At 71.3% G+C, this 56,002-nt stretch carries 56 protein-coding genes (2 of these 56 only partly in view); 26 read left to right on the top strand and 30 right to left on the bottom strand.

All coding sequences use genetic code 11. From position 1 onward, the window contains the following. The 3 genes in view from AB0C30_RS33075 to AB0C30_RS33065 are tightly spaced (at most 7 nt apart) and all read right to left on the bottom strand, a layout consistent with a single transcriptional unit that may run on beyond the window. On the bottom strand, window positions 1-432 hold the 5' portion of the coding sequence (locus AB0C30_RS33075) for a thiolase family protein (protein WP_357952013.1). Its footprint begins 720 nt before the window's first position; only the first 432 of its 1,152 coding nucleotides appear in the window; its start codon is at window positions 430-432; the stop codon falls past the left edge of the window. After that, window positions 432-1,862: a class I adenylate-forming enzyme family protein gene (locus AB0C30_RS33070; protein WP_357952011.1), complete on the bottom strand. Its 1,431-nt coding sequence runs from the start codon at window positions 1,860-1,862 to the stop codon at window positions 432-434. The genes AB0C30_RS33075 and AB0C30_RS33070 overlap by 1 nt, the downstream gene beginning before the upstream one ends. 7 nt (window positions 1,863-1,869) lie before the next feature. Further along, window positions 1,870-2,502 (bottom strand): biotin transporter BioY, encoded by a 633-nt coding sequence (locus AB0C30_RS33065; protein ID WP_357952009.1) that lies wholly within the window; start codon window positions 2,500-2,502, stop codon window positions 1,870-1,872. A gap of 176 nt (window positions 2,503-2,678) precedes the next feature. Here AB0C30_RS33065 and AB0C30_RS33060 point away from each other — a divergent pair, with 176 nt between their 5' ends. Beyond that, window positions 2,679-3,446, top strand: coding sequence for a pentapeptide repeat-containing protein (locus tag AB0C30_RS33060; protein WP_357952007.1), 768 nt, complete (start codon window positions 2,679-2,681; stop codon window positions 3,444-3,446). On the opposite strand, the gene AB0C30_RS33055 is transcribed toward AB0C30_RS33060, so the two are convergent. Beyond that, complete coding sequence (locus AB0C30_RS33055) at window positions 3,392-4,129, bottom strand: amino acid racemase (protein ID WP_357952005.1); 738 nt, start codon at window positions 4,127-4,129, stop codon at window positions 3,392-3,394. The genes AB0C30_RS33060 and AB0C30_RS33055 overlap by 55 nt on opposite strands. A gap of 190 nt (window positions 4,130-4,319) precedes the next feature. Here AB0C30_RS33055 and AB0C30_RS33050 point away from each other — a divergent pair, with 190 nt between their 5' ends. After that, entirely contained in the window at window positions 4,320-5,474 is a 1,155-nt protein-coding gene (locus AB0C30_RS33050; protein ID WP_357952003.1) for an RtcB family protein, read from the top strand. Window positions 5,475-5,496: 22 nt separating this feature from the next. On the opposite strand, the gene AB0C30_RS33045 is transcribed toward AB0C30_RS33050, so the two are convergent. Beyond that, complete coding sequence (locus AB0C30_RS33045; protein ID WP_357952001.1) at window positions 5,497-6,351, bottom strand: helix-turn-helix transcriptional regulator; 855 nt, start codon at window positions 6,349-6,351, stop codon at window positions 5,497-5,499. Between the two features lie 111 nt (window positions 6,352-6,462). On the opposite strand from AB0C30_RS33045, the gene AB0C30_RS33040 reads away from it, so the two are divergent. From AB0C30_RS33040 to AB0C30_RS33020, 5 genes are all read left to right on the top strand, one after another. Further along, window positions 6,463-7,347 (top strand): NmrA/HSCARG family protein, encoded by an 885-nt coding sequence (locus AB0C30_RS33040; protein WP_357951999.1) that lies wholly within the window; start codon window positions 6,463-6,465, stop codon window positions 7,345-7,347. Beyond that, window positions 7,335-7,874 (top strand): cupin domain-containing protein, encoded by a 540-nt coding sequence (locus AB0C30_RS33035; RefSeq protein WP_357951998.1) that lies wholly within the window; start codon window positions 7,335-7,337, stop codon window positions 7,872-7,874. Before AB0C30_RS33040 ends, AB0C30_RS33035 begins: the two co-directional genes overlap by 13 nt. Before the next feature lie 130 nt (window positions 7,875-8,004). Then, on the top strand, window positions 8,005-9,201 hold the full coding sequence (locus AB0C30_RS33030; protein ID WP_357951996.1) for an MFS transporter: 1,197 nt from the start codon (window positions 8,005-8,007) through the stop codon (window positions 9,199-9,201). Between the two features lie 100 nt (window positions 9,202-9,301). Then, window positions 9,302-10,414: a histidine kinase gene (locus tag AB0C30_RS33025; RefSeq protein WP_357951994.1), complete on the top strand. Its 1,113-nt coding sequence runs from the start codon at window positions 9,302-9,304 to the stop codon at window positions 10,412-10,414. Further along, window positions 10,405-11,049: a response regulator transcription factor gene (locus AB0C30_RS33020; protein ID WP_357951992.1), complete on the top strand. Its 645-nt coding sequence runs from the start codon at window positions 10,405-10,407 to the stop codon at window positions 11,047-11,049. The genes AB0C30_RS33025 and AB0C30_RS33020 overlap by 10 nt, the downstream gene beginning before the upstream one ends. 11 nt (window positions 11,050-11,060) lie before the next feature. On the opposite strand, the gene AB0C30_RS33015 is transcribed toward AB0C30_RS33020, so the two are convergent. Then, on the bottom strand, window positions 11,061-12,260 hold the full coding sequence (locus AB0C30_RS33015; RefSeq protein ID WP_357952191.1) for a DUF6596 domain-containing protein: 1,200 nt from the start codon (window positions 12,258-12,260) through the stop codon (window positions 11,061-11,063). Window positions 12,261-12,328: 68 nt separating this feature from the next. Here AB0C30_RS33015 and AB0C30_RS33010 point away from each other — a divergent pair, with 68 nt between their 5' ends. Beyond that, window positions 12,329-12,694, top strand: a complete 366-nt coding sequence (locus AB0C30_RS33010) for a VOC family protein (protein WP_357951991.1) — start codon at window positions 12,329-12,331, stop codon at window positions 12,692-12,694. A 94-nt stretch (window positions 12,695-12,788) separates the two neighbouring features. Here the strand turns inward: AB0C30_RS33010 and AB0C30_RS33005 are convergent, their stop codons facing one another. The 9 genes from AB0C30_RS33005 to AB0C30_RS32965 all read right to left on the bottom strand — a co-directional run bounded on the left by AB0C30_RS33005 (window position 12,789) and on the right by AB0C30_RS32965 (window position 22,788). Beyond that, window positions 12,789-14,411: an ABC transporter ATP-binding protein gene (locus AB0C30_RS33005; RefSeq protein WP_357951989.1), complete on the bottom strand. Its 1,623-nt coding sequence runs from the start codon at window positions 14,409-14,411 to the stop codon at window positions 12,789-12,791. Continuing rightward, window positions 14,408-15,208 (bottom strand): ABC transporter permease, encoded by an 801-nt coding sequence (locus tag AB0C30_RS33000; RefSeq protein ID WP_357951987.1) that lies wholly within the window; start codon window positions 15,206-15,208, stop codon window positions 14,408-14,410. Before AB0C30_RS33000 ends, AB0C30_RS33005 begins: the two co-directional genes overlap by 4 nt. 2 nt (window positions 15,209-15,210) lie before the next feature. Beyond that, entirely contained in the window at window positions 15,211-16,116 is a 906-nt protein-coding gene (locus AB0C30_RS32995; protein ID WP_357951986.1) for an ABC transporter permease, read from the bottom strand. Continuing rightward, window positions 16,113-17,705 carry an ABC transporter substrate-binding protein gene (locus AB0C30_RS32990; RefSeq protein WP_357951984.1) on the bottom strand — a complete coding sequence of 531 codons (1,593 nt, stop codon included), beginning with the start codon at window positions 17,703-17,705 and terminating at the stop codon, window positions 16,113-16,115. Before AB0C30_RS32990 ends, AB0C30_RS32995 begins: the two co-directional genes overlap by 4 nt. Then, window positions 17,702-18,835 (bottom strand): MsnO8 family LLM class oxidoreductase, encoded by a 1,134-nt coding sequence (locus tag AB0C30_RS32985; RefSeq protein WP_357951982.1) that lies wholly within the window; start codon window positions 18,833-18,835, stop codon window positions 17,702-17,704. Before AB0C30_RS32985 ends, AB0C30_RS32990 begins: the two co-directional genes overlap by 4 nt. Further along, window positions 18,832-19,866, bottom strand: a complete 1,035-nt coding sequence (locus tag AB0C30_RS32980) for an LLM class flavin-dependent oxidoreductase (RefSeq protein WP_357951980.1) — start codon at window positions 19,864-19,866, stop codon at window positions 18,832-18,834. The genes AB0C30_RS32985 and AB0C30_RS32980 overlap by 4 nt, the downstream gene beginning before the upstream one ends. Beyond that, complete coding sequence (locus tag AB0C30_RS32975) at window positions 19,863-21,017, bottom strand: LLM class flavin-dependent oxidoreductase (RefSeq protein WP_357951978.1); 1,155 nt, start codon at window positions 21,015-21,017, stop codon at window positions 19,863-19,865. The genes AB0C30_RS32980 and AB0C30_RS32975 overlap by 4 nt, the downstream gene beginning before the upstream one ends. A gap of 58 nt (window positions 21,018-21,075) precedes the next feature. Then, a complete protein-coding gene (locus AB0C30_RS32970; RefSeq protein WP_357951976.1) occupies window positions 21,076-22,395 on the bottom strand; it encodes an NtaA/DmoA family FMN-dependent monooxygenase in 1,320 nt (439 codons plus the stop codon). Between the two features lie 120 nt (window positions 22,396-22,515). Continuing rightward, on the bottom strand, window positions 22,516-22,788 hold the full coding sequence (locus tag AB0C30_RS32965; RefSeq protein ID WP_357952190.1) for a MarR family transcriptional regulator: 273 nt from the start codon (window positions 22,786-22,788) through the stop codon (window positions 22,516-22,518). A 93-nt stretch (window positions 22,789-22,881) separates the two neighbouring features. Here AB0C30_RS32965 and AB0C30_RS32960 point away from each other — a divergent pair, with 93 nt between their 5' ends. The 3 genes from AB0C30_RS32960 to AB0C30_RS32950 all read left to right on the top strand — a co-directional run bounded on the left by AB0C30_RS32960 (window position 22,882) and on the right by AB0C30_RS32950 (window position 24,620). After that, on the top strand, window positions 22,882-23,469 hold the full coding sequence (locus AB0C30_RS32960; RefSeq protein WP_357951974.1) for a helix-turn-helix domain-containing protein: 588 nt from the start codon (window positions 22,882-22,884) through the stop codon (window positions 23,467-23,469). Window positions 23,470-23,505: 36 nt separating this feature from the next. Next, window positions 23,506-23,730, top strand: a complete 225-nt coding sequence (locus AB0C30_RS32955; RefSeq protein ID WP_357951972.1) for a hypothetical protein — start codon at window positions 23,506-23,508, stop codon at window positions 23,728-23,730. A gap of 62 nt (window positions 23,731-23,792) precedes the next feature. After that, window positions 23,793-24,620, top strand: coding sequence for a TetR/AcrR family transcriptional regulator (locus tag AB0C30_RS32950; RefSeq protein ID WP_357951970.1), 828 nt, complete (start codon window positions 23,793-23,795; stop codon window positions 24,618-24,620). Here the strand turns inward: AB0C30_RS32950 and AB0C30_RS32945 are convergent. After that, a complete protein-coding gene (locus AB0C30_RS32945) occupies window positions 24,604-25,356 on the bottom strand; it encodes a PIG-L family deacetylase (RefSeq protein ID WP_357951968.1) in 753 nt (250 codons plus the stop codon). The genes AB0C30_RS32950 and AB0C30_RS32945 overlap by 17 nt on opposite strands. A 369-nt stretch (window positions 25,357-25,725) precedes the next feature. Here AB0C30_RS32945 and AB0C30_RS32940 point away from each other — a divergent pair, with 369 nt between their 5' ends. Further along, window positions 25,726-26,526, top strand: coding sequence for an aminoglycoside phosphotransferase family protein (locus AB0C30_RS32940; protein WP_357951966.1), 801 nt, complete (start codon window positions 25,726-25,728; stop codon window positions 26,524-26,526). Between the two features lie 139 nt (window positions 26,527-26,665). Here AB0C30_RS32940 and AB0C30_RS32935 read toward each other — a convergent pair whose 3' ends face one another. After that, a complete protein-coding gene (locus AB0C30_RS32935) occupies window positions 26,666-27,313 on the bottom strand; it encodes a TetR family transcriptional regulator (protein ID WP_357951964.1) in 648 nt (215 codons plus the stop codon). Window positions 27,314-27,407: 94 nt separating this feature from the next. Here AB0C30_RS32935 and AB0C30_RS32930 point away from each other — a divergent pair, with 94 nt between their 5' ends. Continuing rightward, entirely contained in the window at window positions 27,408-28,895 is a 1,488-nt protein-coding gene (locus AB0C30_RS32930) for an FAD-dependent monooxygenase (protein WP_357951963.1), read from the top strand. Between the two features lie 116 nt (window positions 28,896-29,011). Here the strand turns inward: AB0C30_RS32930 and AB0C30_RS32925 are convergent, their stop codons facing one another. The 3 genes from AB0C30_RS32925 to AB0C30_RS32915 form a co-directional block, all read right to left on the bottom strand. Next, window positions 29,012-29,752, bottom strand: a complete 741-nt coding sequence (locus tag AB0C30_RS32925) for an SRPBCC domain-containing protein (protein WP_357951961.1) — start codon at window positions 29,750-29,752, stop codon at window positions 29,012-29,014. A 1-nt stretch (window position 29,753) separates the two neighbouring features. Beyond that, window positions 29,754-30,338, bottom strand: coding sequence for a helix-turn-helix domain-containing protein (locus tag AB0C30_RS32920; protein WP_357649752.1), 585 nt, complete (start codon window positions 30,336-30,338; stop codon window positions 29,754-29,756). A 144-nt stretch (window positions 30,339-30,482) separates the two neighbouring features. Further along, entirely contained in the window at window positions 30,483-31,967 is a 1,485-nt protein-coding gene (locus tag AB0C30_RS32915) for an FAD-dependent monooxygenase (RefSeq protein ID WP_357951959.1), read from the bottom strand. A gap of 72 nt (window positions 31,968-32,039) precedes the next feature. On the opposite strand from AB0C30_RS32915, the gene AB0C30_RS32910 reads away from it, so the two are divergent. Continuing rightward, the gene (locus AB0C30_RS32910) at window positions 32,040-32,648 is read left to right on the top strand and encodes a TetR/AcrR family transcriptional regulator (protein ID WP_357951958.1); all 609 of its coding nucleotides are present in this window, start codon (window positions 32,040-32,042) and stop codon (window positions 32,646-32,648) included. A 330-nt stretch (window positions 32,649-32,978) separates the two neighbouring features. After that, the gene (locus AB0C30_RS32905) at window positions 32,979-33,734 is read left to right on the top strand and encodes a hypothetical protein (protein WP_357951956.1); all 756 of its coding nucleotides are present in this window, start codon (window positions 32,979-32,981) and stop codon (window positions 33,732-33,734) included. A 52-nt stretch (window positions 33,735-33,786) separates the two neighbouring features. Here AB0C30_RS32905 and AB0C30_RS32900 read toward each other — a convergent pair whose 3' ends face one another. Next, the gene (locus tag AB0C30_RS32900) at window positions 33,787-34,389 is read right to left on the bottom strand and encodes a TetR/AcrR family transcriptional regulator (protein ID WP_357951955.1); all 603 of its coding nucleotides are present in this window, start codon (window positions 34,387-34,389) and stop codon (window positions 33,787-33,789) included. 64 nt (window positions 34,390-34,453) lie between these two features. Between AB0C30_RS32900 and AB0C30_RS32895 the strand changes: the two genes are divergently transcribed. The 5 genes from AB0C30_RS32895 to AB0C30_RS32875 all read left to right on the top strand — a co-directional run bounded on the left by AB0C30_RS32895 (window position 34,454) and on the right by AB0C30_RS32875 (window position 37,957). Continuing rightward, entirely contained in the window at window positions 34,454-35,092 is a 639-nt protein-coding gene (locus tag AB0C30_RS32895; RefSeq protein WP_357951953.1) for an NAD-dependent epimerase/dehydratase family protein, read from the top strand. Next, on the top strand, window positions 35,079-35,564 hold the full coding sequence (locus AB0C30_RS32890; protein ID WP_357951951.1) for a hypothetical protein: 486 nt from the start codon (window positions 35,079-35,081) through the stop codon (window positions 35,562-35,564). The genes AB0C30_RS32895 and AB0C30_RS32890 overlap by 14 nt, the downstream gene beginning before the upstream one ends. Window positions 35,565-35,937: 373 nt before the next feature. Next, entirely contained in the window at window positions 35,938-36,264 is a 327-nt protein-coding gene (locus AB0C30_RS32885; protein ID WP_357951949.1) for a hypothetical protein, read from the top strand. A gap of 20 nt (window positions 36,265-36,284) precedes the next feature. Next, window positions 36,285-37,274, top strand: coding sequence for a D-alanine--D-alanine ligase (locus AB0C30_RS32880; protein ID WP_357951947.1), 990 nt, complete (start codon window positions 36,285-36,287; stop codon window positions 37,272-37,274). Next, window positions 37,271-37,957: a M15 family metallopeptidase gene (locus AB0C30_RS32875; protein WP_357951945.1), complete on the top strand. Its 687-nt coding sequence runs from the start codon at window positions 37,271-37,273 to the stop codon at window positions 37,955-37,957. Before AB0C30_RS32880 ends, AB0C30_RS32875 begins: the two co-directional genes overlap by 4 nt. 263 nt (window positions 37,958-38,220) lie before the next feature. On the opposite strand, the gene AB0C30_RS32870 is transcribed toward AB0C30_RS32875, so the two are convergent. Next, on the bottom strand, window positions 38,221-38,679 hold the full coding sequence (locus AB0C30_RS32870) for a DUF2637 domain-containing protein (RefSeq protein ID WP_357951943.1): 459 nt from the start codon (window positions 38,677-38,679) through the stop codon (window positions 38,221-38,223). Window positions 38,680-38,817: 138 nt separating this feature from the next. On the opposite strand from AB0C30_RS32870, the gene AB0C30_RS32865 reads away from it, so the two are divergent. After that, a complete protein-coding gene (locus AB0C30_RS32865; protein ID WP_357951942.1) occupies window positions 38,818-39,960 on the top strand; it encodes a winged helix DNA-binding domain-containing protein in 1,143 nt (380 codons plus the stop codon). A 107-nt stretch (window positions 39,961-40,067) separates the two neighbouring features. Here AB0C30_RS32865 and AB0C30_RS32860 read toward each other — a convergent pair whose 3' ends face one another. Next, a complete protein-coding gene (locus AB0C30_RS32860; protein WP_357951940.1) occupies window positions 40,068-40,457 on the bottom strand; it encodes a hypothetical protein in 390 nt (129 codons plus the stop codon). A 240-nt stretch (window positions 40,458-40,697) separates the two neighbouring features. Between AB0C30_RS32860 and AB0C30_RS32855 the strand changes: the two genes are divergently transcribed. Then, window positions 40,698-44,594 carry an AAA family ATPase gene (locus AB0C30_RS32855; protein ID WP_357951939.1) on the top strand — a complete coding sequence of 1,299 codons (3,897 nt, stop codon included), beginning with the start codon at window positions 40,698-40,700 and terminating at the stop codon, window positions 44,592-44,594. 43 nt (window positions 44,595-44,637) lie between these two features. On the opposite strand, the gene AB0C30_RS32850 is transcribed toward AB0C30_RS32855, so the two are convergent. The 7 genes from AB0C30_RS32850 to AB0C30_RS32820 all read right to left on the bottom strand — a co-directional run bounded on the left by AB0C30_RS32850 (window position 44,638) and on the right by AB0C30_RS32820 (window position 51,790). Then, window positions 44,638-45,597 carry a LysR family transcriptional regulator substrate-binding protein gene (locus AB0C30_RS32850; protein ID WP_357951938.1) on the bottom strand — a complete coding sequence of 320 codons (960 nt, stop codon included), beginning with the start codon at window positions 45,595-45,597 and terminating at the stop codon, window positions 44,638-44,640. A 44-nt stretch (window positions 45,598-45,641) separates the two neighbouring features. Next, window positions 45,642-46,433 (bottom strand): FadR/GntR family transcriptional regulator, encoded by a 792-nt coding sequence (locus AB0C30_RS32845; protein ID WP_357951936.1) that lies wholly within the window; start codon window positions 46,431-46,433, stop codon window positions 45,642-45,644. Beyond that, entirely contained in the window at window positions 46,430-47,566 is a 1,137-nt protein-coding gene (locus AB0C30_RS32840) for an ABC transporter ATP-binding protein (protein WP_357951935.1), read from the bottom strand. Before AB0C30_RS32840 ends, AB0C30_RS32845 begins: the two co-directional genes overlap by 4 nt. Continuing rightward, a complete protein-coding gene (locus AB0C30_RS32835) occupies window positions 47,563-48,372 on the bottom strand; it encodes a carbohydrate ABC transporter permease (RefSeq protein ID WP_357951933.1) in 810 nt (269 codons plus the stop codon). The genes AB0C30_RS32840 and AB0C30_RS32835 overlap by 4 nt, the downstream gene beginning before the upstream one ends. Before the next feature lie 8 nt (window positions 48,373-48,380). Next, window positions 48,381-49,265 (bottom strand): sugar ABC transporter permease, encoded by an 885-nt coding sequence (locus tag AB0C30_RS32830; RefSeq protein ID WP_357951931.1) that lies wholly within the window; start codon window positions 49,263-49,265, stop codon window positions 48,381-48,383. After that, window positions 49,262-50,566, bottom strand: a complete 1,305-nt coding sequence (locus AB0C30_RS32825; RefSeq protein ID WP_357951930.1) for an extracellular solute-binding protein — start codon at window positions 50,564-50,566, stop codon at window positions 49,262-49,264. The genes AB0C30_RS32830 and AB0C30_RS32825 overlap by 4 nt, the downstream gene beginning before the upstream one ends. A 111-nt stretch (window positions 50,567-50,677) precedes the next feature. Further along, window positions 50,678-51,790, bottom strand: a complete 1,113-nt coding sequence (locus AB0C30_RS32820) for a cellulase-like family protein (RefSeq protein ID WP_357951928.1) — start codon at window positions 51,788-51,790, stop codon at window positions 50,678-50,680. A 134-nt stretch (window positions 51,791-51,924) separates the two neighbouring features. Between AB0C30_RS32820 and AB0C30_RS32815 the strand changes: the two genes are divergently transcribed. From AB0C30_RS32815 to AB0C30_RS32800, 4 genes are all read left to right on the top strand, one after another. After that, the gene (locus AB0C30_RS32815; protein WP_357951927.1) at window positions 51,925-53,133 is read left to right on the top strand and encodes a mandelate racemase/muconate lactonizing enzyme family protein; all 1,209 of its coding nucleotides are present in this window, start codon (window positions 51,925-51,927) and stop codon (window positions 53,131-53,133) included. After that, entirely contained in the window at window positions 53,130-54,206 is a 1,077-nt protein-coding gene (locus tag AB0C30_RS32810; RefSeq protein WP_357951925.1) for an alcohol dehydrogenase catalytic domain-containing protein, read from the top strand. Before AB0C30_RS32815 ends, AB0C30_RS32810 begins: the two co-directional genes overlap by 4 nt. A gap of 36 nt (window positions 54,207-54,242) precedes the next feature. Next, window positions 54,243-54,818, top strand: coding sequence for a TetR/AcrR family transcriptional regulator (locus AB0C30_RS32805; RefSeq protein ID WP_357951923.1), 576 nt, complete (start codon window positions 54,243-54,245; stop codon window positions 54,816-54,818). Between the two features lie 72 nt (window positions 54,819-54,890). Further along, window positions 54,891-56,002: the 5' portion of an alpha/beta fold hydrolase gene (locus tag AB0C30_RS32800; protein WP_357951921.1), read on the top strand. The gene runs 808 nt beyond the window's last position; only the first 1,112 of its 1,920 coding nucleotides appear in the window; it begins with the start codon at window positions 54,891-54,893; the stop codon falls past the right edge of the window.

Here is a 56,002-nt window from a genome sequence, read left to right as displayed (position 1 = left end):
GCCGGCCGGGGTGAAGGGCGCCCGCTCGTACGGCACGGCGGGGCTCCCCCGGTACGCCCGCAGCGGCGCGGTGGAGGCGCTCTCGACCCCACCGGCGATGACCAGCTCCATCTCTTCGCTGGCCACGGCCTGACCCGCCATCAGGATCGCGGCCAGCCCGCTGCCGCACTGCCGATCCACCGTGGCGCCGGGAACGGCCTCGCCCAGCCCCGCGCCCAGCGCCGACACGCGCGCCAGGTTCCCGCCCGGACCCATGCAGTTGCCGAGCACCACGTCCTCGATCGGCACGCCGAGGCCGGCGACGTCACCGGCCAGCGCCTCGATGACGGGCGAGGCCAGCATGTCGGCGGTCACCTCCTTGAAGGCGTGCCCGGTGGTCCCGATCGCCGTACGGCGCGCGGCCACGATGACCGGCGCGATGTCCGATCGCATCAGGTGAGCCGCCACAGGTCAGGGTCGCCGCCGGCCAGGCGGGCGGTGAGGAGGCCGCGGGCCGGCTTGCCCGCCGAGGTGCGGGGCAGGCTGTCCACCGCGTACCAGCGGCGGGGCCGTTGCGCCGCGGCCAGCCCGCCGCGGGCCACGGCCTCGAGCGCGGCCCGGGAGGGCGGGGTTCCGGCGCCCATCTCGACGATCGCCGTGACCACCGCGCCCAGGTCCGGGTGCGGCGAGCCGACCACCACGACGTCGCCCACCCCCCGAACGCTCCTGAGCACCTCTTCGACGTCCTCCGGCACGACCGTGGCGCCGCCGGTCTGGATCGCGCCGTCGCCCCGGCCGCGCAGCCGCAGGACTTCACCCGGCAGGTACGGCTCCGCCACGTCGCCGACGCTCATCCACCCCTCGCCGTCCACCCTCAGCGGGCCCGCCGCGCCGGCCAGATAGCCTTCGGCCAGCCAGGGCGACCGCGCCCACACCTCGCCGAGCGTCTGGCCCGGCAGGGTCCTGACCTGGAGTTCCACACCCGGAAAAGGGCGCAGCCCCGCGCCGTCGGCGTCGGCGGCCACGAAGGACAGCTCGGTCGCGCCGTAGTAGGACACCACCCGTACGCCGACGTCCGCCGCCCGCTCCCGCAGCCCGGCCGGCAGCGCCGCCCCGCCGATCACGACGGTCCGCAGCGGGGCGCCCTCCTCCAATGCGTCCAGTACGGCCGGCAGGCAATGCGGCACCAGGTGGGCCACGGTCGCCCGGCTGAGCTGCTCGCCCAGGGCGCCGGGCGACCAGCGGCCCGGCACCAGGGCCGTGGCGCCGACGGCCAGCGCGTGCACGGCCGCGAAGCCGTACAGGGAGGAGCCCAGGGGTCCGGGCACCAGGACGACATCGCCGGGGCCGATCCCGGCCAGCTCGCTCACCCACGGGAACGACGCGGTCCAGGACGCGCGCGTGCGCACCACGGCCCGGGGACGGCCGGTGCTCCCGGAACTGAAACACGCCCAGGCCCGATCGCCGTCCTCCGGCTGCGGCCACGCCGCCGCATGAGAAACCAGCGTGCCCGTCTCAGCGGATGACCCCGCGCCCGCCTCGGCGGGTGACAGAACGTCGTTCGCCCCAGCGGGCGGGAGGCTGTCGAGGTGGCGGTCCGCGGGGATCGCGGCCCGTACGCGTTCGTCCCAGGCCGGGTCGCACAGCAGTGGCGTACCCCCCGCCAGGTCCGTCGCCAGTGCGGCGATGAGCTGGTCCACCGGGTCGGCCAGACTGATCGCGACCAGCGCCCCGCGAGCCAAGCCCGGCGCGGTCAGGTGCGCCGCGGTGTCGCGGACGCGCCGGGCGAGCTCGGCGTAGCTCAGTTCGCCCGCCGGGCCGCACACCGCGAGACGGTGCGGGTGGTCGGAAGCGTGGCGCAATACCTGTGCGGCGACCGGCATGACCGGTTCAGCCCTCCTTGCTGGCGCGGAGCCGTTCGCGATGCACGGCCGGGACCGCGTCAGGGTATGCCCGTTGAGTACCTTTCGTCACAATCGCCGCCAGCACCGCCTTGATCAGGTCGCCGGGCAGGAACAACGTGGCGCTGAGCAGCGCCGTCCGGCCCAGCGGGACGCCGGTGACAGCCGCCTGCACGGGCAGACCGATCAGGTAGATCACCCCGATGCCGCCGACCACACAGGCCACCACCAGCCGGACGATGCCCGGCCGATGGCCGCCGCGTTCGACGATCCAGCCGGTCACGGCCGCGCCGGGCAGCCAGCCGATCAGGTACCCGGCCGACGGCCCCGCGAACACGCCCAGCCCGCCACGCCCGCCCGCCAGCAACGGCAGGCCGACGGCCACCAGCACGAGCAGTACGGCGACGGCCAGGGCGGCCCGCCACGAGCCCAGGATCGTGCCCGCCAGCATGACGCCGAACGTCTGCAGCGTGATCGGGACCGCGTTGCCGAACAGGTTCAGGGTGCCCGGCAGGCCGAGCGCGGCGATCAGCGCCGCGAAGACGCTGATCCGGGCGATGTCGCCGGTGGGGAAACCCTTTCCCCCGGTGAGCCTCGGCATGTCGCCGCCTCCACTTCTCATAGGTGCTTCTCGTGGGTGCGTGGAACTTCTCGTAGGTGCGGATCTGATCTCACACCACAACGTCCCGGGACACGCATGGAGGGATGCCACAACATTCGCCCGCGAGCGTCGTCACCGCTCAACTTGAGTAGGGGTCTACTCTCGCCAACGGGCGGACCTGAGCGCACGATCCGCTCATGACGTGGTTCCGTTGGCGTCCCGAAGAACGGGCGACCGCTCCATTATCGCGGGCGGAATTCGCCACTCTCCAACCCGTAGAACGCGCTGAGCTGCACCGCGCGGCCCAAGACAGCCGGCGCCAGTTCATCACCACCCTGCTGCAGATCCCGGCGACCATCGCCGTGCTGGGCGGACTGCTGCTGACGGCGCAGGGACTGGCGCAGACCGCGAAATCGGTCGAGGCCTCCCGTGAGGAGTTGCTGATCGCCAGGAAGGGCCTCGAAGTCGCGCAGAAGGGCCAGGTCACCGACCGATTCACCAAGGCCGTCGAACAACTCGGCAGCGCGAGCATGGAGGTGCGGATCGGCGCCGCCTACGCCCTCGAGAACATCGGCAGGGATGTCCCCGACTACCGGCAGACGACCGTTGACGTTCTCGCCAGCTATGTCGTGGGAAACGGCCGCACGTCGACCAAGAAGAACTACGGGCAGGCCAGAGATGTTCGGGCCATGCTCACCGTGCTGGGCCGGGTCCGTCCGGCCCACCCGAAGCAGGAGTGGATCGACCTGTCACACGCCCGGCTCGGCGACGCCGACCTGAGCGACGCCTACCTGCCGCGAGCCAGGATGTACGGCGTGTTCCTCGCCGGAGCCGAGCTTTTCGGAGCAAATCTGTCCGACAGCATCATGCCCTTCTCCGACTTCTCCTCTGCCTACCTGACAAAGACCGGTCAGCTCCGGGGAGTGGCCGAAACCCCGCCACGCCAGGTGGGCAGCGGCCGGTGACCGGCCGCGACCTCGTACGCGGCGACGGCCATGAGGCGGGTGGAGTCGAGGGTCGGCAGCGGCGACGCCTCGGGTGTCACCAGGAGCGGGATCTCGGTGCAGACGAGCGCCACGGCGTCACACCCCCGCTCCGCGAGCCGCGAGATGACACGGACGTACTCCCGCCGCGACTCCTCGGTGAACACCCCGCTCACGAGCTCGGCGAAGATGATCTCGTTGATGATCCGCCGGTCGTCCGGATCCGGCACCTCCGCCGCGATCCCACGCGCGGCGAGCGCCTCCGGATAGAGCCGGCCGTCCATCGTGTACGCCGTACCCAGGACACCGACCTTCGTCCGCCCCTCACGAACGGCCTGGTCGGCGACCACCTCGGCGATGTGCAGGCCGGGCAGGGCGAGGTCCTCGCCGGGCCGTTCGAGCGCCAGGTGGGCGGTGTTGTCCGGGCAGGCGAAGAAGTCGGCCCCGGCGCGGGCGAGGCGCCCGACGCTGACGGCCAGCGTGGCCCTGATCGAGTCGTGGTCGCCCGCGTCCCAGGCGGGCATGCTGTAGCCGAAGGCGATGTAGTCGAGGGTCACGTCGGGATGCTCGTGCCGGCCCACCCGGCGAAACCCCTCCTGGCAGTAGGCCAGGAAGCACAGGGCCGCCCCTTCGGTGCTGTGGGCGAGGATGCCGAGATGCCGCATAGTGATCACTCCTCCGATGGCGGGAACCTTCGCCCACCACCGCCCAAGGTGCCACAGCCGACCGCCCCGAGCGCGGTTGGCGGAGCTCCGTCCTCTCCGTGGTGGCTCGCCGCCCAACAAACCAGTAGCGATCACCGCACTCCCGTCGAATACGCTGCTACGAGATCATCGACCAGAAAGGCAGCCCCTCATGCCGCAGCGGGTAGCACCCGGACTCATCTCATGGGCGAGCGACATCGAGCCGGACGCCATCGAACAAGCCGCCCGCGCCGCCCGCCTGCCCTTCGTCCCCAGCCACGTCGCGCTGATGCCGGACGCCCATGTCGGGATGGGCGCCACCGTCGGCTCCGTCATCCCGACCCAGGGCGCCATCATCCCCTCGGCCGTGGGCGTGGACATCGGCTGCGGCATGGTCGCCACCGAGACCGACCTGACCGCCGCGGACCTGCCCGACACCCTGGCCGCGCTCATGCCGCTCATCGAGCAGCGCATCCCGGCCGGCGTCGGCCAGGGCCATGACGACCCGTCCACCGACGCCTCGCTCAACGCGATCGGCACACCCGGCACCTCACTGACGGGCAAGCAGGAGCACACGGTCATCGCGCAGTTCGGGACGCTCGGCTCCGGCAACCACTTCGTCGAGGTCTGCCTGGACGAGCGCGACCGTGTGTGGACGGTGCTGCACTCCGGCTCGCGCGGCATCGGCAACCAGCTCGCCACCATGCACATCACGCAGGCGAAGAAGCTGATGAAGCAGTGGTTCATCGAGCTGGCCGACCCGGATCTGGCCTACCTCGTGCAGGGCACGCCGCAGTTCACCGCCTACATCGAGGACATGCTGTGGGCCCAGCGCTACGCCATGGCCTCACGCGCCCGCATGGCCGAGGTGCTGGTCGCCTCCCTGTTCCAGGTCGTCGGTCATGGTGCCGCGCTGCGCACGATCAACGCCCATCACAATTTCACCCAGATGGAACGCCACCACGGCCGCGACATGTGGATCACCCGGAAGGGTGCGATCAAGGCGGCCAGCGGAGACGAGGGAATCATCCCCGGCTCCATGGGTACCCGCTCCTACATCGTGACCGGCCTGGGCAGCGCCGCTTCCTACAACTCCTGCTCCCATGGTGCGGGACGGCGCATGTCCCGCACCGAGGCGCGCAAGAAGCTCACCGCCGCTTCGCTCACCGAGGCGATGGGCAGCCGCGTCTGGAACGCCGACCGCGCCGGGGCGCTGGTGGACGAGCACCCGGAAGCGTACAAGTCGATCGATCAGGTCATGGAAGATCAGAAGGACCTGGTCACCGTGCAACACACGCTGCGCCAGATCTTCAACTACAAGGGCTGATCCCTCGCGCCCGCCACGGAGATCATGGGGCTTCGAGCATGGAGGTGATCCGCTGGAGCATCGCGTGACTCGCCGGCACCTGTACGACCATCACCAGGTCGGGGCGCTCGACCAAGCGGACCTGGAACATCTCCAGTTCGATCCGCCCGGCCTCGGGGTGATCGAGTTCGATCGTCGCGGGTCTGAAGGAGCGGATCGGGTATTCGTTCCACCATTCCCGGAACTCCGAACTCGCCGCGGTCAACCCGGCCACGAGGTCGGCGAACCGTGGGTCGTCCGGACGCTGCCCCACCATGGCCCGGAATTGGCTGAGGACGGCCCGCGCCGCCGGCTCCCACCGGGTCATGCGGGCCCGGTTCTCCTCGTCGGTGAACATCATCCACAGCAGGTTTCGCCGATCGGCGGGAAACCTGTCTGGATCGTGGCGGACTAGCGCGTACGCCCGGTTCCACACCAGGTAGTCGAAATGGCCGTCATAAATGGAGGCGATGTTCGGAGCCACGGCGTCGACCAAGCGGCGCAGTCGCGGACGTACGTCATCGGAGGGGGTTTCCCGGTCCGGGGCGGCGAGACCGGCGAGGTACCGAAGGTGCCGGTGGTGGTCCGGGCCGAGCAGGAGCGCGCGGGCCAGCGCGTCGATCACCTGAACCGACGTGGAGATGTTCCGGCCCTGCTCCAGCCAGGTGTACCAGGTGACACCGACGCCGGACAGCTCGGCGACCTCTTCGCGCCGGAGGCCGGCGGTCCGGCGTCGCCCCGGTATGCCGTCTTCCGGCAGCCCCACGTCTCCCGGCCGCAGCCGGGCTCGCCGGGCGCGCAGAAAGGCACCCAGCTCGGCGCGCCGCGCCGCCTGTCCGTTGTCGTGGCCGCTTTCCACACAGCTCCCGTGGACGGTGAACCGACCGGCAGGTTAGCAGTATCTGTACCAGGATCGGCCGCCTCTTCGTCGTTAGCCTGATCATTGTCACTTTCGGGCGAAGGAGGGCATATGGCACAGCAGAAGGGACCGGTGCTGGTGATCGGGGCCACCGGCCAGCAGGGTGGCGCGGCCGCGCGCCAGCTGCTCGATCGTGGCTGGGAGGTGCGCGCCCTGGTGCGGAATCCCGGCTCGCCGGGCGCTGAAACGCTGCAGGCGGCGGGAGCCACCCTCGTCACCGGCGACCTGGACGACGCGGCGTCGCTTCGGGCGGCGATGGACGGCGCGTACGGCGTCTTCCTGGTGCTGACCATGCTCACCGGGCCCAAGGTGACCCCTGAAGGAGTGATCGCCGAGGAACGGCGTGGCAAGGCGGTGGCGGAGATCGCCAAGAAGTCCGGCGTCGGACATCTCGTCTACAGCTCGATCAGCGGCGCCGGCCTGGTGAGCGGCATCCCTTACTACGACAGCAAGGCCCGCATCGAGGAACGCGTCGACTCGCTCGGGCTACCGGCCACCGTGCTGCGGCCTGTCATGTTCATGGAGAACTTCACCTCCCTCACCCGCCCGGTCGTGGACGGCGACGAGCTGGCGGTCAACCTCGCCGTACGGCCGGAGACGCGGGTACGGCTGATCGCGACGCAGGACATCGGGGCTTTCGCCGCGATCGCGTTCGACCAGCCCGACGAGTTCATCGACCGGAAACTCGAGATCGCCGGGGACTGCCTGTCCGCTCAGGCGATCGCCGAGGCCTTCGGCCGGGCCGGCGGCCTGCCCAGCCGCTTCCATCAGGTGCCCATCGAGCAGGTGCGGGCCTTCGACGAGCAGGTGGCCAGGATGTTCGCCTGGCTCGGCGACCGCGACGACGACGAACCCGACTTCCCGGCGCTGCGGGCCGCCCACCCGGGCCTGATGACGCTGGAGAACTGGCTGGAGGAAACCGGATGGAAGCCATGAACGAGCCGAACCTGACCGATGGACTGCTGCTCGGGCCTGGCTCCGGACGCCGGATCCAGACTGCCGGCATGACGGTCAAGTTAGGTGCGGAGCGGTCGAACCGCTGGTCCATGTTCGAGGCGGACATCGCACCGGGATTCGATGTCGGGGCGCATCTGCATCATGCGGCCGAGGAGGTGTTCTACATCCTCGACGGGGAGCTCGACCTGCTCGCCTTCCATCCACGCGAGAAGGCCGACGGCGACTGGCGGACGTGGGAGTCGGACACCGGCACGCCGGTGTTCAGAGGCGGTCCTGGGAGCGTCATGTTCGTACCCGTCGGCTGCCCGCACGCCTTCTTCAACCCCGGCCCCAAGCCTGCGCGAATGCTCTTCCTCGTCTCCCCGTCCGGCCACGAGCACTACCTCCGCGAACTCGCCGATCTGATAGCCGCCACCCAGCCACCCGATCAGGAGGCGATCGCGGCCCTGCGGGCCCGCCACGACATTCACCAGCTGACCTCCCTCATGAACCGCCCCTTGACGTAGCGGTAGACCACGGCCCGGCCAGATGCCACCGGAAGGCCTGTTCCCACCGATAGCGTTTTATCCGACATTTCGCCCTTTCTCGCCTTATGGGGTTGTTGCGATAGGTTGAGGCCGTGACGTACAGGTGGCCGTGGAGAAGGCGCGCGACCGGCTGGAGTGCGTGATCACCTGGCATCGGCGTAATCAGATGGCCCTGCTGCTGGCCCACTCCGTGGGAACGCAGGTGGTGACGTTCGTGCTGCGGCCGACCATGTCGTACGGGGCGATCGAGCTGCACGTCTCTGCGGCGTGGCTAGGCGTGCTGGGCGCCAGCTTCGCCATCGCGCCGCTCCTCCTGGCCATCCCCGCCGGTCAGGCGGCCGACCGGTACGGCGAGCGGCGCATGGCCGTGGCGGGCGCGATCCTGCTCACGACCGCCTGCGCCGCCTTCCTCGCCTTCGGCCACACGATCCCCGGGCTGATCGCCGGCGGCGTCCTGCTCGGCACGGGGCATCTCGGCTGTGTCATCGCCCAGCAGGCGATGGTGGCCAACATGACCGAGCGCGGCCGCCACGACACCGCCTTCGGGCACTACACCTTCGCCGCCTCACTCGGGCAGGCCATGGGCCCGATCCTGATCATCGTGTTCGGCGGCGCCCACGCCATCCCGGACACCGGCCGGATCTACCTGTGGACCTGCGGGCTCGCCGCCGCGCTCGTCGGGCTGTCGGCGCTGCTGACCGGCAGTCCGCGGGCCACCGCGCGGGCTGGCGGCCAAGTCACGGGGGTGCGCTCGCTGCTGCGGCTGCCCGGTCTCGCGCACGCGCTCGTGACCAGCTGCGTGGTGCTGGCCGCGGTCGACATCACGCTCGTCTACCTTCCGGCGCTGGGCGCCGAGCAAGGGCTCGCCTCAGGCGTGGTGGGTGTCCTGCTGGCGATCCGCGGCGTGGCCTCCATGGGGTCGCGCTTCTTCCTCGGCCGCCTCTCGCACGCCTTCGGCAGACGGCGTCTCCTGGTCGCCGGCACCGTCTCGGCGGCCCTGGCCATGGCGCTCACGCCGCTGCCGATGCCGCTGTGGCTGCTGGCCTGCGTGCTGCTCGTCCTGGGGTTCGGGCTCGGGGTGGGACAGCCGATGACCATGTCGTGGCTCGCCGAGTCCGCGCCCCCCGGTCTGCGGGGGCGGGCGATGTCGCTCCGGCTCGCGGGCAACCGTACCGGGCAGATCCTCATCCCGGGCGCGGCCGGGCTGGTGGCGGCGGGTGCGGGGGCCGCGGGAGTGCTCCTGATCACCGCGCTGGGCCTCGGCTGGGCGGGCGTGGCCGCCCGCCGCCTGCCCGTAGACACCTGACCGGCGCAGCACGGACAAGTCAACACCTGACCGGCGCCCCACGCCTGCTCGCCGGGTGTGCCACGCCGCCGGACCGCCGCAGCGCCTAGACTTCGCGTCCGTGGCAGGCATTGTTTTCAGGCAGCTCACCGGAGTGCTGGCCGGGCTGGTCACCGGAGCCGCCGCCCTCGCCCTGTGGACCTTCGCCTGGCCGTACCGGAACAGGTGGGCGCCGGGAATGGTGGCGCTCGAACGGGCCCGGCTGGCCGCCTGGTTCGGGCAGGAGACCGACGGGGCCGCGTCCGGTCACGGCTATCTCGCGCTGCGTGCCCTGGTCGGCGTGCTCGGGGGCTATCTCGCGCTGGCGCTGCTGTTCCTGGCCCTGCTGTTCCTGGGCGGCAGCACGTGGGTGCTGTTCTCCGGCGACTACGCGCCGGTGGCGCTGGACCTGCCGGGCATCAAGCTGTCGATGCACAGCTGGGCGGTCGGCCTGGCCTGCGGGGTGCTGATGCTGGCCCTGGGCGGGTTCTGGTGCCGCCTGCTGGTGGCGACCGAGCGGCGGCTGGCCGTACGCTTCCTCGGTCCCGGGCCGCAGGAGCTGATGCGGCGGCGCATCGCCGAGCTGACCGTCAGCCGGTCCGGCATCGTGCGGGTGGTCGACGACGAGCGGCGCAGGATCGAGCGGGACCTGCACGACGGCGTGCAGCAGCGCGGCGTGGCGCTGGCCATGCTGCTCGGGCGGGCCCGGCACAGCCCCGCCGGGGCGGCCGAGCTGGTGGACCAGGCGTACGCCGAGTCCCGGCAACTGCTCGACGAGCTGCGCAGCGTGGCGTGGCGGATCTACCCGACCGCGCTCGACGAGCTGGGCCTGCGCACGGCGCTGGCCGGTGTCGCCGAACGTTCGTGCGTGCCGGTGACCGTCGACTACGGCCTGGCCGGACGGCCCGTCTCGGAGGTGGAGACCGCCCTGTACTTCGTGGCCAGGGAGGCGATCACCAACGCGGTCAAGCACGCGCGGGCGCGGGACATCCTGGTCGTGCTGAGCGAGGACGAGCGGGCGGTCCGCGTGGTGATCTCCGACGACGGCCGCGGCGGCGCCGACCCGGCGGGCGGCGGACTGTCGGGGCTGGCCAGGCGGGTGATGGCGCTCGACGGCCGGTTCGAGGTCGACAGCCCGCCCGGCGGCGGCACCAGGATCTGCGCGACCCTCCCGAAGGCGGCATCGTGCGGCTGATCCTCGCCGACGACGCTGTACTGCTGCGTGAGGGCCTGATCAGGCTGCTGGAGGAGGCCGGGCACGAGGTCGTGGCCGCGATCGGCGACGCGGAGTCCCTGATCGAGGCGGTGGCCGAGCACCGGCCGGAGGTCGCGGTGGTGGACGTGCGGATGCCGCCCACCCATTCCGACGAGGGCCTGCGCGCGGCGCTGGAGATCCGCGCGCGCTGGCCCTCGGTGGGCGTGCTGGTCCTGTCGCAGTACGTGGAGAAGACGTACGCGGCCAAGCTGCTCGCCGAGGCCACCGAGGGCATGGGCTACCTGCTGAAGGACCGCGTGTCGGAGGTGGCGGACTTCCTGGGTTCCCTGGAGCGGATCCGCGCGGGCGGCACCGTCATCGACCCCGAAGTGGTCAGGCAGCTCCTCGCCCGCACCACCCGCGTGGACCCGCTGCGTACGCTCAGCGAACGCGAGTCGCAGGTGCTGCGGCAGCTCGCCGAGGGCTTCACCAACGCCGCGATCGCCACGAACCTCCACGTCTCCCTGAGCACGGTGGAGAAGCACGTCAACGCCATCTTCGACAAGCTCGACCTGCCGGTGACCCCCGCCTACAGCAGACGGGTGCTGGCCATCCTGCGCCACCTCGACGGCTGAGGCGAGGCCGGTCAGAGCCGGGCGGCGCGTGACTCCAGATAGCGCTGTTCGGGGAGGCTGAGCGTGCGGCGGGCGGCCAGCTCGTACTGGGTGCGCGCCGCCTCCCGGTCGCCCACGAGGTCCAGCAGATGCGCGCGTACGGCCGGCACCCGGTGATGCCCGGCGAGCGCCGGATCGGTCTCCGCCTTCGCCAGCCCCTCCAACCCAGCCTGCGGCCCGTGGACCATGGCGACGGCGACGATCCGGTTGAGCGTGACCATGGGCCCGGGCGCGATGCCGTCGAGCAGGTCGTACAGGGCGAGGATCTGCCGCCAGTCGGTGTCCTCGGCCCGCGGCGCCTCGTCGTGCACGGCCGCGATGGCCGCCTGCACCTGGTAGGGGCCGAGCGGCGCGGCGGCCAGCGTCTTGGTGATCAGCTGGACTCCTTCGGCGATGGCCTCGGCGTCCCATTCGCCGCGGTCCTGTTCGGCCAGCGGCACCAGCCCGCCGTCGGGCCGGGTGCGGGCCGGGCGGCGGGCGTCGGTGAGCAGCATCAGGGCGAGCAGCGCGGCCACCTCGCCGTCGCCGGGCAGGCGGTCGTGGAGCTGCCGGGTCAGGCGGATGGCCTCGCTGGACAGCTCCACGCGGTGCAACGTACCGCCGGAGCTGGCGGTGTAGCCCTCGTTGAAGATCAGGTACAGCACGTGCAGCACCGCGGCCAGCCGCTCGGCCTGCTCGTCCTCCGGGGGCAGCGTGAACTCGGCGCCGCTGCTCTTGATGCGCTGCTTGGCGCGGCTGATGCGCTGCGCCACGGTCGGCTCGGGCACCAGCAGCGCGCGGGCGATCTCGGCGGTGGTCAGCCCGCCGACGGCGCGCAGTGTCAACGCCACCTGGGAGACCGTGGTGAGCGCGGGATGGCAGCAGAGCAGCAGGAGTGTGAGCGTGTCGTCCACGGTGGGCGAGGGGTCCGGCTCCGGCGGTGCCAGGGCGGCGGCGGACTCCTCCCTGCGCCGCCGGGCGGACTCGCTGCGCCACAGCTCGATCCGTCTGCGGGCGGCGACAGTGATCAACCAGCCCTTGGGATTGGCGGGCACACCCTCGTCGGGCCACTGGACGGCGGCCGCGAGCAGAGCCTCCTGCACGGCGTCCTCGCACAGGTCGAAGTCGCCGTAGCGCCGGACGACCGCGCCGAGGACCTGCGGCGCCAGCTCTCGCAGCAGCCCGTCCAAAATTTCCCCCTCGAAACGTGTCGAATTCGGCGGCCCGGGTTCTACGTCTCCTGTGACGGAAGGAAACCATCATGTTCGAGAACACCAGAGCCTTCAGCGGCTTCTCCACCGACGACATCCCGGCCGCCAAGCGGTTCTACGGCGAAACGCTCGGCCTGCGCGTCTCCGAGGACCACGGGATCCTCACACTGCACATCGCGGGCGACCGCGACACGATCGTCTACCCGAAAAAGGATCACACGCCGGCGACGTTCACGATACTCAACTTCCCGGTCAGTGACATCGACAAAGCCGTGGACGAGCTGGTGGCGCGCGGCGTGGTCTTCGAGCGGCTGGAGGGCACCGACGACAAGGGCGTCAACCGGGTGAGCGGCCCGCTGATCGCCTGGTTCAAGGACCCGGCGGGCAACTGGCTGTCGGTGATCCAGCTGGACTGAGCTCACGAACCGTTCGAGTATGCCAGTACGGCCGGCACCCGGCGATGACCACCGTCGGCCTGAGGCAGGCCGAGCCAGCACACTCCACCTTCCACTACCCGAGGCGGGGCACGGCGTCCACCAGGGCGCGGGTGTAGGGGTGCCGGGGCCGCTGGAACACCTGCTCGACCTCGCCCTCCTCCACCACCCGGCCGTCCTTCATGACCAGCACCCGGTCGCTCACGTGGTGGACGACGCCCAGGTCGTGGGAGATGAACAGCAGGGCGGTGCCGTACTCGGCCTGGATCTCGGCGAGCAGGTCGAGCACCTGGGCCTGGATGGAGACGTCGAGCGCCGAGACGGGTTCGTCGCAGACCAGCACGTCGGGGCGGGGGGCGAGGGCCCTGGCGATGGCGACGCGCTGGCGCTGGCCGCCGGACAGCTCTCTGGGGTGGCGGTCGGCGTACGCGGCGGGCAGGCCGACGCGCTCCAGCAGGTCCAGCGCCCGCGCCCGGCGTTCACGGCGGGGCAGGGCGAGCGGCTCGGCGACCAGGCGGCCGACGGTGTGGCGGGGATCGAAGGAGTCGAGCGGGTTCTGGGAGATGAGCTGGACGCGCTGCCGCATCGGGCGCCGCTTGCGTTCCGGCAGCCCGCTCCACTGCCGCTGGTGCAGGCTCACCCGTCCCGTCTCGGGTTCGAGCAGGCCGAGGACGAGCCTGGCGAGCGTGGTCTTGCCGGAGCCGGACTCGCCGACGATGCCGAGCGTCTCGCCTTCGTGCAGGGTGAAGGAGACGTCGTCCACGACCCGGCGCGGTCCGTACGACCTGGTCAGGGCGGTGGCGGCGAGGACCTGGGCGGACGGGTTCGGGGCGCGGCGCGGGAGCGGCGGGCCGCCCGACAGGCGGGTGCCCCTGGAGGCGGCGGAGGGGACGGCGGCGAGCAGCGAGCGGGTGTAGTCGTGCGCGGGCGCCGACAGCACGCTCCGGACGGGCCCCTCCTCGACCACCCGGCCGTCCTTCATGACCAGGATCCGGTCGGCGATCGAGGCGACCACGGCGAGGTCGTGGCTGATCAGCAGCAGCGCCGTCCCGGCGGCCTTGCGCTCGGCGAGCAGCCGCAGGATCTGGGCCTGTACGGTGACGTCGAGCGCGGTGGTGGGCTCGTCCGCGATGATCAGCTTGGGCTCGGCGGCGATGGCCGAGGCGATCAGCACCCGCTGCCGCAGCCCGCCGGACAGCTGGTGCGGGTGCTGGCGGGCGCGGGCGGCCGGGTCGGGGACGCCGACCGCGTCGAGCAGTTCCAGCACCCGTTCCGGGCGCCGGGCGCGGGGAACGACCTCGTGTACGGTCAGCACCTCGCCGATCTCGGCGGCCACGGTACGCAGCGGATCGAGCGACACCAGCGCGTCCTGCAGCACCAGCCCGGCGAACCCGCCGCGCAGCCGCCGCCAGTCGGCCGGGCGGAAGTTCCGGGCGTCTCTGCCGGACAGGTCGAACGTACGGGCCTCGACCCGGGAGCCCGGCCCGGCCAGGCCGAGCAGCGACCGGGCGGTGACGCTCTTGCCGGAGCCGGACTCGCCGACGATCGCCACGCACTCCCCCGCAGCGACCGACAACGAGACGCCGCGCACCACCTCGGTCCCGCCGAAGCTCACCCGCAGATCCGCCACGGACACCAGCGGGATGTCCGAGACGAGCGCGCGGCCGGTCTCCGCGTGCTCTTCCTGGAACGTGGTCATGGCGTCCTTCCCTCGAAGCGGCGCTGCAGCCGTCGGCCCAGCACGGTCAGGCAGACGACGGTCAAGGTGATCGCGACGCCCGGGAACAGCGCCTCCCACCAGGCGACGCGCAGGTAGTTGCGGGCCTCGGCGAGCATGGCGCCCCACTCTGCGGCCGGCGGCTGGGGTCCCATGCCGAGGAAGCTGAGCCCCGACGCGCCGATGACGGCCTGACCGAGCCCGATGGTGGCCAGCACCGGGATCGGGCCCAGTACGTTCGGCAGCACGTGCTGGGCGGTGATGACCGCGCGGGAGCGGCCGAAGGTCACGGCCTGCTCGACGTACCCGGCGTGGCGGACCACGAAGGCCTGGGCCCGGATCACCCGGGCGTAGTTGGGGATCTGCGCGACGGCGATCGCGAAGATCACGCTCCCGGTGCCGGGGCCGGTGATCGCGATGACGAGCAGCGCCAGCAGCAGCTCGGGCAGGGTCGACAGCACGTCGAACGAGCGGGCCAGCGCCTCGTCCAGCCATTTGGGCGACAGCCCGGCGGCCAGGCCGAGCAGGATGCCGGAGGTCACGGCCACGGCGGTGGCCGAGACGCCGATGCTGAGCGAGTGCCGGGCGCCGTACACCACCCTGGACAGCACGTCCCTGCCGAGGTGGTCGCTGCCGAACCAGTGCGCCCCGCCGGGCGGGGTCAGCGCGCGCAGCGGGTCGGCCGACAGCGGGTCCACGCCGGTGAGCAGGCCGGGCACGGCGACGGCCAGCGCCAGCAGGATCAGGAAGACAACGGGTACGAGGATCCTGGCCGGCACGCTCAGCCCCCGATCCTGGGGTCGATGGCGCGGTAGGCCAGGTCGAGCAGCGTGCTGATGGTCACGTACGCGATCGCCGACAGCAGCACCACGGCCATCACGACCGGCATGTCCCGGCCGGTGACCGCTTGCATCGCGACCTGGCCGAGCCCCGGGCGGCCGAACAGCACCTCGGTGATCACCGTCCCGCCGAGCAGCGTGCCGGTGAACCACCCGGCCAGCGTCACGGCCGGGATCAGCGCGTGCCTGAGCGCGTGCCTGGCGACAAGGGCCCGCTCGGTCAGCCCGCGCGCCCTGGCCGTGACCGCGAACGGCTGCTCCAGCGCGCGTTCGAGCCCGCCGCGCAGCACCTGCCCGAGCACGCCGGCGATCGGCAGGCCGAGCGCCAGCGCGGGCAGGACGAGCGCCTGCGGCCCCGAGGCGCCGGAGACCGGGAACCAGCCGAACGTGAACGAGAACACCGACAGCAGCACGATCCCGATGAGGAACGGCGGCACCGAGACCGACACCAGCTCGACGGCCGAGGCCGTACCGCGCGACCAGCGGCCCCGGCCCGCGGTGGCCAGCGCGATGACCCCGGCGAGTGTCACCCCGGTCGCCGCGGCGGCGAGCGTGAGCTGGAGCGTCGGGCCCACCTGGGTGGCGAGGATCTCGCCGACACCGCGCTGGAGCTGGTAGGAGCGGCCGAGGTCGCCGTGCAGCAGCCGCCACAGGTAGGACAGGTATTGGACCACCTCGGGACGGTCGAGCCCCCATTCGGCGACGATCCTGGCCCGGATCTCCGGGGTGTCGGCGCCGTCGCCGATCAGGATGTCGATGGTGTCGCCCGGGGCGAGGAGCAGCGCGACGTAGGAGGAGGTGGCGGCGGCCCAGAGCACGGCCAGCCCGGTGCCCAGACGTTTGATCATGTGCCGACCTGGACGTCGTAGGCGTTGCGCGGCGTCCCCGAGCCCGGGTCGAAGCCGAGACCGCGCACGCTGTTCTGGGCGGCCAGCTGGTCGGCGGGCACGTAGATCGGGAAGGCGACGGCCTTCTCCGTCACCACCGCGCGCTGCACCCGCGTGTAGAGGTCCTTGCGGAGTGCCTGGTCGGCGGTGGTGGACGCCCGGGTCAGCCACTTGTCGACCTGGGGGTCGGAGAAGTGGGTGCGGTTGATGGCCCCCTTGCTCGGCAGGATGAGGTTGAGCGCGGCGCCGACGTCGGAGTCGCCGCGGGAGTTCTCGAAGATCTCGTACTGGTTCTCGTCCACGGCCTTCTGCGCTGTGCCCTGGTCGACGATCTTCACCTGGAAGTCGATGCCCGCGCTCTGCTTGACCTGGGCCTGGATGGCCTGGGCGAGGATGTCACGACGGTCCCTGACGTACGGCGCCGCGGAGACGCTGCGTACGGTGAGCCGCTTGCCGTCCTTGACCCTGAAGCCCTCGCTGTCGCGCTGCCGCCAGCCGGCCTCGTCGAGCAGCGCGTTGGCCTTGGCGGTGTCACCGCCGAAGGTGTGCTCGAGCGACGGGTCGTAGAACGGGCTCGCCTTGCCGACGATGCTCCACGCCCTGGTGGCGGTGCCCTGGTAGACGGAGGCGAGGACGGCGTCGACGTCCACGGCCTCGCGGAAGGCCTGCCGTACGCGCTGGTCGTCGAACGGGGCGTGCGAGACGTTGAAGTAGTAGATGAAGGAGGTGCCCGAGTTGAGCGCGGTCTGGAAGGCGTGCTCCTTCTTGATCAGGTTCACGTCGGTCGCGGGGACGCCCTCGATGACCTGCACCTGGCCGGAGGTGAGCGCGCCGACGCGGACCGCGGCCTCGGGCAGGAAGCGGTAGGTGATCTCGGAGAGGTAGGCGGGCCCCTGGTGCCCGGCGCTCGGCGGCGCCCACTTGTAGGCGGGGTTGCGGTGGTAGTGGAGCTCCTGGCCCTGTACGTACCGGTCGAGGATGAACGGCCCGGTGCCCACCAGGTCGGTGCCGCCGAACTTGAGGTTCTTGGCCGTCTTCAGCGACTTGGGCGAGACCTGCCCGCCGTACGGCGAGGACAGGAAGTCGAGGAACAGCCCGTCGGGCTTCTTGAGCGTGACCTTCACCGTGGTGGGCGAGACCACCTCGGCCTTGTCCAAGGCGGCCAGCTGGATCGCCGCGACCGCCGCGTTGTAGCCCGATACCAGGAACTGCTCCAGGTTGGCCTTGACCGCCGCCGCGTCGAACTTCGTGCCGTCGTGGAAGGTCACGTCGTCGCGCAGCTCGAAGGTGTAGGTCAGCCCGTCGGCCGAGACCTTCCATGACTTCGCCAGCCACGGCTGGAACGAACCGTCGCGACCGCGGGACAGCAGCGCGTCGAACTGGTTGAACACCAGCAGCCTGACCTTGTTCTGCGCCCACTGCTGCGGGTTCAGGGTGATGGGCTGCGTCTCGATCGCCCAGGTCAGGGTGGTGCTCTGGGCCTGCTGGGCGGACGGCTGGGAACCGCAGGCGGCCAGGGCGAGCATGAGGACGACCAGGGTCCGCTTCATGCGCGGCCGTCCCAGGCGTCGGCCAGCAGCTCGTAGGAGCGTACGCGGGCGGCGTGGTCGTGGGTGATGGTCGTGACCAGCAGCTCGTCGGCGCCCGTCACCCGCCGCAGCACGCGCAGCCGCTCGGCGACGGCGTCGGGCGTGCCGACGAACCGCGTGTCGATCCGGTCCTTCACCAGCGCCAGGTCCTCGGCGCTCCAGACGTGCGCGTCGGCTTCCTCCGGTGTCGGGTACGTCCTGGCGCCCGCCCCGGTCCTGATGCTGCGTACCCACAGCCCGTACGGCTTGGCCAGCTCGCGCGCGGTCGCGTCATCGTCGGCCACGACGACGTCGGCCGACACGATCACATACGGCTCGGCCAGGGCCTTCGACGGCTTGAACGCCTTCCGGTAGCCCTCGACGGCTTCGAGCACGCTGGACGGGCTGACGTGGTAGTTGGCCGCGAACGGCAGCCCGCGTTCGCCCGCCACCTGGGCGCTCTGGCCGCCGCTGCTGCCGAGGATCCACAGCTCCACCTCCGCCCCCTCGCCGGGGACGGCGTGCGCTTGGTGGTCGCCGTTCAGGAACGAGATGACGTCGTCGATCTGCTCGGCGAAATCGGGCGTCTGAGCGCCGGGCTGCTGGAGCAGCGAGGCGTGGAAGGCCAGCTGCGGGTGGGCCGCGAGCCTGGACCAGTCGAACGGCGGCGGAATGAGCAGCCCATCGACGACCCGCCCCGCCTCTCCGTGAGGTGGGGGCTTCGCCAGGGTGGCGGGCGCGGGCTTGGCCGGGGCGGCCTCGGCGGCGAGTTCGGCGCGGCGTTGGCCGGAGCGGCCGATGCCGAGGTCGATCCGGCCCGGATACAGCGCGTCGATCAGCCCGAACTGCTCCACCACCGACAGCGGCGTCTGGTGCCCGAGCTGCACGGCTCCCGATCCGACCCTGATCCGCTCGGTGGCCGCCGCCACCAGGCCGATGAGCACGGCCGGGGCCGAGCTGGCCACACCGGGGGCGAAATGGTGCTCGGCCAGCCAGTAGCGACGGTAACCGAACGTCTCGGCCCGCCGGGCCAGGTCGAGGGTGTTGAGCAGCGCGTCACGCGCGGTGCCGCCGGAGGGGATGGGGGCGAGGTCGAGGATGGACAGGGTCACGCGGCACCTCCGGGGAACGGCCTGCTGGGGATCTCCTGGCGCAGTACGGGCGCGATCTCCGCCTGGAACAGCTCCAGCGCGTCCCGGTGCTGCTTGGGCGTGAGCCCGTCGGCGTCGGCGTGCAGGTGCATGACCTCGTGCCCGAACCGCTGGTGATAGCGCAGCACCTTGTCGATGATCTGCTGCGGGCTGCCGACCAGGATCGAGCTGCGTTCGATGGCGTCCTCCAGCGTGGCGAAGACCGGCTCGATCCCGAGCTTGGCGAACAGCGCCAGCCGGGCGTCGAAGATCGGCCGGTAGGTCTCGATCGCCTCCTGCGAGGTGCGGGCCGCGTAGTAGCCCGCCGTCCCCGCCCCGACCAGCGCGTCGGCCGGGTCGTGCCCGTAGCGGACCCACTGCTTGCGGTAGTAGTCGATCAGGTCGGCGTACGGTTCGATGGGGTTGGTGACGTTCGCGGAGAACAGCGGGTCGCCGTAGTAGGCGGCCAGGTCCACCGACTCCTTGCTGGTGGCGCTGCCGTGCCAGACCCTGATCGCCCGCTGGAGCGGCCGGGGCCAGGTCTCGGCCTCGGTCAGCGCGGGACGGAACCGGCCCGCCCAGGTGACCTTGTCCTCCCGCCAGAGGCGGCGGAACAGGTCGTACCCCTCGCGGTTGCGGTCCCACTGGTCCTCGGCGGTGACGTGGAAGAGTTGCGCCTGCGCCGCCCCGTTCCCCTTGCCGATGATCAGCTCCAGCCTGCCGTCGGAGAGGTGGTCAAGCGTGGCGTAGTCCTCGAAGGCTCGTACGGGATCGAGCAGGCTCAGCGTGGTGACCGCGGTGAACAGCCGGATCCTGGACGTCTTGGCCGCGATGTGGCTCAGCACCACCGGCGGCGAGGAGGAGATGAACGGCCGCTCGTGCCGCTCCCCCACCCCGAACCCGTCGAAGCCCAGTTCCTCGGCCAGCACCGCGTTGTCGACGACCTCGCGGAACCGCTCGGTGTGCGACCGCTGGTCGTTATGGACGATTAACGTGATGGCCAGAAATTTCATGACACCTCCGCGTAGCGGCTGGCCGGGCGCGGCAGGCCGAGCAGCCCGCGCAGCGTCGTGGCCTCGTACGAGCGCCTGAACGCCCCGCGCCCGCGCAGCTCCGCCGTCAGCCCCCGGGTGATCGCCTCCAGGTCGTACGGCAGCGCGCCGGGACGCAGCCGGAACCCCTCGATCCCGGCCCGCCGCCACTGGAGCAGCAGCTCCGCCAGCTCCTCCGGGGTGCCGGTGAAGATCGCGGCGTCGGAGCGCAGCTCGGCCCCGTCGAGCCCGTCGAGACGGGCCTTGCGCTCCGCCGCGTCGTCGCCCAGGAACACCACCAGGTCGGCGAAGACCCGCAGCTCCGCCGACAGCTCCCTGACCTCCTCGACGATGGCGCGTGCCTGGTCGGCGGAGTGCGGCGTGACGTACACGACGTCGGCGCCGCCCGCGGCGAACTCATACGGCAGGCGGGCATGGGCGAGCGCCGTGACCACCGGCTGGCCCTGCGGCGGCCGAGGCGTGATCGACGGCCCGCGCACCGAGAAGAACCGCCCGGCGAAGTCGATGTAGTGAAGCTTGTCCCGGTCGATGAAACGGCCGGTCGGCAGGTCGCGGATCTCCGCGTCGTCCTCCCAGCTGTCCCAGAGCCGCCGTACGACCTCGACCGCGTCGGCGGCCTCCTCGAACAGCGCCCGGACGTGCTCGTCATCGATCGAGACGGGCCCGTCCAGCCGGGGGAACGCGCGGCGCCCGAAATGCGCCGCCTCGGTGCTTCTGACCGAGATCTGCGGCCGCCACCCGGCTCGGCCGCCGCTGATGTGGTCGAGCGTGGCGATGCCGATCGCCACGTGGAACGGCTCGGTGTGCGTGGTCGTGGCCGTCGGCACCAGCCCGATCCGGCTGGTGAGCGGCGCCAGCCGGGCGGCCAGCAGTACCGCGTCGAAGCGCCCGCGCACCTGGTCGGCCCGCGCGTCGGGCCCGTCCGGCAGGGTCGACTGGAGGCTGAGCGAGTCCTCGATCGTGACGAAGTCGAGCAGCCCCCGCTCGGCCTCGGCCACGAGCGCCGCCCAGTAGCGGGCCGAGAAGATCGCCTCCGGCTGCGCGGACGCCTCGCGCCAGGCGGCGGGATGCCAGCCGGCGCCGTCCAGCGCGACGGCGAGATGCAGGGTCACTGGGGCACCATCCTTCTGGTGGGCATGGTCACGGTGCTCGCTGTCACGGTGCTCGCTGTCACGGCAGCTCCAGGTGCTCGCGCAGCGTGGTGCCGGTGTAGTCGGTACGGAAGGCGCCGCGTTCCTGCAGCAGCGGCACCACGCGGTCCACGAACTCGTCGAGCCCGCCGGGCGTCAGATGCGGCACCAGGATGAACCCGTCCGCCGCGTCCGCCTGCACATGCTCGTCGATCTGCCGGGCCACGGCCGCCGGAGTCCCGACGAACGTCTGCCGCCCGGTCACCTCGATCACCAGCTCGCGGATCGTCAGCTTCTTCTCCTCGGCCAGCGCCCGCCATTTGGCGGCCACCGCCGCCCGGTCGCCGAACGGCACCCGCCCCTGCGAGACACCCTCCGACAGGTCGGGCTCGACGTCCGGCAGCGGCCCGTCCGGGTCGTAGGCCGACATGTCACGACCCCACACCTGCTCGATGAAGGCGGTCGCGGTCTGCGGGCCGACCTGCTGGCGGCGGATGGCGGCCGCGTTCTCGGCGGCCTCCTCCTCGGTGTCGCCCAGCGCGTACGTGGCCGCGGGCATGATCTTCAGCTGGCCCGGCTCCCGGTGGTAGCGCGCCAGGCGGCCTTTGACGTCGGCGTAGAAGGCCCGGCCGTCCTCCAGCGTGCCGTGGCGGCTGAAGATCACGTCGGCCGTGGCGGCGGCGAACTCCCTGCCCTCGTCGGAGTCCCCCGCCTGGATGATGACGGGATGCCCCTGAGGGCCGCGCGGCAGGGTGAACTGCCCTTCGACGGTGAAGTGCGGGCCCTCGTGGTGGACGGTTCCGATGGCGGCGGGGCGGACGAACCGCGCCTGGCTCTTGTCGGCGAGGTGCGCGCCCGGCTGCCAGGAGTCCCAGAGCTCGCGCGAGAGGCGGACGAACTCGGCGGCGCGGGTGTAGCGGTCGGCGCGGTCGAGGTAGCCGCCGCGCCGGAAGTTCTCGCCGGTGAAGGCGTCCGAGGTGGTCACCACGTTCCAGGCGGCCCGGCCGTCGCTGAGGTGGTCCAGTGTGGACAGGCGCCTGGCCAGTTCGTACGGCTCGTTGAAGGTGGCGTTGACAGTGCCCGCGAGCCCGAGGCGCTCGGTGACGGCGGCGAGCGCGCTCAGCACGGTGAGCGCCTCGGGGCGGCCGACCACGTCGAGGTCGTGGATGCGGCCTTTGAGCTCGCGCAGCCGCAGCCCTTCGGCCAGGAAGAAGAAGTCGAACTTGCCCCGCTCGGCCGTCCTGGCCAGGTGGGCGAACGAGGCGAAGTCGATCTGGCTGCCGGAGCGGGGGTCGGCCCAGACCGTGGTGTTGTTCACGCCGGGGAAGTGGGCCGCGAGATGGATCCGCTTGCGCGTCACTGGTCGCGGAGGTTCGGGTGAGTGGAGTGGGACATCGCGCCTCCCTTGAATGCCTATATAAACAGTAGGAAAAGAGGGTTTTTATGTCAATGGCCGCGAGGGAACTCCAGGCGGGCGGCTCTATCCGGGTGGGGTCAGCAGGCCGCGCAGGATGCGGGTGAGCTCGGTCGCGTCGTCCGGCGGCAGGCCGGCGGCCAGCCGGGCCAGGTTGGCGGCGTGCTCGGTGAGCGCGGCGTCGATGACCCGCCGCCCCTCCTCGGTGAGCGCGATGCGGAAGCTGCGCCGGTCGGCCGGGTCGAGACTCCGCTCGACCAGCCCCGCCGCCTCCAGCCGGTCGAGGCGATTGGTCATGCCGGCCCGCGATAGTCGGCCCCCGAACCCACCACGGTGCAGTGGGGCCCCGAACCACCCACGGCCCTCTGGGCGATGGCTTGGATATGCGCAACTTTATTTGCGCAATTTTTCTTTCGCTTCTACGGTGGAGCCATGGCCAAGCACGAGACCCGCCGCCTCAGCGATCTCGACGATCTCAAGGCGTTCACGCACCCACTGCGGTTGAAGCTCTACCGGGCTCTGATCGTGGCGGACACGGCGACCGCCTCCCAGTTGGCCGACCAGGTCGACGAGGCCGTCTCCCTGGTCAGCTACCACCTGCGCAAACTCGCCGCGCACGGCCTCATCGAAGAGGCCGCGCCGCAGACCGGCGACGGCAGGGAGCGCTGGTGGCAGGTCGCCGCGCAGCACGTCAGCGCCCGGGCCCCGTCCCCGGAGGAGGGCCCGGAGATCGTCGCCGCCCGCACCGCCCTGTCCCGCGTGGCCTCCCGGCTCCAGGACGAGATGTACCAGCGCTACCTCGACGAGCAGCCCGCCTGGCCCGCCGAGTGGCGCGGCGCCGCGTTCGCCAGCGAATACCTGGCCTCGCTCACCGCCGAGGAGCTGCGACTGCTCGGCCAGGAGATGGACGCGGTCGTCGAGAAGTGGTGGGCGCACGGCAAGGCCGCCGAGGCGGCGGGCGACACCGAGGGGCGCGAGCACGTCGCCCTGCAGTTCTTCGGATTCCCGTTCCGGGCCTGAGCGTCATGGCCCCCGAGACTTCCAGGAGGTCGGCACATGCACCCCGACATGCACCTCTACACCGAACGCCACAGAGCCACCGAGTTACGGGCCGAGGCCACCAGGTGGCGCCTGCTCCGAGACTGCCGGCGTGAGCTCCCGCCCAGGTGGGCGGCCGGCGTGACGGCGCTCGGCTGGACCATGGTGTCGGCCGGCCTGCGCCTGATCAGCCTGCCCCGGCAGCCACCGCGCACCGTTCCGCGCTTCGGTGATCACCGCTGATATCCTTATGGCGTAAGGAGATTATGGCGTTAGGGATTATCGCGTCCGCAGGGGGTTGTCAGGTGGTGGTCTTCGCCGGCCAGGGAGACGCGCGCCGCTCAATGGCCCTGCTGTGGCGGGCGACGGGGCCGGAGCCGCGCACCGGTCCCGGCCCCAAGCCGGGGCTGAGCGTGGACATGATCGTGGACGCCGCGATCGCGGTCGCCGACGAGCAGGGCATGGCGGCCCTGTCCATGCGCGCGGTGGGCGAACGCCTCGGCCGTACGGCGATGGCCCTCTACACGTACGTGCCCAGCAAGAGCGAGCTGATCGACCTGATGCACGACCGCGCCCTGGCCGAGCTGCCCACCGGCTACGACCTCGGACCGGGCTGGCGGGCGGCCGTGACGTCGTGGGCCGAGGACGTCCGGGCGTTCTACGTACGTCATCCGTGGGTGCTGCAGGTGTCGCAGGCGCGGCCGGTGCTGGGGCCCAACGAGTTCGTGATGATGGAGACGATGGTGGGCGTCCTGCGCGCGACCGGGCTGCGCGCCGGTCCGCTGCGGGGCGTCGTCTCGCTGCTGACCGACTTCGTCCGGGGCGCGGCCAGGACGGTCGCGGAGTCACGGCAGGCGCCGGCGGCGACCGGGGTGTCCGACGAGGAGTGGTGGTACGCCCGATCGGCCCTGCTCGAAGAGGTCGCCCCCGGTTTCGCCGAACGATTCCCGATGGTCGCCTGGATCGAGACCGACGACCCGCCTCCCCCACCGTCCCGCGAAACCCCGCGCTCTGGGCAGGCCACGACATACCTGGAAGACAAGGCACGACCGGCCTTCGCCGCCGGACTCACCGTGGTCCTCGACGGGATCGAGGCGGCCATCGCTCGCGCGGGCGTCAGACCAGCAGGCTGAGCTTCGGGTCGCCGCCGGTGTACCACTCGGTGGCGAGCAGCCGGTCGCGTGTCGCCTCGGGCAGCGCGGTCAGCAGCCCCATCGAGGCGCCGCGCTCGATCTCCGACTCGTGCGCCCGCACCGCCGCCCACTTGCGCTCCACCCATGGCTGGACGTCCACGGTGGCGGTGATCTCGTCGTCGGGTATCCCGGGAAGCGTCTGGTCGCCGCCGGGCGCGGCTCCGAAGAGGTCCTCCCAGGCGGACCGTACGATCGACCGGGGCAGGGTCACCAGATAGAGCGCACCCGGCCGCCACGCTGGGCCGGCGGTGGGATAGAGCTGGTCGTACCCGGCGGCTTCGACGGCCGCCAGGGTCACCCGGTGCGTGTGGACATGATCCGGATGGCCGTAACCGCCGTACCCGTCATAGGTGATCACCACATCGGGCCGGAAGTCTCGGATGTGCCCGACCAGCCGCCCGACCGCCTCGTCCAGCGGCGCGTCGACGAAGCGGGCGGCGCCCGGCGCCGACAGCCCGGCGTTGCCATCGGCGTACCCGAGCAGCCGCGGCTCGCCCGCGCCGAGGATCTCCAGCGAGCGCGCCAGCTCGGCGACCCGGCGCGTGCCCTCGGTCCACGTGCAGGTGACGACGCCCGTCCTGGCGCCCGCGTCGGCGAACCGGGCAAGCGTTCCACCGGTCCACAACGCCTCGTCGTCAGGATGCGCGTGCACGCACAGCAGGCTCGGCTCGGTCACGGATCCCCCTAGATCATCGGCCCGACGCCTGACGACGATACCGGCCCAAAACCCGATGCCACCCCAAAACCCGATGCCGGTCCAAAACCCGATGCCAGCCGAAAGCGCTAACGGCCCGAAAGCGGTCACGACCCGAAGGGCCCCGCCCGCCGGGCTTCTCCGCACCGGCGGACAAATGCGTTGCTCAGCCTTCCCCGGCTGTGGCAGCGTCGGCCAGGACGGTACCCCGCGATCCGGCAGGAGGTGTGGCACATGGCCACCAAGGTCCTCGGCGAAGTCTCGGCTCACACTCCGACGCGAGAGGTCGCCTGAGGCGTACCGGGCTCCTCGCGTTGGAGTGATCTTCCATCACGATCACGAGGAGCAAGAGTGTCTTCCCAACCATCCTTCGAGCCCCTGCTGGGCGCCGAGGGCAATCCCACGCCGGTGGTCCGGCACGGCGACGTCGTGCTGCGCCCGGCCGGGCCGTGGACGGACAGCGTCCACGCGCTGCTGCTGCACCTGGAGAACGCGGGCTTCAGCGGGAGCCCCCGCCTGATCGGCGACGGTTACGACGAGGAGGGACGAGACGCCGTGACCTACATCGACGGCGACTTCGTCCACCCGCACGCCTGGTCCGACGAGGGCGTGTGGCAGGCGGGCCGCCTGCTGCGCGAGCTCCACGACGCGACGGCCGGGTTCCGGCCGCCGCCGGACGCGGTGTGGCAACGGTGGCCGTTCCACAGCTCCGCGCCCGATGCGATCATCAGCCATCGGAACACGGGACCGTGGCACACGGTGGCCCGCGACGGCCTGCCGGTCGCGTACATCGACTGGACCAGCGCCGGGCCGATCGACCGGCTGGACGACGTGGCGGGTGCCGCGTGGTGGAATGCCCAGTTGCACGACGACGACGTCGCGGAACGGCAGGGCCTGCCCGGCGCGGCGGCGCGCGCGGGCCAGCTGCGCCGCTTCCTCGACGGCTACGGGCTGCCCGCCGCCGAACGCGACGGCTTCGTCACGCGGATGATCGAGTTCGCCATCCGTGACTGCGCGTCCGTGGCGGTCAAGTCGCGGATCACGCCCGAGAGTACGGACCCGGACCCGCTGTGGGCCCTGGCCTGGCAGGCGCGGGCGGCGGCGTGGATGCTGCGCCACCGGCCACTCCTGGAGAACGCCCTCGCGGCGTAACCGAACAACGGTGGCTGCCGTTCACCGAACGGCAGCCACCCATGACCCGGTTCACCCGGTAGGTCGCTCCTCGATTCACCGACCGGCGACCGCTCTCCACGCCGCTCCCCGATTCGCCGAACGGCGGCGCCCAGGGGGCTCAGGCCCGGTCTGGCGCGCCCAGGTGGCCCAGCCCGTTGGCCAGCAGGGCGTATGCCCGCTCGGCGTCGCTCACCGCGCCCGGGTAGCGCTCGTCCGCGCTCTCGCCGCCCGCCAGCCGCATGGCGTTGTCAATCGTCAGCGTCCAGTGGACCGCCTGGATCTGGACGGCCGCCACGCGGGCGCTGAGCTCATCGACGCCCGCCGTCTCCCGCAGCGCATTGGCGAGCGCCTGCTCGGCCGCCGCCTGGAACCGGTGCATCCGGGCCGCCAGCGACGAGGTCTCGAAGACCATCCGGTAGAGCGCCACGATCGCGGGTATGTCGTTGAGCCCGCTGGCCGGATCACGCCTGGCCAGCGCGTCGAGGTAGTGCACCCGCAGCGCCTCCAGCGGTGTGACGTCCGCCGCGCGGGACTCGACCACCCGGGCGCTCTCCGTCTCGTGGTCGGCGAACCGCTGCACCACGAGATCTTCCTTGGCCGGAAAGTAGGCGAACAGCGTGCGCCTGGACACCTCGGCCGCCTCCGCCACCTGGGCCACCGACACCTGGTCGTACCCGTGCCGCAGGAACAGCTCGATCGCCGCCTCGGAGATCGCGGCGTGTGTCCGCTGCTTCTTACGCTCGCGCAGTCCGGGCTCGTTCGTCACGCTCGTCACCTTACCAGAAATCTGCACTTGGACTTTTTCTGCACTGGGTATATATTCGCACTCAGACGATCAAACCACGGGAAGAGGGCGGGTCATGAAGGACTTCGAGGTGGTCATCGCGGGTGCCGGGCCGACCGGCCTGATGCTGGCGTACGAGCTGGCGCTGGCCGGGGTCGACACGCTCGTGCTGGAGAAGCTGCCCCAGCGCATCGAGCAGATGAAGGGCGGCGCCGTCCAGCCCCGCACACTGGAGCTGCTGGAGCTGCGCGGGCTGGTGGAGCCGCTGCTGAGCCGGGCTCTGGTACGCGAACCGATCGGTGGCCATTTCGCGACCCTGCCGGTGCCGCTGGACTGCGAGCCGTGGCGGACCCGGCATCCGTACCCGATCGCGGTTCCTCAGTGGGAGATCGAGGAGGTCCTGGAGGAGGCCGCGACCGCCCGGGGCGCGCGCGTCCTGCGCGACGCGGGGGTCACCGCGGTCGAGCAGGACGGCGACGGGGTGACGGTGAGCACCGGTGAGCGGCGGTTCCGGGCCGACTACCTGGTGGCGTGCGACGGCGGGCGGAGCACCGTACGCAAGCTGTTGGGCCTGCCCTTCCCCGGCCGGGACGGGACGTTCGTGGCGGTGCTGGCCGACGTCCGGCTGTCCGCCACGTCGGCGTCGGTCCCCACGGCGCTGGGCCACATGAGCAGCCTGGTCCGCGAGGGCGGCGGCTACTGGGCGATGCTGGTTCCCATCGGTGGCGAGCGTTACCGGCTGACGTTCGGCAGCGAGGAGCAGGGACACTACGACCGCGACGCGCCGGTCACGGAGGAGGAGGTCGCCACCGCGCTACGGGCCGTCTACGGCGAGGAGACCGTACTGCGCGCGGTGGACAACTCCTCGCGCTTCACCGACGCGACGCGGCAGCTGGCGGACTACCGGGCGGGGCGCGTGCTGTTCGCGGGCGACGCCGCGCACATCCACCCGCCGTTCGGCGGGCAGGGCCTGAACCTCGGCGTGCAGGACGCGATCAACCTCGGCTGGCGGCTGGCCGCGACCCTCCAGGGCCGGGCGCCCGAAGGCCTCCTGGACCGCTACCAGGCCGAACGGCATCCGGTGGCCGCCCAGGTGCTGCACCACACGTCCGCGCAGCGCGTACTGAGCATGCCTCGGCCCAGCGCGGACGTGGCCGCGCTGCGCGAGATCTTCAGCGACCTGCTGCGGCTGCCGGACGCCAACCGCCACATGGCGGGCCTGATGTCCGGCCTGTCGCTGGGCTACGACCTCGGCGGCGAGCATCCGCTGGCCGGGCAGCGGGTGCCGGACGCCGACCTGCTCGTCGGCTCGGCGTCGACCCGGCTGTCCGGGCTGTTCGGCGCCGGGCACGCGGTCCTGCTCGACCTGGCCGGGATCGTCCCCGCCGAGTTCCGGCTGCCCGCGCGGGTCGATCTCGTACGGGCCAAGTGCGCGGACGACCTGGGCGCGGCCGCCCTGCTGCTGCGGCCCGACGGCTACGTGTGCTGGGCCGCCGACGACGCCGCCACCTGCGAGCGGACCCTGGCGGCCGCGCTGGCCGAGCACGTGGCCGCACTGGACTGAGCGTCACGCGACCGCCGTAGGTGGAATGAACTCCGCTCGCCGGGCACCGCCTCCCCCGCCGCGCAGGGCCAGGGCGGCGCCCGACGACAGGTCCTCTACGTGGGCTGTGACCTTGTTCAGGCTTTTCGCTCGGCGAAAAGATGATCGAGCCAGGCGTGCCAGGCCGGTCCTTGGTCGCCGGGGCCGGCGAAAAGGTGGTGCGCGGCGACCATCGAGCCGCCGAACCCCTGCAGGAACCGGTAGAGCGCGTCCGGGGTCCGAACACCGAGCGTCTGGGCGTTGGCGTAGTAGACGACGCCTTCGATCGGGGGGAGCCCGGCGGGCGCGAACCGTACGGTGTCGCCCGGCTTGGCGTGGCCCGGGGTGCCGAGCGCGTCGTACAGGATCTCCCAGGCGCGCGGCCAGTCGGCGACGGGCGGCCCGAACTCGGTGACGGGCGTGGCGGTCCGGCCGCGGAAATGTGTCAGGTAGGCGACCAGGGTGGCGAAGAACATCTCCAGCCCTCTGGACATGGCCTCGAACTCGGCCTCCCAGTCGTCGCCCGGCAGGAAGCCGCTGGTCACCATGCGCAGCGTGGTGCTGCCCTGATCGCGCCCCTCGACGAGGAACTCGTAGGCGACGAACCGGCCGTCCTCCGCCGTCGCGCTGGTGTGCGCGAACCGGGCGGGCGGCTCCTCGGCGGTCACGGTCGATTCGGGGATGTACTGGCCGAAGGCGGTACGCACGACGCCGTCGGCCACCTCGTTGCGGCCCATGAACCACGAGTCGATGCCGGGGCCGGTCGCGATGGCCGCCCACACCTCCTCGGGGGTCGCCCCGACCTCGGCCTCCTGGGGAAGCTCGAAGGAATGTCCCACCTCAGCGCTCCTTCAGCGACGGGTGCACGGCGACGACCAACCGGTGGTCGCGACCGCCCTCGGCCGTCTCGTCGTGGTATTTGCTCACCAACGCGGTCACGGCGTCGGCCAGTTCCTCGGCGAAGGCCGCGCGGTCGGCCGCCGAGGCGAACCGTACCTCGCCGTCGATCGCGAACGTCGCCACCCGCTTGCGGGCCTCGGTGGCGCCGGTGATGAGCGTCCCGACGTCGCGGACCAGCTGAGCGGCTACGGCGAGCAGCCAGCGGGCCGACAGCCGATCGGGCGCCTTCTCGGGATCGGGCTGCACCGCGGCCAGCGCGACCGGGGAGATCACGAAGGAGGCGGCCGTGGCCTGCATCACCCGCTCGGTGACGTTACCCTTCTTGCGCTCCTCCACCAGCTCGACCAGCCCGTGCCGCTCCAGCGTGCGCAGATGGTAGTTGACCTTCTGCCTGGCCAGGCCGACCCTGGCCGCCAGCGACGTGGCCGAGCCGGGCTCGACCAGCTCGGCCAGCAGCTTCGACCGCATCGGGTCGAGCGACGCCTCGGCTGCCGCGGGGTCTTCGATCACCGCCACTTCGTACATGGTGAAACGATGGCACCGAAAAAAGTTGTTGTCAAGAAATTCTGGTTGCTCGGCGATCGGCCATGCCTCGCCGACCGCCGGGCAGAAGGCGTCACGCCATACGGACCACCGACCATGCCCCATAGCGACCCGCCGCTTGAGGCGTCAGGCAGGCGGCAGCCAAGCGTGGAAGGCCGCCATCAGGGTGGTGGTGTCGGCCGGGCCGGGGCCGGACGCCCAGGCGACCGTGCCGTCGGGGCGGACGAAGGCGGCCGACAGGCCGTCACGGTCCTCGACGGTCGCCTCGACGATATCCAGCGCGCCTCGCCAAGCGGCCGCCGCCTGCGCGATCTCGGGCTGCGACGGCGCGTGGACGAGCAGCGGCCGGCCCGACGTGGCGAGCTCGGCGAGGGCCCGCGGGCCGCCGGAAGGCAGCGTGAGCCGCAGGTCGGGGCAGGGGCGGCCGGCCAGGGGATGGGTTGCCGGGTACGGGAGGTCGTAGCGGGTGCCGAGCCCGTTCAGCAGCCGCCCGAAGTAGCGGTTGACCTCCGGCAGGTCGAGCAGGTCCGACACGATGTCGCGCATGGCCGCCGCGTGCGCTCCGGGTCGCAGCAGCGCCGACTGGGCGCGGGTGTTGTGCAGGACGGCGGCGCCTACGGGGTGACGTTCGGCGGTGTAGGTGTCGAGCAGGCCGTCCGGTGCGCGCCCGGTGACCGTGGCGGCCAGCTTCCAGCCCAGGTTGACCGCGTCCATCAGCCCCAGGTTCAGTCCCTGGCCGCCGTTGGGAGAGTGGACGTGGGCGGCGTCGCCCGCGAGCAGGACGCGGCCGAGCCGGTAGGTAGCCGCCTGACGGGCGACGTCGGTGAAGCGCAGGGTGTCGCGGACCGCTGTCACCTCAACCTCCACGCCCGTCACCCTGAGCAGGCTGTCGCGCATCTCCTCCCCGGTCAGCGGCACGTCGCGGTCCTCGGGGAAGCCGTCGTGCTCGACCGTCGCCACCATGCCGGGCGCGCTCATGAACATCCCCGCCGGCTGCCACCCCGGCGCGGGCAGCCGCTCCATGCCCGAGATGTCGCCGATCAGCCGCCGTACGACGCTCGTGGGGGCGGTGCCGGGGAAGTCGAACCCGGTCAGCTTCCGTACGGTCGATCGGCCGCCGTCGCAGCCCGCCACGTACGCCGCGCGGACGCGCCGCTCCCCCTCCGGCGTCCGTACGGTCAAGGTGACGCCGGAGTCGTCCTGGTCCAGGTCCGTCGCCTCGTGTTCGCGCCGGACCGTGACGCCGAGCGAGGCCAGGTGCTCGGTCAGGATCCGTTCCAGGTCCGGCTGCCAGATCAGCGCGCCGATCCGCTCGGGTTCCTCCTGGAGGTCGGGGTCGATCTTGTGGATCTGGGCGAAGTGCCCTTTCTCACTTCCGTGGTCGCGCGCCTTGTCGGCGAGCCCCTGTTCCTGGAACTTCGCCAGGTCGTCCCCCAGCCCGCGGCGGCGCAGCGCCTCCGCGGCCAGCGGCCCGATTCCGCGTGCCTTCGGCTCGCTCGTCGGCCGGGCGAGCCGGTCGAGCACCAGCGGCGTTACCCCGGCCAGCCGTAACTCGGCGGCGAGCAGCAAACCCACAGGTCCGGCTCCGACCACCACAACATCGGCGTCCATGCGCCCTCCAAACTAGACTAGACCGTCTAGTCTCGTAGACTAGTACCTATTCGACGAAAGTGGGGACAAGCCATGGCCGACCACGGCCCGCGACGCTCACCGGCCAAGCGCCGAGCCATCCTCGACGCCGCCATCCAGGTCTTCACCGACCTGGGTTACGCCCGTGCGAGCGTCGACGCGATCGCCGCGGCGGCGGGCGTGGGCAAACAGACCGTCTACGGCCACTTCGGCGACAAGGAACAGCTCTTCCTCGCCACCATCCAGGAGGCAAGGTCAGCGATGGGAGGCACGCCGGGCCAGGCCGTAGCCCTCACCGGCGATCCGGGTGCGGACCTGACCGCGCTCGGGGAGCGGACGCTGGACATCGCTCTGTCGCCGCGAGTGGCGGCGCTGCACCGGCTGACCATCGCGGAGGTGGGTCACCATCCGGAGCTGCAGCGCACCTGGCGGGCGAGTTCCTCGTCGCTGGACAGCGACGTCGGGGACTACCTGCGCGCCTGCGACGGTGACGGCAGGCTGCGGGTGCCGGATCCGGCCAGGGCGGCCCGCCAGTTCCTGCACCTGGTGATCACCGACGCGCGGGTCGAGACGGCGTACGGCATGCTGCCCCTGCCACCCGCACGACGGCACGCCATCGCCGCCGAAGCCGCCGACCTCATCGTCCGCGCCCACCGGCCCTGAGCCCGCTCGTAAAGCGGAACGAAACGGCCCTCGGACACAATTTGGTACATGATCGCCTGAGCTGAGCTCTGGCGATCACTGTTTTCTGGCCTGGGTCGTAGGTCATACGTAGGCCGAGCTGCTCGTACACATCAGCCTTGTCCTGCGGATCGGCGCTGTGGAGCAGTTTTCGAAGGTCGCCGAGCTTCGTGACCATCGCAGCGATCTCCTCCTCGGTGAGTGTGCCTGGCTTCAGTTAAAGATCACCGGCTCTGGCCGCCTGAGGCCCGCCAGAGGCGGTGCGTACACCGGGATGCGAGACCGAAATTCCTCTCGCAGTGGAGCAACCGGATGAGTACCAACCTTCGCGAGACGACCCCCAAGGACCGCTCACCGCTCGATGTTGTCGAGCACGCCTTCCAGCTCGTCACGTGCGCTCCCGACGGCCTGGCACTCGATGGCAGGGCCCTCGGTGACGAGCTGCCCGCGCGCCAGATTCCGCTGACGGAGCTTCGCGACCTCCTGATCTCGCGGACGTTGTGCGACGCCACTTGCGACGTCGTCTGGCGCGAGCTCGTAATCCGGGCCCGAGGAGACGACCGACAGTGGTTGGTGGGAGCGGTCGGGGTGGCAGTGCCTGCTCTGCGCCGTATCGCCGGCTGGCTCCGCCTCTACCTCGGTGCCCAAGATTCCGCTGACATCGACAGCGAGATCCTGACCGCCTTCCTCACAGCGGTCAGAAACATCGACCTCACCCGGCCCGACATCCTGCCCCGCATGTGCGCCGCCGCCAGACAGGCCGGTGAGCGAGCCCGGCAGCGCGCTGATTCCAATAACACCCGGCGCCTCTCAGACCACAGCTCCCAAGAGCCAGTCCTGGTCAATGCCGCTCGCGCTGGAGAAGCCGAGTCGGCTTTGACCGTCAGCCGGGCCGGGCGGCCGGCCTCCTGCAGGATCCGGAAGTCGCGGAGCTGGCCGGGCAGGAAGATGTCGTACCAGCCGCCGATCGAGCTGACCGCCGCGCTGGTCCGGGCGACCCGGCGGGTGTGGTCGATGCCCGCCCAGCGGGATGACCCTGCATCCTCGGTGAGGATGTCCTGGACATAGTCCACGCGCCCGGCGCCTGTACGCCCCCAGAACCGCAACCTCTCGGCGCCCGTCACAGGGGTGGGGCGCGATGGCCGCGGAAGGCCGCCTCTAGGGCGACCCGCCAGTGGTGGTCAGCCTGGGGGCGGGGGCCCAGCCGGCCGAGGCGTTCCAGGCTGGCCAGGCCGTGCACCAGGGCGTTGAGGTGGACGGCGATGTCGTGAGGGTCGCAGGGGGCGAACCGGCCCGCGTCTACGCATCGAGCGACGGCCTGTACCAGCGTGTCGAACGTGCCCTGAATCTGAGCCACGGCTGCCTCGTCCGGCTGGAAGTCGGCGAGGGGCCGGCCGAACATCAGCTCGTACAGGTGCGGGTTGTCCAGGGCTGAGGCACGGTAGGCGTGTCCGAGGGCCATCAGGTCGGCCTCGGGGTCGCCGTCGGTGGGCACCCGGGCGAACTCGTCGGCGAGCCGGGCGAATCCCTCCAGAAACATCGCGCGGAGCAGGCCAGCCTTGTCGCCGAAGAGGTTGTAGACGGCCTTGGTGGAGGTGCCGACCTCATGGGCCAGGCGTCGGGTGCTCAGCGCTTGCGGGCCTTCCTGGGCGAGCAGCCGTCCGGCCGCGTCCAGAAGGTCTCGGCGCAACTCGTCGTAGTCGCGGGTACGTGGGCGGGCCATTTGACAATCATATCGCAACGCTGTTTCATAACGATGTTTCCAATCTTGTTAATGGGAGGCCGCCGTGCCCGCTACATCTGATCTGCATGTCGTCCTCGGCGCCGGAGGGGGCGTCGGCGCGTCCGTGGTCCGCGAGCTCGTCTCCCGGGGGCACCGCGTCCGCGCCGTCAATCGCAGCGGCCGGGCGCCCGCGCTGCCCGGGGTCGAGGCCCATCGGGGCGACATCACCACCGCTGAGGGGGCCAGGGCCGCCTGCGCCGGGGCCGAGGTCGTCTACCACTGCGCCTCACCCGCCTACACCCGATGGGTGCAGGAGTTCCCCCGCATGACCGACGCGGTACGGCAGGGCGCAGCCGCCTCCGGCGCGAAGCTGGTCTTCGCCGACAACCTGTACATGTACGGTCCCGTCGACGGGCCCATGACCGAGGCATTACCCCACGCCGCCCGCAACCCGAAGGGCCGGGTACGCGCCGCGATGGCCGAGGCGCTGCTGGATGCCCACCGCTCAGGCGAACTGCGCATTGCCCTGGGCCGGGCCTCCGACCACTACGGTCCCGGCGGTGTCAACACCGTCGTCGGCACGACGGTGTTCGGGGCGGCGCTCGCCGGGAGGTCCCATCCGCTGGGTCGGGTCGCTCGACCAGCCCCACACGCTCAGCTTCCTGCCCGACATCGCCAGGGGCTTGGTGATGCTCGGCTGTGACGCGCGGGCTGACGGCCATGCCTGGCACTTGCCGGCGGCGCCTGCCGTGACGGGCCGGGAGCTCCTCGACCTGGTGATCGCCGAGCTGGGGCAGCCCGGCAGAACGGCGGCGCTCGGCCGCCCGATGCCACGCCTGATCGGCCTGTTCAACCCGACCGTGCGTGCCTTCGGCGAGACGTGGTACCAGCGCGACCGGCCGTTCGTGAGCGACGCCTCGAAGTTCGTCACCACGTTCGGGCCGTTCACCGCGACCCCGCACGCCGTCGCACGCCGCCGCCACCCTCGACTGGTACCGCGCCTGCCCGGCCTCGTGACCGGTGTCAGCGGCCTCCGGCGACAAGCAAGCGCTACACCTCCTGGAGGCGAGGAGAGCCCCACCGGGAATGGGCGGCGCTCACCCTGCTCGCCGAACACGCGCCCGGCCTCGCCCCCACCCCGGTGCAGGCCGCGCTGGACGCGCACCCGCCCATGATCGTGATGAGCCGGCTGCATCAGATCCCGGCCGCGGTGGTGGAAGCGCTCGAGTCCGCCCCCTGGGGAAGCGCCGCGGCCGTGGACAAGACCCGCGCCTGGGCCGACAAACAGCCCGACCTGGCCTCCGCTACAGCCCTGTGGGCAGGGGGACGGAAACGGCGTTGTACCTCGTGCCGGATGTCGGGGTGGTGGTGATGTCCCACACCCCGGCCTGATGCTAGTCCACCTCTTAGCCGACGCTGCTCCGGTGCGCCCAGGGCGGCGATCACTTCCTTTTCTAGATCATCTTGTTAGAGGTTCCTTAGATGCCCCCAATACCGCTCGTTTTGGTGAGCCATGGATCACCGCCTGAGTGTCATGCGTTCCACATCGTGAAGAGCGTCACGCCCGAGGCGGTGATCCGCTGCGAAGGCCGTCTGGCCACGGCCGCTCATGTCGCCCTCGTCGATCCCCATCCGGTCTTCGGCGAGCAGGCGATCACCGCTGCCCTCTATTTACGCAACGCCGGAATGACGGCGGTGGTCGGCGATCCGGGGCTCGTGCCCGACGATCTCGTCCGGCCGATCCATGCGTACATGGCGAAGGCGCGGGCGGACGCGGTGCCCATTCAGACAGAAGTTCTCATCCTGGAGGACGCCATGCATTTCTACGACGACATTAACGCGACCATACGAGAATTCGAGAGTAGGACGTCCTGATGATTCCGCCCAGGAAACCCATGCGCGTGGCGTTGCTCTTCGGCGGGGTGAGCGCGGAACGAGACGTTTCGGTCGCGAGCGCCGCGCAGGTCATGGCCGCCCTGCGCGAGCTCGGGCATCGCGTGGAGGCTTTCGACATCGCGAAGGGCAGGCTCAGCCCGGCCGACGCCGAACGCGTGATGCGGGCCAAGGTCGCGCCCGCGCCCCCCGATCCGGTCAGGCCACCCACCACGGTGGTCGCACCCAGACTGGTGGAGGAGTTGCTGGGCGTGGACGTCGTCTTCCTCGCGCTGCACGGAGGTGCCGGCGAGGACGGCGTCGTCCAGGCCATCCTCGGCTCGGCCGGCCTGCCCTACACCGGGAGCAGGCACCTCGCGAGTGCCGTCGCGATGGACAAGGACATCGCCAAACGACTGTTGTCCACCTCAGGAATCCCCACGCCGGAATGGGTTCTCCTGCGGCCCAATGACGATCTCGACGACCTTCCCTTTGACAGCCCCGTCATCGTCAAGCCCAACGCCCAGGGCTCCTCGATCGGCCTGACCCTCGTCAAAGACCGGGAGGATCTGAGCGAGGCCGTACGGGCAGCCCGCAGGCGCGACGCGGACGTGCTGATCGAGCGTTTCGTGCCGGGCCGCGAGTTCGTGGTCGGCGTCCTGGACGGCAGGGCGCTGGCCGTCGGCGAGATCAGGATGGAAGGTCAGGAAATCTTCGACTACGAGGCCAAATATCAGGTCGGCGGGGCGCTGGAGATCTTCCCCGCGGACATTCCCGCCGCCCTGGACGACGAGCTGCGGTCGCTGGCCGTCCGCGCCCACGAAAGCCTCAGGCTGGGATCGTACAGCAGGGTAGATTTCCGGGCGGACGACAACGGCGGAATCTGGTGTCTCGAGGCGAACACCCTTCCCGGGATGACCGCCACCAGTCTCTTCCCACAGTCGGCGCAGGCGGCCGGGATCCCCTTCCCGGAACTGTGTGAGCGCATCTGCCTGCTGGCGGCGCGTTCATGACGGCGGTCGAGTTCGAGCACGTCGCCATCCGGGAGAACGGGGATCCGTTGACGGATCTGAGGTCCTACCCGTTCGAGTGCTATCCCTCCTACTTCCACCGCGGCCTGTCGCCGACGAGCGCGATGTTCGTACGACAGGCGGTTGCCGGAATGCTGGTGGACATCCAGCGGACTCTGGCGCCGCTGACCTTCAAGATCTGGGACGGTTACCGCCCCAGGCTCGTGCAGCGAAACATCTTCGAGGACTATCTGGCCACCTTGCGGGCGGACCATCCGGACACGGACGAGGAGGAGTTACGGAAGAGGGCGGAGGTCTTCGTCACCGACCCCGGCAGCTCGCGGCGCATTCCTCCACACGCCACCGGGGGAGCCGTGGATCTGACCCTGGTGGACGCATACGGGCGCGAGCTCGACATGGGCACGCCGTATGACCATTTCGGGCCGGAGTCGGCCGCGCTCTACTTCGAAGACAACGCCTGGAACACGATCGCGCGGAGCAACCGGCGGATTCTCCGGGACGCGATGACGGGCGCCGGCTTCCGGTGCGACGCCGATGAATGGTGGCACTTCGATTTCGGCAACCAGATCTGGGCTGCGCACTTCAGCGCGTCGGTCGCGCGTTACGGCGAGATCGAGCAGCCGAGGCTGGAGCGCGGGGTCTCGGCTGAGCTTTGGGGTGGCTAGGCTGCTGGTCATGTAAGCGGCCATGAATGCACGTTGCGATCCCTCCAGGGTGATGAGTGACCCTAGGGTAAAGTCCCAGGTCAAGGCTCGCACAGCAGGGCATCAATAACGCCATAGCGATGTCCTTTCCGGATGGTAGACCTCCGTCCGGGCGTCGGTTCTCCTGCGCCCACCGCCAGGCAGAACGGTGAAGACCTAGAGCCTCGATATCACTGCGACCCACTCCGCGCACAGGCAGATCACCGATGGCTTCGCCTGCACATTCACGAACAGCTTGATTCTGCGGCCGATAGGTCTTCCACAGCGTCCGCCACGCGCTTCGACGCGGCTGAGAGCCGACGGATCTGAGACATCAAGAGTTTGTAGCTACCGATGAGAGCCGCACTTGGCCATGCAGCGATAATCCGGCCGATCAGGCTGGGCTCCGCGACCGCGACGTTAGCGGCGAGGCTGGCGAGGCTGCCGACCCCGAGCATGATCCACGCCAGCACGCCACCGCACGAACCGTACCGGTTGGCCAAGAGGATGGACATCGAAGCGACAACGATCGTGCCGTCCACCGCGAGCGGGATGAGCACCACCGCCAGGCGATCCTCACCGTGCCGGAGACAGAGCTCATGCATGTGACGGAACGACACGACCGCCGCGATGGCCGCAAGGAAGAGAACTCCCGTGATCGTCGTGCGCCGGATGTGACACACGGCCCGCACATTCGGCTCCATCCCTGCTCAGCCTTCCCGACCCGGGAGAACGAGCGTCGTAGAGGCGCTGAACGGCATGTACGTATCGAGTGTGTCCCCCTGCGACACCGCTCGAAACGCGGAACGAATCTTGCCGCATTACTCCATAGGGTCGGTCTCATGATGAAGATGTCGTGGTCCCAGGTCAGCGCCAGGCGGTTGGAGCGGCACGGCCTGGCCGCCCCCGCGAAGGACGCCACTCCGGCAAACGTGGTCGCCGCCATGTGCGGCGCCCATGCCCAGGTGATGTCGGCGGCCGAGCTGTCGATCGGCCTTCGCCTGGAGGGCGTCACGCGCGCCGGGGTGCGCGAGGCGCTGTGGGGCGAGCGCACTCTGGTCAAGACGCACGGCCCGCGCGGCACCGTACACCTGCTGCCCGCCCGCGACCTGCCGGTGTGGGTGGGAGCCCTGTCGACGCTACCGGTCGCGCACTCGGTGTTCGCCCACGACGTACGCCTGACCTCCGCGCAGACCGACCAGGTCGTGGAGGCGATCCGCGAGGTGCTGATGACCGGAGCGGCCCTGACGATCGACGAGCTGAGCGACGCGGTCGTGGCCACCACGGGACCGTGGGCCGGAGACCTCGTCATGCCGGCCTTCCAGACCATGTGGCCGCGCTGGCGGCAGGCCATGGCGACGGCGGCGCACCGAGGGGCGTTCGTGTTCGGCCCGGCGAGGGGGCGCAAGGTCACCTATATCGCCCCGCCCACGGATTGCCACACAGTCAAGCCGGTCGACGACTGTCTGGTTGAGCTGGTCAACGCCTATCTGAGGGCGTACGGTCCCGCCACGCCCGAGCAGTTCGCCAAGTGGATCGGGGCGCCGGTCAGGTGGGCGGCCGCGGGCTTCGCGGCGGCCGAGCCGGAGCAGGTGCTGTTCGATGGTGTTCCGGCCTGGGTGGCGGCCGGTGACACCGAGGTGCCGGACGAGCCGCCGAGGGGTGTACGGCTGCTGCCGTACTTCGATGCCTATGTCGTGGCCGGGAGGCCGCGCGAGCTGCTGTACCCGGGCCCGGCCGCCGCGCGGGCGCTGAACGGCGGCCAGGCGGGCAACTTCCCGGTGCTGCTCGTGGACGGGCAGGTGGCGGGGGTGTGGCACCAGCGGCGGTCCGGCCGCCGGTTGGCCGTCACGGTGGAGTCGCTGCGCGAGCTCACCCCCGCCCAGCTGCGCGAACTCGACGAGCAGGTGGCGCTCACCGGACAGATCCTGGAGGGCGAACCCCAGCTGACGCTCGGCCCGATCACCGTGGGCGGCCACGCTTGACGTTGACCGATCTCATCGCCGTCGGTGTCACGCTGAGGCCGACAGCCGGCTGCTCGCGTGAGGATCCATCGAAAGGTGGACTGCGAAAAGGCCGGGAAGGGAACGTCCTAGCCGAGGAAGACCACCTGGAAACTGGTGTTCGACAGCGCCGCGAAGCTGCAGGGCTGGGTGCCGAACACGTACTGGCAGGGCCCGGGACCCCAGGAAGTGATGTCTCCGTCGGGGGTCAATCGCACGGTTGATCCGACGGGCACCATGTACTGGCAGTTCGAGACGGAGCAGGTGCCGGTCGGTGATCCGTTGACGCGGATGCTCACAGAGCCGTAGGCGCCGCGCAGTTGCAGGTTCACGGCGACGTCCGCGAAGGCGCGGGCCGCGTCGGCGGGGAGAACGGCCGCGACGATCAGCGCGGATGCGATGAACGATGCCGCTCGCCGCCGTATACGCCGTATTCGCCGCACGTCGAGCCGGCTGTGAGCGGAAGTCGATGCTGTCATTGGCGTGGACCCTCCGTGAATGTTCGACTGACTTGTCCGGGACCAGGAGTGAGGGTGGTCGGCTCCGGATACCGGCCGCCGATATGCCGACCGTGAGGCGTCATGCCCCCGCTCCGCAACGGCCGCCGAATCATCCGTACAAGCCCGTACAGGGCGGCTGTAACCAGTTGTGATCAGTCAGCGACATACAGGGGGCGCCGGCCGATGGCGCGTAGCTCGCACGACTGCAGAGGAGGCCGTGTGTCCGAGTCCGCCAACGCCGATCCGGGCCGTCCTGATCCGGGCAGGATCGCCACCCGCCAGGAGTTCGCGCGCGAGCTCTCGTCGCTGCGCGAGCGGGCTGGTCTGACCGTACGGCAAGTGGCGACCAAGGCCGGCGCGTACGGCGCGCACAGCACCCTCGGCGACTGGTTCGCGGGCCGCGGACTACCGGCCACGTCGTCGCGTGACCTGCTGGTACGGGTGCTGGAAGTGTGCGGGGTGGCCGATCCGGCGGAGTCCGGCGCGTGGCTGGCCGCCTGGCGGCGGGTACGGCGGGCTCCCGGCCGCCGCGTCGCCGGTCCCGAGCCGTATCGGGGGCTGGCCGCCTTCCAGCCGGAGGACGCGGGCTGGTTCTTCGGGCGGCGCGCGCTGACCGGCCAGCTGCTCGAGCAGGTGGCCGAGATGAGGGCGGCGGGCGGAGGCGTGCGGCTGGTAGTGGGGCCCTCCGGGTCGGGCAAGTCCTCCCTGCTGCGGGCCGGCGTGGTCGCGGCCCTCCGCGATGGCGCCCTGCCCGATTCGGCGCAGTGGCCGATGGTCGTGACCGTCCCCGGTGCGCGGCCGGTGGCCGAGTTGGCCGCCCGGCTGGCGGCCCTGGCCGACGTGCCGGCGGGCGAGATCGCCGCGGTCGTCCGCGAGGATCCCGGGGCCGCCGCCCGGTACGCCGGCCGGGCCGGGGCCGGCGACCGGCCGCTGGTGCTGGTGGTGGACCAGTTCGAGGAGGTGTTCACCGAGTGCGGGGACGAGGCGGAGCGGCGCGGTTTCATCGCCGCCGTGCGTGCCGCGGCCGCGCCGCCCGGCGGCGCGCTCGTGCTGCTGGGGCTGCGTGCCGACTTCTACGCGGCGGCGTTGCGGCATCCGGAGTTGGTCGCGCTCGCGCAGGACGGCCAGCTCGCCGTCGGCCCGATGGAGGAGGCCGAACTGCGCGAGGCCATCGTGGAGCCGGCCAGGCGTGCCGGCGTCGAGATCGAGGACGGCCTGGTCGAGCTGCTGCTGCGGCAGGTCGCCCCGTCCGGGGGTGTCGCCGCGGACGGCGGGGCGCACGAGGTCGGCGTGCTCCCGCTGCTGTCGCACGCCCTGTACACCACCTGGCGCCAGGGTCAGGGCCGGAGCCTGACCGTGGCCGCCTACCACGCGGTGGGCGGCATCGAGGGTGCGGTGGCGGCCAGCGCGGACGCCGTCCACGACGGGCTCATCGGCCGCCGCCGCGAACTGGCCCGCCGCCTCTTCCTGCACCTGGTGCATGTCGCGCCCGATGCCGCCGACACCCGGCGCAGGGCCACCGTGGCCGAGCTGCTCGACGGCTGCGACGGCGAGGAGGCGGCCGAGATGGAGGAGGTACTCGACCGGTTCGTCGCGCGGCGGCTCATTACCGCGGGCGAGGACACTGTCGAGATCAGCCATGAGGCCCTGCTGCGCGCCTGGCCGCTGCTGCGGTCCTGGGTGGACGCCGACCGTGCCGGGCTGGTCGTCGCGCGCCGGCTTGCCGCCGACGCCGCGGCCTGGGCACGCCTCCATCGCGACCCCGACGCGCTGTATCGCGGCGGGCGCCTGGTCGCGGCGCAGGAGTGGGCCGCCGGCTATGGCGGGCGGCTCCCGGCGGACGCGCGGGAGTTCCTGGAGGCGGGCGTTCGCCAGTCCCGGCGCCGGACCCGCCGGTTGCACCAGGCCGTCGCCACGCTCGCGGCCCTGCTGGTTCTGGCCCTGGTCGCGTCCGGTGTGGCGGTACGCGCGCAGCGTGCCGCCGCCGACGCGGAGCGCACCGCCACGTACCAGCGCGACCAGGCGCTCTCGCGGAAGACGGCGACGGACACCGGCGCACTGCGCGTCACCGACCCGGGCCTGGCCGCGCAGCTCGCCCTGGCCGCCTACCGGCTGCTCCCCACCGCCGAGGCCAGAGGCGGCCTGCTCAGCGCGGTGGCCGGAATGCCGGCGACCCTGCTGACCGGCCACGAGAACGCCGTCTACGGGGCCGCGTTCCAGCCCGGCGGGCGCCTGCTGGCCACGGCGAGCACCGACCAGACAACGCGCCTGTGGGACGTGCGCCGTCCGCATCGTCCGCGGGCTCTGGCGGTGCTCCGCGGCCACCTCGGGGCGGTGCTGGCGGTGGCGTTCGCCCCCGGCGGCCGCGTCCTGGCCACGGCCGGTGACGATCGCACGGCCCGGCTGTGGGACGTGGCCGACCCGCGCGCGCCGCGCCCGCTGGCCGTGCTGACCGGCCACGCCCAGGGCATCCGGCACGTGTCGTTCAGCCCGAGCGGCCGCACCCTGGCGACGGCGGGCCATGACGGCGTTCCGAGGTTGTGGGATGTGTCCGACCCCTCGCGTCCGCACCTGGCCGCCGAGTTGCCCGTCGAGCCCGGCACGATGACCACGGCGGTCTTCGCCCCCGCCGCGGACGTCCTGGCCACCGCCGGGCCCGGGAACACCGCGCGTCTGTGGGACGTCGCCGACCCGCGCCGTCCCCGGCGCCTGGCCGACCTCGAAGGCCACACCGCCGCGATCCTGGCCGCGCGGTTCAGCCCGGACGGCCGCACGCTCGCCACCGCCGGCTTCGACAACACGGTACGGCTGTGGGACGTCGCCCACCCGCGGGCGCCGAAGCCGATCGGCACCCTCACCGGACACACCAACGGCGTCGCGGCGCTGGCGTTCAGCCCGGACGGCCGGCGCCTCGCCAGCGGCGGCTACGACATGACCGTACGGCTGTGGGACCTCCAGCGGCCCGCGAGCATCCCCCTGACCCTGACCGGGCACGCCGACACGGTCCTCGCCGCAGAATTCCAGCCCTCCGGTGAAACGCTCGCCACCACCTCCAGAGACGGAAGCATCCGGCTGTGGGACCTGCGGGCGCCGCTGATCGGCGGGCAAGACGGCACCGTCTACACGGTCGCCATCAGCCCCGACGGCCGCACCCTGGTCACGGGGGCCGGCCGGACAGCGCGGCTGTGGAGCCTGGCCCCCGGGCGCCCGCCCACGCCACGGGCCGTCCTGGTCGGCCACACCGATGGCATCGTCCGGGCGGTGTGGCGACCGGACGGCAAGGTACTCGCCACCGCCGGCCTCGACTTCACCGTCCGGCTCTGGCAGGTGCGCGACGGCCGGCGCGCCAGCCCACTCTCCACCATCAAGGCCCACACCGACAACGTGTACTCGGCCGCCTTCGATCCGTCCGGGCGGACCCTGGCCACCGTGGGCGCTGACCGCACCCTGCGCACGTGGGACGTCGCCGATCCGCGACACCCGCGGCCGCTGGCGACGGTCACCGGGCACGGCGACACGGTCCTCGCGGTGGCCTTCTCGCCCGACGGCCGCACCCTGGCCACCGGAGGCGCCGACCGCACCGTACGGCTGTGGGACGTCACCGACACCCGCCACCCGGCCGTCACCGCCACTCTGACCGGCCACCGCAACGCCGTCAACGACGTGGCGTTCAGCCCGGACGGCCGCCGGCTGGCCTCGGCGGGCGCCGACGGCGTGGTCCTGCTCCACGACATCGCCGCCCGGCCCGCCCGGCGGCCGCCCGTGCCGTTGATCGGCCACACCAGCGCCGTCGCCGCCGTGACCTTCCACCCGGGGGGCCAACTGCTGGCCTCCGCCGGCTTCGACGGCACCGTGCACCTGTGGGACCTCACGCGTGCCGGCCAGCCGGACGCCACGGTCACGCTGAGCGGCCACACCGACCGGGTGTACACCGCCGCGTTCAGCCCGGACGGCCGCACGCTGGCCACCGGCGGCGTCGACGCGACCGTCCGGCTCTGGGAGACCGACGCCGGCCGCGCCGCCCGGCAGGCATGCGCGCTCGCCTACCCTGTGATCAGCCCGGCGGAATGGGCCCGCCGGATGCCCGGTCTGCCCTACCGTCCCCCCTGCCCGTGACCGGGACGAACGGGGTCATGTCCCGGCAGCTTCCCAGCCCGCCTCAGGGCTCGACGAGACCGACCGTGAACGCGTAGTCGTCGAGGATGAACTGACTGATGCCCGACATGCGCAGGGCCTGCACCCGGACCGTGTAGGTGCCGGGGCCCAGAGAGGGGGAGAAACGCTCGAGGGCATGCGCCTCCTCGGCGCCGTCGGGGCTGTCGAACTTGTAGTCCGTGCCCGCGACCGGCTGCAGCTCGGTGGTCGTCCCGGCGGAGTTGACCACGACGATGCGCGCGGAACACCATGCGCCGGCTGTGCCGACGCAGACGGACTCGGCGGTGAAGCGGGCGTCGACGAACCGCGTCGTCCCCGTGGGCACGGTGATGTTGACGGACGCCGTCGGGATGTTCCCCCAGGCGCCGATGGTCTGGGCGGTCCAGGGGCCGCTCTCGCCGGTGAAATACTGCGCGCTGGTCTGTGTGCCTGTTTGGGAGCTGGCCACGGCCTGGGCCGCCGTGACCGTCAGCGCGAGAACTCCGGACAGCGCCGCCGCGGCGGACGCGACCTTGACGAGTCTGGACAACGGGGTTCCCCTCTCTGCTCGCGCGAAGCCCATGCGCTCCGCGACGGGTGGTTGCCGGAACCACGCTGACGAGAACGCGGTGGCCGGTGAAGCCCTGGCCGAATCATCCGTACAAGCCCGTACAGGCACCGGGGTGTGCTGGGCCGCGCGGCGGCCGGTCTGCCCTACCGATGGCCGGTGACGGGAGGCTTGGGCGGTGACGTGGTCCCGGCGCCAGATCAGCGTCAGAGGGCGGCCCGGGGCGGGGTGGCGCAGGGGGAGCGTGACCAGACGCGGGCCCAGACGCCGGGCGGCCGAGCGCGGCATGACGGCGATGCCGAAGCCGTGCTCGACCAATTCGGCCAGCAGGGCCAGGTCGTCGGTCTCGGCGCGTACGTCGGGGGCCAGGCCCGCTTCGGCGCAGGCATGCTCCAGCGCGGCGCGCAGCCCCGGCACTGGTCTCCTGCATCATCTCCACACGGCGGTGCCATGGTGACGTGTCAGGCGGGTGTGGAGTCCGCCGTCACGTTGTCGTCGGCCAAAAGCTCGGCCGAGGGCGCCGCGAGCTGGTGTTCGATGACCTCGGCCAGGCTCGTGTCCATGTCCGGCCCATAGAGGTCTCCGGCGATGTCGAGGTGCCGTCGCATCGCCTCGCGGGCCCCGTCGGGATCGCGGTCGAGGATGTGTTCCAGGATCACGGTGTGCAGGGGCTCACCGGCGGCGCGTACCTCGCGGTCGCTGAGGCTGCGCAGCATCAGGCCGTAGGTGAGGTCCTGGATCGCGGTGAACATCATGTGGATCACCGGGTTGCCGGAGGCCCGCGCGATGGTCTCGTGGAAGGTGAGGTCGACGCGTGCCCTGGCGTGCACGTTGCCCGGCTGGGCGAACAGCTGGTGGATCCGCAGCAGGTCGGTCCGGTCCTGCTTGGTGGCGTTGGTCGCGGCCAGACCGGCGGCCTCGGTCTCCAGCATGACGCGGGCCCGCATGAGCTGCCGGGCCGTGACGCCCGCCGCGCGGGCCGCGAGGTTCATCGGCCGCATCAGGTTCTCGGCCGTGTACTGGCGGACGAAGCTGCCGCGCTGCGGCGAGACCTCGACCAGCCCGCGCTCCTGCAGGGCCTTCAGCGTCTCCCGGATGACGGGGCGGCTGACGGTGAACTCGGCCGCCAGGTCGCGTTCGGACGGCAGCCGGGCACCGGGTGCCCACTGTCCGGTCAGGATCCGGTTCTCGAGTACGGCGATGAGTGTGCCGAGGTTCGTCGTCGACGGTTTTCTCCCCCGCCCAGCGGTCATGCCGACCACGGTAGCGGCTGGCCGTCGTCGGCGAGTTCGGTGCCGTGCCAGCACGCCCGCCCATCAGGGCCGAAGAGATGAAGATCTGCGAGCGGCACCTGGAAGGTCGCGTGTTCGCCGTCGCGCGGCCCGCTGCGGGGCGGGAGGCGGGCGATGATGGTCCGTCCGGTGCTGTCGCGGAGGTGGAAGATGCTCTCGTTGCCGAGGTTCTCTCGGTACGACACGGTCGCCGCCAGCTCATAGGCTGGAGTACCGGTGTCGACGGGCAGCCGTACCGACTCGGGCCGGAAGCCGATCCGCACCGACTCGGGCAGGTCCGCGGGCAACCCCTCGCGCGGCAGCCGCCAGCTCAGCTCGCCGCTGGTCAGCTCCATGTGCGCGTCGGCCGGGCGTACGGTGGCGTCGAGCAGGTTCATCCGGGGGCTGCCGAGGAACGTGGCGACGAACACGCTGGCCGGCTTCTCGTAGATCTCGGCCGGGGTGCCGATCTGCGCGAACTCGCCCTCGTTGAGCACCGCGACCCGATCTCCCATGGTCATGGCCTCGACCTGGTCGTGCGTCACGTACAGGACGGTGCCCCGGGTGCGGCGGTGAAACTCGATCAGCTCGGCCCGCATCTGCACGCGCAACGCGGCGTCCAGGTTGGACAGCGGCTCGTCCATCAGGTACGCGGCCGGCTCCCTGATCATGGCGCGGCCGAGCGCGACCCGCTGCCGCTGGCCGCCGGAGAGCTGACCGGGCTTCTTCTTGAGCTGGTCGGTGAGCCCGAGGGCCTGGCCGGTGTCGGCCACCCGCTGACGGATGACCTCCTTCGGCACGTGGTGGGCGCGCAGCCCGAACGCCAGGTTGCCCTCGACGCTCAGATGCGGGTACAGGGCGTAGTCCTGGAAGACCATGCCGATCCCGCGGTCGCCGGGGTGAGCGTGGGTGACGTCCCGCCCGCCCACCGTCACCCGGCCGGCGCTGACCGGCTCGATGCCGGCGACGATGCGCATGAGCGTGGACTTCCCGCAGCCGGACGGGCCGACGATCACCAGGAACTCCCCGTCCCGTACGTGCAGGTCGATGTCGGCGAACAGCACCTGGTTGCCGTAGCGCTTGGTGACCCGCTCGACGCGGATGCCGTCGGTCATCGTTTGACCCCTCCGAGGGTGAGACCTGAGACGTAGTAACGCTGCAGGAAGGAGAACAGGACGAGCGGAGGCAGGATCGAGATGAGCGCCGCCGCGGTCTGGAGGTGGTAGACGATCCCGTGTTCCCCCTCGAAGGACGACAGCGCCAGCGGCAGCGTCCACAGGTCCTGCTCACTGGCCGCGATCAAGGGCCAGATCAGGTTGTCCCACTGGGCGAGGAACTGCAGCAGCAGCACGGTGAGCAGCGCCGGCCGCAGCAGCGGTACGGCGATGCGGAGGAAGATGCGCAGCTCACTGGCGCCGTCCACCCGCGCGGCGTGCAGCATCTGCACGGGAATGCCCAGCGCGAACTGCCGCACCAGGAAGACGCCCAGCGCGCTGGCGGCGAACGGCGCGATCAGCCCTTGGTAACTGTTGAGCCAGCCGATCTCGCTGAGCATGACGAACACCGGGATCATGACGATCGCCGGGGTCAGGGACAGCGCGACGACCACCAGGTTGAGCAGGGCGGCCCGGCCGGGGAAGCGCAGCCGGGCCAGCGCGTACCCGGCGGCGGCCGAGATCGCCACGTCGAGCACGGAGACGGCCGACGCGATCAGGACGCTGTTCATCAGGTAGCGCGGGAACCGGCCGTCGGACATGATCTCGCCGATGTTGCCGAACAGCGCGAAACCGGTGAACCGCAACCCGGACAGGTCGGTGTCGTCCGGCGCCGACGCGAGCACGATCATGGAGTAGAGCGGGAGCAGCATCAGCGCCACGAAGCCGATGAGGGCCACGGCGCTGAGCGACCGGCCGATTCTCATTCGTCCGCTCATTCCTCGTCACTCCTGACCAACGTGAACTGGGTGAAGGCGAACACCAGCAGCACGACCAGCAGCACGATCGCGATCGCGGAGGCGTAGCCGAAGCGGGAGAAGGAGAACGCGTTGTTGTAGAGGTACAGGGGCAGCACCTGGGTGGCGTTGACCGGTCCGCCCTTGGTGAGCAGGTAGGCGGGCACGAAGGACTGCATGGCCCCGGTGACCGCCACGACGATCACGAAGGTGAAGGTCCGGCGCAGCAGCGGCACGGTGACCAGGAAGAAGGTACGCAGCGTGCGGGCGCCGTCGATGGCCGCGGCCTCGAAGACGTTGGCGGGCAGGGCCTGCAGCCCGGCGACGAAGATGATCACGTACAGGCCGACGTACTTCCAGATGACCATCACGAGCAGCGCCCAGATGGCGTAGTCGGAGTCGGTGAGCCAGGGACGGGGGCCGACCCCGGCCGCGCCGGCGAGCGCGTCGGCCAGGCCGCCGGTCGAGTAGATCACCTGCCACAGTACGGTGGCGCCGACCAGCGGCATCACCGCGGGAATGAAGACCAGCCCGCGCAGCCAGGCACGGAACCTGCCGGGTTTGGCCAGCGGCACGGCCACGACCAGCGCGATCACGATCGTCGGGCCCACCGCGAAGACCGTGTACAGCAGCGTCACCCACACGCTGCTCCAGAACTCGTCGCTCGTCACCATCTCGCGGTAGTTGTCGAGCCCGACCCACTGCGGGGTGCCGGAGAGGTCGTACGAGGTGAAGCTCAGGTACAGGGCGGCGAGCGCGGGCAACGCCCAGAACAGCACGAAGTACACGATCGCCGGGGCGGCGAGGCCCGCGCCGGCGCGGGCCTCGACCGCGCTCATGGTGCGGGCCTTGCTGCCGATCACTTGAGGATCCGTCCCACCGCGGCGTCGAAGGCGGTCGCGGCCTGCTGGGCGGGCGCCTGCTTGTGGATCACCGATTCGAGCGCGTCGAGCAGCGCCTTGATCGTCTCGGTCCATTGCGGGAGCACCGGGCCGAAGTCGGTGTACGGGATCTGCTGCTCCAGCTGCTGGCTGGCCTTGTCACTCGCGGCGGGCAGCTTCTGCCAGCCTGCCGTCGGCGTGACCAGGCCGGTGGCGGCCAGCTGCTGGTTGACGTTGTCCCCGTTGAGCAGCCAGTTAATGAAATGCCACGCCGTGTACGGATTTTTCGCCTTTTTGGCGACAAACCATCCCCAGGAGTAGCCGGCGGCCACCTTCTCCTTCCCCTCCCAGCTGGGCACGAGGGTGCTGTCGAAGGTCTGGCCGAGCTTGGCGTTGGGGTTGATGGCCGGGATGAGGCTCGAGGTGAACCGGCCGGACATCAGCATGGCCGAGGTGCCCTTGGCGAACAGGCCGAACGCGCCGACCGGGTCGCTCAGCTTCGGGTTGCCGAGGCTGCCGTAGTATTCGAGCGCCTTGATGCCCTCCGGCGTGTTCAGCGTGCCGCGCCGGGAGCTCTCGTCGATGATCTGCCCGCCCAGTCCGCGGATCAGCGGGATGAAGTTCAGCATCGCCCAGATGTTGTCGGCGAGCTGCCACTGGAGCCCGACCTGGGAGGCGTCGGCGTTGGTGAGCTTCTGACTGAACTCGGCGACCTGCTCCCAAGTGGTGGGGGGCTTGTCGGGGTCGAGCCCCGCCTTCTCGAAGCGGTCGCGCCGATACCACAGGTGGACCGAGTTGAAGTCGATCGGCGTGCCGTAGACCTGCTCCTCGTAGGTCAGCGCGGCGAACGCGTTGGCCTCGAACTTCCCCTTGAGCGCGTCGATGGACGCGGCGCCGAACTCCGCCGGCGGCAACGGCGCGAGCTGCTGCTTCGAGGCCCGCTCGGCGAGGGTCCAGGCGCCGACCTTGATCAGGTCGGGCGGCGCGCCCGTGGTGAACGCCGTGGAGAGCTTGGTGTCGAGGTTGGCGATCGGGACGTACAGCGGCTTGATCGACACCTTCGGGAACTGCTTCTGGTACTCGGCGATCTTGGCGTTGAAGTACTTGGTGTTGGCGGGCTCCTCGTGCATCCAGACGACGACCTGGCCCTGTGGCCCGGTCTTGCTGGAGCCGGCCTGCTCCTCGGACGACCCGCACCCGGTCAGGGTGAGCTGGCTCGCCGCGCCACCGAGCGTGAGCAGGGCGGCGCCGCGCAGGAGGTCTCGACGGTGGATGGCACTCATGTGTTCGTTCCTCTCAGGACACGAGCCGTTGTGGGGTGAGACCGCTCAGGGAAGGGGCCGCTCAGGGAAGGGGCCGCTCAGAGAGAGAGGGCCGCTCACGGAGAAGGCCGTTCACGGAACGGCGGTGAATTCGGTTGCCCCCGCGTGTATGGCGTCGGTCATGCCGCGGTGCCAGGCCACGTCACGCCACATTCCGGCGAACTGCGGCCCGCAGAAGTTGCTGGTCGACAGCGCCTCCCAGCGGCCGGTGGCCAGCGCGGCGCGTACCCCGACCTCGCACAGCTCCTTGATCCAGCCCCAGTCCCGGCCCGGCCCGTCCTTGTAGTTGACGATGGCCCAGCACTCGGTCGTCACCAGCGGCTTGCCGGCCGACCGCGACCACTCGGCGACGCGCTGGATGTGGTCGGTGAGGCCGCCGGCCCACCGCCCCGGGTCGGCCCGGTACAGGCGTTCGGCCGGGCCGGACAGCGGCTCGTAGGCGCGCGGGTCGAACTGGGAGTGCTCCAGGTCGTAGCCGATCTCGTCGTAGAAGCCGGTGGCCTGCGGCGTCATCCACACGTGTGGTTCGAGCAGGTCCAGCTCGGTGAGGTCCTCACCGTCGGCGCCGGTGGTCTCGGTGGCGAAGGACAGCGTGTAGCGGTGGCGCGGATGCTTGGCGCGCAGGGTGCCGATCGCCTCGCGCGTCCAGCTTCGTACCCGCTCGTCCGCTCGGGACAGCGCGGCGGCGTCCGCGTCGTTGCCGTACAGGAAGGGCGCCCACATCGCCAGCGGCCACTCGTTCACCAGGTCGACGAAGTAGATCGCGTCGGCCAGACCGGCGTCCTCGATGGCCGTGAGCGTGACGTCCCAGACGGCGGCCAGCTCGGCGGCCGTCCGGATCCGGGACCGGGTGTCGAGCTCGTCCCGGCGGAACCAGGAGGACAGCGCCACCCGCAGACCCCTGCTCGCGCACGCCTGGATGAACTCCAGCAGCTCGGGCAGCACCCGCACGGACACCGGCTCGGTCGCGCCCCACTGCTCGAAGTGCCAGACGGGCAGCAGGCGCCAGGTCCGCCGCGGATCGGCCGCCACCAGGTGGGGGAAGGCGTCGATGCGCACCGCGTCGTAGCCGCGCTCGACGAGCTCGTCCAGCGCGCGGTCCCAGTCCTCGTACCCGCCGCCGTCCCAGCGCCGTTCGAGCCAGGAGAAGTCCCACATGGTGATCGCCAGAGGTCTGCCGGTCAACGTCATAGTTCTCAACATCCGTCCGGACTGTGGTCTTACCAGATTGCTAGAGCTTTGCTGGCAGTAGCGCCACTGTCAAGGGAGTGATTTGTTTCTTGCGGATTACTGGTCTTACCAGATACGGTCCTGGAATCATGAGTACCCGAGCCGTCGTGAGCGGACTGGAGACCATCCGCTGTTCGATTCAGCCCAACGTGCTGCTGGTGCGACTGCACACCGACGACGGGCACGCCGGCCTCGGCGAGTCGTTCTTCGGGGCCGAGGCGGTCGAGGCCTACCTGCACGAGACCGTCGCACCCCTCCTCGTCGGCGCGCCGGTGCCCGGCCCGGAGCGGCTGCGCCGGCTGCTCACCGGCCATGTCGGCTTCCAGGGCAGCGGCGTGGAGACGCGCGGCAACGGCGCGGTCGACCTCGCCGTGTGGGACCTGCTGGGCAAGACCACGGGGCAGCCGGTGTCCGGCCTGCTCGGCGGGCCTTTCCACGACCGCCTCCCCGTCTACAACACCTGCGCCGGCTCCTCTTACATCAAGAACGAGCCGCGCCAGGCCGTGTCCAACTGGGGGCTGGCGGCGGCGTCGGCGTACGACGATCTGCGGGGCTTCCTGGAGCGGCCGGCGGAGCTGGCCAAGTCCCTGTGGGAGGAGGGTTTCCGCGCCATGAAGGTGTGGCCCTTCGACCAGGCGGCCGAGCGTACCGGCGGCATGCGGCTGGACCGGGCGGACCTGCGCGCCGGTCTGCGGGTGCTCGACGAGATCAAGAACGCCGTGCCCGAGATGGAGGTCATGGTCGAGTTGCACGGGCTGTGGAGCCTGTACGCGGCCGTCGGGCTGGTGCGCGAGCTGGAGCGGTTCGATCCGTTTTGGGTGGAGGACCCGTTGCGAGCCGACAGCCACGACTCCTACGCGACGCTGCAGGCGTCGACGTCCGCGCCGCTGGCCACCGGCGAGACGCTGACCGGGCAGCGGTCCTTCCGCGCGCTACTGGAGCGATCGGCGATCCGGGTCGCGATCATCGACATGGGCTGGGCGGGCGGGCTCACGGAGGCTCGCAAGATCGCCGCGCTGGCCGACTCGTACGACATCCCCTTCGCGCCGCACGACTGCACCGGCCCGATCTCCTTCGCGGCGTGCGTCCATCTCGCCCTGAGCCAGCCCAACACGCTGATCCAGGAGAGCGTACGGGCGTTCCAGCACACCTGGTACCAAGAGCTGGCGACCGGCCTGCCGCTGGTGGAGGATGGCTGGGTGAGCCTGGAGGGACGACCGGGGCTGGGGGTGGAGCTCGCCCCCGGTCTCACCGAACGCGCCGACGTCACCACCCGCCTGTCCGGGACCCGGCCGTGAGCGTGGTCGGCGAACCGGCCGCGAGCAGGGGGCGGATGGCGGCGCTGCGCTGGTACGGGCGCGGCGACGTGCGGCTGGTCGAGACCGAGGTGCCCGCGCCAGGTCCCGGCCAGGTCCTGATCGCGGTCACGCTGTGCGGCCTGTGCGGCAGTGACATCGAGGAATACCGGTTCGGGCCGGTCGTGGTGCCGGTCGAACCGCACCCGCTGACCGGCCGGACCGCGCCGCTCACCCTGGGGCACGAGGTCGTCGGCGTGGTGGCGGAGGCCGGCCCCGGCGTGAGCCTCGCCCCCGGCACCGCGGTCGTGCCGGACGTCGTGCTGGGCTGCGGCCACTGCTGGTGGTGTACCCGCGGCGAGTACCCGCTGTGCGAGCGTGGCGCGGCGCTCGGGTTGCAGGACGACGGCGGCCTGGCCGAATACCTGGTGGCGCCGGCCGCGCGCTGTGTCCCGCTGCCCGATGGCCTGCCCCCCGCCGTCGCGGTCTTCGCCGAGCCGGCGGCGGTCGCCGTCCGCGCGCTCGACAAGGCCGGCGACGTGTCCGGGGCCGTGGTCGCGGTCGTCGGCGCCGGGGCCGTCGGCCTGCTGGTCGCCGAGGTGGCCAGGTGCCGGGGCGCGGCGACGGTCGTCGCGGTCGACCCGGATGCGGGCCGCCGCGCGCTGGCCCGGTCGTTCGGCCTGGTCGGCGTGGCGCCGGAGGCCGCCCTCGAAGCCGTACGCGAGTTGACCGATGGGCGCGGCGCCGACGCGGTGGTGGAGAGCGCGGGGCCGGCGGCCGCGGTGGAGAGCGCGCTGTCGCTGTGCCGGCGCGGCGGGAGCGTGGTCCTGCTCGGCGTGTCGCCGGACCCGGCCGCCTTTCCCACCCTGGACGTGGTGCTGGGCGAGAAGCGGGTCGTGGGGTCGGCCTCCCACCGATGGGACACCGACCTGCGGGCCGCGGTCGCTCTGCTGCACGGCGGGCAGATCCGGGTCGATCGGCTGCCGACGCAGACCGTTCCGTTGTCCCAGGCCGTGGCACGCGGGCTGGCCGACCCGCCGCGCGACATCGTGAAGACCATCGTCGGCATGGGATGATTTGCGAATTATGCAGATCGGTCTATTCTCGGTGGCGTGGCGGTCAAGGGTGATGAGACGCGGGCGCGGCTGATCGAGGCGGCTCGGACGCTGGTGGAGGCCAAGGGCTACCACGGCACCGGGCTCAATGAGGTGCTCGCGGTGGCGGGAGCTCCTCGGGGGTCGCTCTATCACCACTTTCCCGGCGGCAAGGACCAGCTGGTCAGCGAGGCCCTGGCCGCCGCCGGGCGCGAGGTCGACGGCATCGTGGTCGAGCTGGCCTCGACGGCGCCCAGCTCCCGCGATCTTGTCAGGGCGCTGATGGCGGCGCTGGCCGACAGGATGGTGGCCGCCGACTACGCCAAGGGGTGCCCGGTGGCGACCGTGGCCCTGGAGGTCGCCGCGACCAACGACGTCCTGCAGCCGATCTGCGGGGACATCTACGCGGGCTGGCAGCGGGCGCTGGCCGACGCCCTCCGGGCCGATGGTCATGACACGGCCGAGGCGGATGAGCTCGCGGCTACGGTGCTCGCCCTGATCGAGGGCGCGCTCGTGCTGGCCCGCGCCGGTCGCAGCCGGACCCCCATCGAGCAGACCAGCCGACGTATCGCCAAACTGCTCGACACCGCCTGATCCTTTTCGCTGGAGGTCGGGCGTTTTTTGTTGTCCACCGATTATGTAGATCGGTCTAGAGAGGAATGTGAGATGGGCGAGACTTCGGGGAGCGAGCCGGACGCGGTGGTGTTCGGGGCGACCGGCTTCATCGGCCGGTGGACGGTGCTGCGGCTGCTGGAACAGGGCCGCACGGTCGCGGCCGTCATCCGCGAACCGACTCGGGACCGCCCGGACGCGGGGGCCCAAGCGGCTCGTGGCCGTACGGGCGCGAGCGTCCCAGCGACCCCGGGCCGAACGGACGCGGGTGGCGGAGGCGAGTTGCCAGCCTGGCTGCAAGGTCATGGCGCGGACGTCGAGCGGCTCATGGTCGTGGCCGGTGATCTCACGGGCGGTCCGGGTCTGGGGTTGAGCGCGGTGGACGACGAGCGGCTCGCCGGGGTACGGGATGTCGTCAACGCCGCCGCCGTCTACCGGTTCGGGCTGGGGCGCGAGGAGGCCAGGACGGTCAACGTCGAGGGCGCCCTCAACGTGCTGCGCTGGGCCGCGACCCGGCCCGGCCTGCGCAGGCTGATCCACGTGTCGGGCTACCGGGTCGGGCTGGGCCCGCGAGAGCGGTACCCGCTCCCGGAAGCCGAGCTGGCGGAGCTCTACCGAGGCCAAGGGGCCTATGAAGGCTCCAAGACCGAGGCGGACGCCGCCGTACGGGTCGTCGCGGAGCAGTTGGGGGTCCCACTGACCGTGGTGAATCCAAGCACCGTGATCGGTCACTCGACCACGGGCGAGGCCGGGCAGTACATCGGCCTGGCCGAGGTGGTCCGCGACCTGTGGAACGGCCGACTTCCCGCGCTGCCGGGAACCGCCCGCACGTTCGTGCCCGTGGAGACCGTGGATCACTTCGCGTCGTACATGGCCGCGATCCCCGAGCACGACCCGAAGCCCGGCGGCCTGCACTGGGTGCTCGACGAGAACACCCCGAACCTGCCCGAACTGGTGCGCCTGCTCGCGGCCCACCTGGGTGTACGCGCGCCGAAAACCCTCGTGCCCGTGTCCCTGATTCGCCGCCTCCCGGCCGCGCTGACCGGAGCCAACCCCGAGACTCTGGCCTTCCTGACCGAGGACCGTTACGACACCGCCTCAGCCGAGCGGGTCGCCGAGGCGGCCGGGCTCCGGCAGCCGCCTGTCGAGACCGCGCTGCGCCGCTG

This window comes from Nonomuraea sp. NPDC048901 (assembly GCF_040649695.1).
Classification (GTDB): Bacteria; Actinomycetota; Actinomycetes; order Streptosporangiales; family Streptosporangiaceae; genus Nonomuraea.
This window is presented reverse-complemented; position numbering and strand designations above follow the sequence as displayed.

Bases quoted from the DNA above. Each gene is read 5' to 3' on its own strand.
- AB0C30_RS33070 (WP_357952011.1), bottom strand. From the start codon at position 1,862: ATGCCGGTCGCCGCACAGGTATTGCGCCACGCTTCCGACCACCCGCAC.
- AB0C30_RS33065 (WP_357952009.1), bottom strand. From the start codon at position 2,502: ATGAGAAGTGGAGGCGGCGACATGCCGAGGCTCACCGGGGGAAAGGGT.
- AB0C30_RS33060 (WP_357952007.1), top strand. From the start codon at position 2,679: ATGACGTGGTTCCGTTGGCGTCCCGAAGAACGGGCGACCGCTCCATTA.
- AB0C30_RS33055 (WP_357952005.1), bottom strand. From the start codon at position 4,129: ATGCGGCATCTCGGCATCCTCGCCCACAGCACCGAAGGGGCGGCCCTG.
- AB0C30_RS33050 (WP_357952003.1), top strand. From the start codon at position 4,320: ATGCCGCAGCGGGTAGCACCCGGACTCATCTCATGGGCGAGCGACATC.
- AB0C30_RS33040 (WP_357951999.1), top strand. From the start codon at position 6,463: ATGGCACAGCAGAAGGGACCGGTGCTGGTGATCGGGGCCACCGGCCAG.
- AB0C30_RS33035 (WP_357951998.1), top strand. From the start codon at position 7,335: ATGGAAGCCATGAACGAGCCGAACCTGACCGATGGACTGCTGCTCGGG.
- AB0C30_RS33010 (WP_357951991.1), top strand. From the start codon at position 12,329: ATGTTCGAGAACACCAGAGCCTTCAGCGGCTTCTCCACCGACGACATC.
- AB0C30_RS33005 (WP_357951989.1), bottom strand. From the start codon at position 14,411: ATGACCACGTTCCAGGAAGAGCACGCGGAGACCGGCCGCGCGCTCGTC.
- AB0C30_RS32995 (WP_357951986.1), bottom strand. From the start codon at position 16,116: ATGATCAAACGTCTGGGCACCGGGCTGGCCGTGCTCTGGGCCGCCGCC.
- AB0C30_RS32990 (WP_357951984.1), bottom strand. From the start codon at position 17,705: ATGAAGCGGACCCTGGTCGTCCTCATGCTCGCCCTGGCCGCCTGCGGT.
- AB0C30_RS32980 (WP_357951980.1), bottom strand. From the start codon at position 19,866: ATGAAATTTCTGGCCATCACGTTAATCGTCCATAACGACCAGCGGTCG.
- AB0C30_RS32960 (WP_357951974.1), top strand. From the start codon at position 22,882: ATGGCCAAGCACGAGACCCGCCGCCTCAGCGATCTCGACGATCTCAAG.
- AB0C30_RS32955 (WP_357951972.1), top strand. From the start codon at position 23,506: ATGCACCCCGACATGCACCTCTACACCGAACGCCACAGAGCCACCGAG.
- AB0C30_RS32930 (WP_357951963.1), top strand. From the start codon at position 27,408: ATGAAGGACTTCGAGGTGGTCATCGCGGGTGCCGGGCCGACCGGCCTG.
- AB0C30_RS32920 (WP_357649752.1), bottom strand. From the start codon at position 30,338: ATGTACGAAGTGGCGGTGATCGAAGACCCCGCGGCAGCCGAGGCGTCG.
- AB0C30_RS32915 (WP_357951959.1), bottom strand. From the start codon at position 31,967: ATGGACGCCGATGTTGTGGTGGTCGGAGCCGGACCTGTGGGTTTGCTG.
- AB0C30_RS32910 (WP_357951958.1), top strand. From the start codon at position 32,040: ATGGCCGACCACGGCCCGCGACGCTCACCGGCCAAGCGCCGAGCCATC.
- AB0C30_RS32905 (WP_357951956.1), top strand. From the start codon at position 32,979: ATGAGTACCAACCTTCGCGAGACGACCCCCAAGGACCGCTCACCGCTC.
- AB0C30_RS32900 (WP_357951955.1), bottom strand. From the start codon at position 34,389: ATGGCCCGCCCACGTACCCGCGACTACGACGAGTTGCGCCGAGACCTT.
- AB0C30_RS32890 (WP_357951951.1), top strand. From the start codon at position 35,079: ATGCTCGGCTGTGACGCGCGGGCTGACGGCCATGCCTGGCACTTGCCG.
- AB0C30_RS32880 (WP_357951947.1), top strand. From the start codon at position 36,285: ATGCGCGTGGCGTTGCTCTTCGGCGGGGTGAGCGCGGAACGAGACGTT.
- AB0C30_RS32875 (WP_357951945.1), top strand. From the start codon at position 37,271: ATGACGGCGGTCGAGTTCGAGCACGTCGCCATCCGGGAGAACGGGGAT.
- AB0C30_RS32870 (WP_357951943.1), bottom strand. From the start codon at position 38,679: ATGGAGCCGAATGTGCGGGCCGTGTGTCACATCCGGCGCACGACGATC.
- AB0C30_RS32865 (WP_357951942.1), top strand. From the start codon at position 38,818: ATGATGAAGATGTCGTGGTCCCAGGTCAGCGCCAGGCGGTTGGAGCGG.
- AB0C30_RS32860 (WP_357951940.1), bottom strand. From the start codon at position 40,457: ATGACAGCATCGACTTCCGCTCACAGCCGGCTCGACGTGCGGCGAATA.
- AB0C30_RS32845 (WP_357951936.1), bottom strand. From the start codon at position 46,433: ATGACCGCTGGGCGGGGGAGAAAACCGTCGACGACGAACCTCGGCACA.
- AB0C30_RS32840 (WP_357951935.1), bottom strand. From the start codon at position 47,566: ATGACCGACGGCATCCGCGTCGAGCGGGTCACCAAGCGCTACGGCAAC.
- AB0C30_RS32835 (WP_357951933.1), bottom strand. From the start codon at position 48,372: ATGAGAATCGGCCGGTCGCTCAGCGCCGTGGCCCTCATCGGCTTCGTG.
- AB0C30_RS32825 (WP_357951930.1), bottom strand. From the start codon at position 50,566: ATGAGTGCCATCCACCGTCGAGACCTCCTGCGCGGCGCCGCCCTGCTC.
- AB0C30_RS32815 (WP_357951927.1), top strand. From the start codon at position 51,925: ATGAGTACCCGAGCCGTCGTGAGCGGACTGGAGACCATCCGCTGTTCG.